At 44.0% G+C, this 57671-nt stretch carries 51 protein-coding genes (2 of these 51 only partly in view); 9 read left to right on the forward strand and 42 right to left on the reverse strand.

The genetic code is table 11. From position 1 onward, the window contains the following. Positions 1-995, forward strand: partial view of a heavy metal translocating P-type ATPase gene (locus ACTW1R_RS14180; RefSeq protein ID WP_205820685.1) — the 3' portion only. The gene continues 928 nt to the left of window position 1, outside the view; only the last 995 of its 1923 coding nucleotides appear in the window; its start codon lies off the left edge, out of view; it ends in the stop codon at positions 993-995. Between the two features lie 81 nt (positions 996-1076). Here the strand turns inward: ACTW1R_RS14180 and celB are convergent, their stop codons facing one another. From celB to rpsO, 4 genes are all read right to left on the reverse strand, one after another. Next, entirely contained in the window at positions 1077-2417 is a 1341-nt protein-coding gene (celB, locus tag ACTW1R_RS14185) for a PTS cellobiose transporter subunit IIC (RefSeq protein ID WP_015510395.1), read from the reverse strand. 2 nt (positions 2418-2419) lie between these two features. Then, positions 2420-3820: a glycoside hydrolase family 1 protein gene (locus tag ACTW1R_RS14190; protein WP_167821427.1), complete on the reverse strand. Its 1401-nt coding sequence runs from the start codon at positions 3818-3820 to the stop codon at positions 2420-2422. A gap of 211 nt (positions 3821-4031) precedes the next feature. Next, positions 4032-6149, reverse strand: coding sequence for a polyribonucleotide nucleotidyltransferase (pnp, locus tag ACTW1R_RS14195; protein WP_005231801.1), 2118 nt, complete (start codon positions 6147-6149; stop codon positions 4032-4034). 647 nt (positions 6150-6796) lie between these two features. Beyond that, a complete protein-coding gene (gene rpsO, locus ACTW1R_RS14200) occupies positions 6797-7066 on the reverse strand; it encodes a 30S ribosomal protein S15 (RefSeq protein ID WP_005228072.1) in 270 nt (89 codons plus the stop codon). Between the two features lie 216 nt (positions 7067-7282). Between rpsO and ACTW1R_RS14205 the strand changes: the two genes are divergently transcribed. Continuing rightward, on the forward strand, positions 7283-8143 hold the full coding sequence (locus ACTW1R_RS14205) for a MurR/RpiR family transcriptional regulator (RefSeq protein WP_005228070.1): 861 nt from the start codon (positions 7283-7285) through the stop codon (positions 8141-8143). 226 nt (positions 8144-8369) lie between these two features. Here ACTW1R_RS14205 and ACTW1R_RS14210 read toward each other — a convergent pair whose 3' ends face one another. The 5 genes from ACTW1R_RS14210 to ACTW1R_RS14230 all read right to left on the reverse strand — a co-directional run bounded on the left by ACTW1R_RS14210 (position 8370) and on the right by ACTW1R_RS14230 (position 12977). Beyond that, positions 8370-9680, reverse strand: a complete 1311-nt coding sequence (locus ACTW1R_RS14210) for a family 20 glycosylhydrolase (RefSeq protein ID WP_167821426.1) — start codon at positions 9678-9680, stop codon at positions 8370-8372. Positions 9681-10002: 322 nt separating this feature from the next. Continuing rightward, positions 10003-10542: a flavodoxin domain-containing protein gene (locus tag ACTW1R_RS14215; RefSeq protein WP_167821425.1), complete on the reverse strand. Its 540-nt coding sequence runs from the start codon at positions 10540-10542 to the stop codon at positions 10003-10005. Positions 10543-10575: 33 nt separating this feature from the next. Beyond that, on the reverse strand, positions 10576-11145 hold the full coding sequence (locus tag ACTW1R_RS14220; protein ID WP_271813116.1) for a TetR/AcrR family transcriptional regulator: 570 nt from the start codon (positions 11143-11145) through the stop codon (positions 10576-10578). 281 nt (positions 11146-11426) lie between these two features. Continuing rightward, complete coding sequence (locus ACTW1R_RS14225) at positions 11427-12608, reverse strand: AI-2E family transporter (RefSeq protein WP_005228027.1); 1182 nt, start codon at positions 12606-12608, stop codon at positions 11427-11429. A 15-nt stretch (positions 12609-12623) separates the two neighbouring features. Then, the gene (locus tag ACTW1R_RS14230) at positions 12624-12977 is read right to left on the reverse strand and encodes a PTS glucitol/sorbitol transporter subunit IIA (RefSeq protein ID WP_005228025.1); all 354 of its coding nucleotides are present in this window, start codon (positions 12975-12977) and stop codon (positions 12624-12626) included. A gap of 118 nt (positions 12978-13095) precedes the next feature. Here ACTW1R_RS14230 and ACTW1R_RS14235 point away from each other — a divergent pair, with 118 nt between their 5' ends. From ACTW1R_RS14235 to ACTW1R_RS14245, 3 genes are read left to right on the forward strand one after another with little or no spacing between them, the layout of a single operon-like run. Next, on the forward strand, positions 13096-14118 hold the full coding sequence (locus ACTW1R_RS14235) for a lactonase family protein (RefSeq protein WP_271813119.1): 1023 nt from the start codon (positions 13096-13098) through the stop codon (positions 14116-14118). A gap of 19 nt (positions 14119-14137) precedes the next feature. Beyond that, entirely contained in the window at positions 14138-14488 is a 351-nt protein-coding gene (locus ACTW1R_RS14240) for a hypothetical protein (RefSeq protein ID WP_005233740.1), read from the forward strand. Positions 14489-14521: 33 nt separating this feature from the next. Then, a complete protein-coding gene (locus ACTW1R_RS14245) occupies positions 14522-14683 on the forward strand; it encodes a hypothetical protein (RefSeq protein ID WP_005228019.1) in 162 nt (53 codons plus the stop codon). Between the two features lie 43 nt (positions 14684-14726). On the opposite strand, the gene ACTW1R_RS14250 is transcribed toward ACTW1R_RS14245, so the two are convergent. From ACTW1R_RS14250 to ACTW1R_RS14300, 11 genes are all read right to left on the reverse strand, one after another. Continuing rightward, complete coding sequence (locus ACTW1R_RS14250) at positions 14727-16274, reverse strand: bifunctional metallophosphatase/5'-nucleotidase (protein WP_489927306.1); 1548 nt, start codon at positions 16272-16274, stop codon at positions 14727-14729. A gap of 176 nt (positions 16275-16450) precedes the next feature. Then, entirely contained in the window at positions 16451-17734 is a 1284-nt protein-coding gene (locus ACTW1R_RS14255; RefSeq protein ID WP_015510416.1) for an ABC transporter substrate-binding protein, read from the reverse strand. A gap of 16 nt (positions 17735-17750) precedes the next feature. Beyond that, positions 17751-19043, reverse strand: a complete 1293-nt coding sequence (locus ACTW1R_RS14260; RefSeq protein WP_005228016.1) for an MBL fold metallo-hydrolase — start codon at positions 19041-19043, stop codon at positions 17751-17753. Further along, on the reverse strand, positions 19027-19845 hold the full coding sequence (locus ACTW1R_RS14265; protein WP_005228015.1) for a carbohydrate ABC transporter permease: 819 nt from the start codon (positions 19843-19845) through the stop codon (positions 19027-19029). Before ACTW1R_RS14265 ends, ACTW1R_RS14260 begins: the two co-directional genes overlap by 17 nt. Before the next feature lie 4 nt (positions 19846-19849). Continuing rightward, on the reverse strand, positions 19850-20731 hold the full coding sequence (locus ACTW1R_RS14270; RefSeq protein ID WP_005228014.1) for a carbohydrate ABC transporter permease: 882 nt from the start codon (positions 20729-20731) through the stop codon (positions 19850-19852). Next, entirely contained in the window at positions 20731-21804 is a 1074-nt protein-coding gene (locus ACTW1R_RS14275) for an ABC transporter ATP-binding protein (RefSeq protein WP_271813124.1), read from the reverse strand. Before ACTW1R_RS14275 ends, ACTW1R_RS14270 begins: the two co-directional genes overlap by 1 nt. 473 nt (positions 21805-22277) lie before the next feature. Then, the gene (gene abc-f / locus ACTW1R_RS14280) at positions 22278-23771 is read right to left on the reverse strand and encodes a ribosomal protection-like ABC-F family protein (RefSeq protein ID WP_167821422.1); all 1494 of its coding nucleotides are present in this window, start codon (positions 23769-23771) and stop codon (positions 22278-22280) included. A gap of 495 nt (positions 23772-24266) precedes the next feature. Further along, a complete protein-coding gene (locus tag ACTW1R_RS14285; protein WP_005228008.1) occupies positions 24267-24695 on the reverse strand; it encodes a hypothetical protein in 429 nt (142 codons plus the stop codon). 171 nt (positions 24696-24866) lie between these two features. Continuing rightward, positions 24867-27545: a cation-translocating P-type ATPase gene (locus ACTW1R_RS14290; RefSeq protein WP_005228006.1), complete on the reverse strand. Its 2679-nt coding sequence runs from the start codon at positions 27543-27545 to the stop codon at positions 24867-24869. 262 nt (positions 27546-27807) lie between these two features. Next, positions 27808-29814: a methionine--tRNA ligase gene (gene metG, locus ACTW1R_RS14295; protein WP_005228005.1), complete on the reverse strand. Its 2007-nt coding sequence runs from the start codon at positions 29812-29814 to the stop codon at positions 27808-27810. A gap of 328 nt (positions 29815-30142) precedes the next feature. Beyond that, positions 30143-30631 carry an immunoglobulin-like domain-containing protein gene (locus tag ACTW1R_RS14300; protein WP_218213302.1) on the reverse strand — a complete coding sequence of 163 codons (489 nt, stop codon included), beginning with the start codon at positions 30629-30631 and terminating at the stop codon, positions 30143-30145. Positions 30632-30838: 207 nt separating this feature from the next. On the opposite strand from ACTW1R_RS14300, the gene ACTW1R_RS14305 reads away from it, so the two are divergent. Beyond that, complete coding sequence (locus ACTW1R_RS14305; protein WP_005228003.1) at positions 30839-31114, forward strand: hypothetical protein; 276 nt, start codon at positions 30839-30841, stop codon at positions 31112-31114. Between the two features lie 50 nt (positions 31115-31164). Then, on the forward strand, positions 31165-31995 hold the full coding sequence (locus ACTW1R_RS14310; RefSeq protein ID WP_005228002.1) for an NUDIX domain-containing protein: 831 nt from the start codon (positions 31165-31167) through the stop codon (positions 31993-31995). A gap of 145 nt (positions 31996-32140) precedes the next feature. Here ACTW1R_RS14310 and ACTW1R_RS14315 read toward each other — a convergent pair whose 3' ends face one another. Genes ACTW1R_RS14315 through opp3b form a run of 5 tightly spaced genes read right to left on the reverse strand, consistent with a single transcriptional unit; the run spans position 32141 to position 37159 of the window. Continuing rightward, positions 32141-33139 carry an RNA-guided endonuclease TnpB family protein gene (locus ACTW1R_RS14315; protein WP_010749109.1) on the reverse strand — a complete coding sequence of 333 codons (999 nt, stop codon included), beginning with the start codon at positions 33137-33139 and terminating at the stop codon, positions 32141-32143. Between the two features lie 30 nt (positions 33140-33169). Then, positions 33170-34108 carry an ABC transporter ATP-binding protein gene (locus ACTW1R_RS14320; RefSeq protein WP_005227998.1) on the reverse strand — a complete coding sequence of 313 codons (939 nt, stop codon included), beginning with the start codon at positions 34106-34108 and terminating at the stop codon, positions 33170-33172. A gap of 14 nt (positions 34109-34122) precedes the next feature. Next, a complete protein-coding gene (locus ACTW1R_RS14325; protein ID WP_216593164.1) occupies positions 34123-35175 on the reverse strand; it encodes an ABC transporter ATP-binding protein in 1053 nt (350 codons plus the stop codon). Beyond that, positions 35175-36218 carry an ABC transporter permease gene (locus ACTW1R_RS14330; protein WP_005227994.1) on the reverse strand — a complete coding sequence of 348 codons (1044 nt, stop codon included), beginning with the start codon at positions 36216-36218 and terminating at the stop codon, positions 35175-35177. The genes ACTW1R_RS14325 and ACTW1R_RS14330 overlap by 1 nt, the downstream gene beginning before the upstream one ends. Next, on the reverse strand, positions 36218-37159 hold the full coding sequence (gene opp3b, locus ACTW1R_RS14335) for an oligopeptide ABC transporter permease (protein WP_005227991.1): 942 nt from the start codon (positions 37157-37159) through the stop codon (positions 36218-36220). Before opp3b ends, ACTW1R_RS14330 begins: the two co-directional genes overlap by 1 nt. Before the next feature lie 84 nt (positions 37160-37243). Here opp3b and ACTW1R_RS14340 point away from each other — a divergent pair, with 84 nt between their 5' ends. Continuing rightward, on the forward strand, positions 37244-37579 hold the full coding sequence (locus tag ACTW1R_RS14340) for a DUF3899 domain-containing protein (protein WP_005227990.1): 336 nt from the start codon (positions 37244-37246) through the stop codon (positions 37577-37579). Positions 37580-37679: 100 nt separating this feature from the next. On the opposite strand, the gene ACTW1R_RS14345 is transcribed toward ACTW1R_RS14340, so the two are convergent. The 12 genes from ACTW1R_RS14345 to ACTW1R_RS14400 all read right to left on the reverse strand — a co-directional run bounded on the left by ACTW1R_RS14345 (position 37680) and on the right by ACTW1R_RS14400 (position 50454). Further along, positions 37680-39341, reverse strand: a complete 1662-nt coding sequence (locus ACTW1R_RS14345) for a peptide ABC transporter substrate-binding protein (RefSeq protein WP_167821421.1) — start codon at positions 39339-39341, stop codon at positions 37680-37682. 441 nt (positions 39342-39782) lie between these two features. Then, positions 39783-40430: a pyroglutamyl-peptidase I gene (gene pcp / locus ACTW1R_RS14350; RefSeq protein ID WP_167821420.1), complete on the reverse strand. Its 648-nt coding sequence runs from the start codon at positions 40428-40430 to the stop codon at positions 39783-39785. Positions 40431-40460: 30 nt separating this feature from the next. Further along, positions 40461-41381 (reverse strand): DUF979 domain-containing protein, encoded by a 921-nt coding sequence (locus ACTW1R_RS14355; protein ID WP_123834489.1) that lies wholly within the window; start codon positions 41379-41381, stop codon positions 40461-40463. After that, positions 41382-42065, reverse strand: coding sequence for a DUF969 domain-containing protein (locus ACTW1R_RS14360; protein WP_010749105.1), 684 nt, complete (start codon positions 42063-42065; stop codon positions 41382-41384). 195 nt (positions 42066-42260) lie between these two features. Next, positions 42261-43328 carry a dual-specificity RNA methyltransferase RlmN gene (gene rlmN, locus ACTW1R_RS14365; protein ID WP_015510422.1) on the reverse strand — a complete coding sequence of 356 codons (1068 nt, stop codon included), beginning with the start codon at positions 43326-43328 and terminating at the stop codon, positions 42261-42263. 300 nt (positions 43329-43628) lie between these two features. Further along, on the reverse strand, positions 43629-43925 hold the full coding sequence (locus ACTW1R_RS14370; protein WP_005227970.1) for a hypothetical protein: 297 nt from the start codon (positions 43923-43925) through the stop codon (positions 43629-43631). 8 nt (positions 43926-43933) lie between these two features. Beyond that, positions 43934-44305: a type II toxin-antitoxin system PemK/MazF family toxin gene (locus ACTW1R_RS14375; RefSeq protein ID WP_005227961.1), complete on the reverse strand. Its 372-nt coding sequence runs from the start codon at positions 44303-44305 to the stop codon at positions 43934-43936. A gap of 9 nt (positions 44306-44314) precedes the next feature. Further along, positions 44315-45436, reverse strand: a complete 1122-nt coding sequence (alr, locus tag ACTW1R_RS14380) for an alanine racemase (RefSeq protein ID WP_128431706.1) — start codon at positions 45434-45436, stop codon at positions 44315-44317. Between the two features lie 122 nt (positions 45437-45558). Next, positions 45559-45924, reverse strand: a complete 366-nt coding sequence (acpS, locus tag ACTW1R_RS14385; RefSeq protein WP_005227957.1) for a holo-ACP synthase — start codon at positions 45922-45924, stop codon at positions 45559-45561. A gap of 203 nt (positions 45925-46127) precedes the next feature. Further along, a complete protein-coding gene (gene cshA, locus ACTW1R_RS14390; protein ID WP_005227956.1) occupies positions 46128-47651 on the reverse strand; it encodes a degradosome RNA helicase CshA in 1524 nt (507 codons plus the stop codon). Between the two features lie 290 nt (positions 47652-47941). Beyond that, positions 47942-49291, reverse strand: a complete 1350-nt coding sequence (locus ACTW1R_RS14395; protein ID WP_087628032.1) for a UDP-N-acetylmuramoyl-tripeptide--D-alanyl-D-alanine ligase — start codon at positions 49289-49291, stop codon at positions 47942-47944. A gap of 86 nt (positions 49292-49377) precedes the next feature. After that, positions 49378-50454, reverse strand: coding sequence for a D-alanine--D-alanine ligase (locus ACTW1R_RS14400; protein ID WP_005227954.1), 1077 nt, complete (start codon positions 50452-50454; stop codon positions 49378-49380). A 182-nt stretch (positions 50455-50636) separates the two neighbouring features. Here ACTW1R_RS14400 and ACTW1R_RS14405 point away from each other — a divergent pair, with 182 nt between their 5' ends. Further along, positions 50637-52379 carry an ABC1 kinase family protein gene (locus ACTW1R_RS14405; RefSeq protein ID WP_015510427.1) on the forward strand — a complete coding sequence of 581 codons (1743 nt, stop codon included), beginning with the start codon at positions 50637-50639 and terminating at the stop codon, positions 52377-52379. A 52-nt stretch (positions 52380-52431) separates the two neighbouring features. Here ACTW1R_RS14405 and ACTW1R_RS14410 read toward each other — a convergent pair whose 3' ends face one another. From ACTW1R_RS14410 to ACTW1R_RS14430, 5 genes are all read right to left on the reverse strand, one after another. Then, entirely contained in the window at positions 52432-52884 is a 453-nt protein-coding gene (locus ACTW1R_RS14410; protein ID WP_015510428.1) for a YaiI/YqxD family protein, read from the reverse strand. 167 nt (positions 52885-53051) lie between these two features. Next, positions 53052-53717: an ABC transporter ATP-binding protein gene (locus ACTW1R_RS14415; protein ID WP_016609898.1), complete on the reverse strand. Its 666-nt coding sequence runs from the start codon at positions 53715-53717 to the stop codon at positions 53052-53054. Positions 53718-53727: 10 nt separating this feature from the next. Next, complete coding sequence (locus tag ACTW1R_RS14420) at positions 53728-55212, reverse strand: ABC transporter permease (protein ID WP_167821419.1); 1485 nt, start codon at positions 55210-55212, stop codon at positions 53728-53730. A gap of 170 nt (positions 55213-55382) precedes the next feature. Then, entirely contained in the window at positions 55383-57251 is a 1869-nt protein-coding gene (locus ACTW1R_RS14425) for a carbohydrate-binding domain-containing protein (RefSeq protein WP_005227946.1), read from the reverse strand. Positions 57252-57266: 15 nt separating this feature from the next. Beyond that, a protein-coding gene (locus ACTW1R_RS14430; protein WP_005227945.1) for a DUF4956 domain-containing protein crosses the window boundary here: on the reverse strand, positions 57267-57671 show its 3' portion. It continues 273 nt past the right edge of the window; the window shows 405 of its 678 coding nt (coding positions 274-678); the start codon falls outside the window, past its right edge — the gene reads right to left on this strand; the stop codon is at positions 57267-57269.

Below are 57671 nucleotides of genomic sequence, written 5' to 3' on the forward strand. Positions count from 1 at the left end.
CCAATGTCAAAGCGATCGCTTTTGACAAAACCGGAACGCTGACTCGTGGCAAACCTGCTGTCACTGATGTCCATCTGTTGCTGGATGAACCCTTTATTCCCCAACTGATCGTCGGGATGGAAAAACAATCAAATCACCCATTGGCTGAAGCGATCTTGGCGTATTTTCATGATGAAAAGCCGTTGGAATTAGCCGTGGAAGAACAAGCGGGGGTCGGTCTAGCCGCCACTTACCAAGCTGCCCATTGGACGATTGGAAAAGAAGTCGATCTAACCTCTGTTGCTGCCAGTGAGCAAACCCGCATCCACGAATTGAAAGCAGCTGGAAAAACCTTGATTTATATCAATCGTGACCGTGTGTTAGCAGGGTATTTAGCGCTATTGGATCAGCCCCGTCCTGAAGCTCGTGAGAGTCTTGCCTACTTCAATGAGCAGGGGATTCACACGACGATGCTGACGGGTGATCATTTAGGTACTGCTAAAGTGATCGCAGCAGAAATCGGCTTGTCTGACTACGAAAGTGATTGCCTGCCTGATGAGAAAACCACTCGGATCAAAGAAATGAAAGAAACTTATAAAATCAATGCGATGGTCGGTGATGGGATCAACGATGCCCCCGCCTTAGCGACCGCAAGTGTGGGGATCGCGATGGGCGAAGGAACCGACGTCGCAATGGATGTGGCGGACATCGTCTTGATGAAAAATGATTTGCTGCGCTTGGTCGACAGTCACCGTTTGGCTAAAAAATTACAGCGGATCATCAAACAAAACATCGTCTTTTCTATCAGCGTCATCTTGTTGCTGATTGCTTCAAACTTCCTTGAATTTCTCACGCTGCCTCTAGGGGTCGTGGGTCATGAAGGAAGCACGATCTTAGTTATCTTAAACGGGTTGCGTATGCTTTTGCCATTACACAAAGAAACACCCCATCAAGCCAAACCAACTCGCAAAGATTGTGATGATTGCGTCTTGTATCAACAGTCTTTGCATACGTGATCACTACTTGCATTAGAAAAACGCCCGTTGTTGGCACTTCACTAGAAGTCCATCAACGGGCGTTTTGCTGTTTTTTCCTATTTATGCGTGATTGGCAAGTTGTTCCGTGTAGAGTTTGCCATCGTACATCTTAAAGAATGGATAATAGCAGAGAATGGAAACCCCTAAGTTGATCAAAGCGATCAGGATGGCTCGGAAATCACCGCCGGTTCCTAAAAACGCCCCAATTCCGACTGGCGAGATCCAGGGAATGCCAGTAATGACTTTATCGACAAAGCCAAATGAGCTAGCAAAGTAAGCAATCGTGACGTTGATCAAAGGGGTTACGATAAAGGGGATGATCAAATACGGATTGTAGACGATCGGTGCCCCGAAGATCACTGGTTCATTGATATTAAAAAGTCCTGGTAAGATCGCTGCTTTTCCTAAGACTTTGAGCTGTTGTGATTTTGCCACAAACAGCATCAATAAAACCAATCCAAGCGTACTTCCTGCGCCGCCCATAAAAATATACATGTTCACGAAATCCCCAGCAAAAATATTATTGGCACCATCGATATTTTCCGTTAGAGCCACCAACAGGATGGGATTGATGAAACTATTTTTAATAACAGCCGTCCCATGAACCCCCACTGCCCATAAGAGATGGATAAGGAGCATAATCACGATGATTCCTAACCAAGAACCCGTCAACTCTTTCACGAATTCAAAGGGTTTGGACAGCAATCCGTGAAGATCCGTGTGGAAAACCGCCAGTACTCCGTTGATCGCCACCATCAAAAAGGCGATCAAAATCGCTGGGATCAATGACGCAAATGCTTTGCTGACTCCATCGGGAACTCCTTCAGGCATCTGGATGGTGATCTTTCTTCTTACACAAAAACGATAGACCGACGTAGCAAGCACTGCGGTGATGATCCCAATAAAGATGCCTACCCCGCTAAAGCGTGTGATCCAACCGCCTATGGCGATTCCATTGTAAACAATGGCAGTTTCGCTTTCTGACTGCAGCAATTGAGCTGCCCCGTCGGTAATGTCGACTTGAATGATCGTCATTAAAAAGGCAAACAAACTTAATAACGCCCCTACAAAACTGCTCATAGTCAAATGATCTTCTTTATGATAAATCTCAGTTAAATAATACCCTGTTGCTAAACAATAAAAAACAGCAATCGAGCCGACAGACATCGTGGTCACGACACTATAGAGCGGTGAAAATCGTAAAATCGTTTGTTCGAAAAAGCCAGCCAGTGGTGGAATGATCTGCGGTAAATTATTGATGATCAAAAAGATCGATCCGACGATCGTAAAAGGGACCGTAATGATCCCTGCTTGCATGATTGCGCGAATAAAGCGTAAATTCGCCAACTTATTCAAAGGCGGCATCAAACGCGTTTCTAAAAAGGTAAAAACACTTGTCATCGTTACTCCTCCAACGAAGGGATCGCCCCTTCTTCAATCAGCTTTTGATACCAATAAAAGCTATCTTTTCTCACTCGTTTTTGTTCTTTTTCCTGTGCATCATTGCGATCCACGTAAATGAAGCCATACCGTTTTCGAATCCCCTCATGTACACTGATCAAATCAATGGCAGACCACGGACTGTATCCGATCAGATCCACCCCAGCATTGATCGCGGCTAAGCATTGGCTGATATGCTGCGACAAATAATCGATACGGTACGGATCATGAACCGTGCCATCTGCTTCTAGATGATCTTCTGCCCCTAAGCCGTTTTCGGTAATGATGATCGGTAAGTGGTAACGATCATAAAGAGTCTGCAACGTCGTTTTCAGCCCCAAGGGATCGATGGTCCAATTGAAGGCATTTTTCTTCAAGAACGTATTGGTGAACCCTTTGTAAAAACCACGCTCCATAATGTCTTCACTTTGCTGATCGCTGATACCGTTTTTCATATCCCCAGCTTCCGTCGGCTGCTCCACTGTCACTGTGGTGTAGAAGTTCATCGCGACAAAGTCAGGCAGAGCCCGTTTCATCAACGCCTCATCCTCCGGACCAAAGTCAATCGTGAGCCCGTTTTGGTTCAAATAATCTTGAAAGACCGTGTTGTAACGACCGAAGCAGGCAAAATCAAGGTAAGCCCAGTTCCGGACACTGTTGAAGTACAACGCTGCTTGGTTGTCTTCTGGTCGACTAGTCGCCGCATAGACCAACGAAATATTCGGCACCGGTCCGATTTTGCCATTCGGAACGATTTCATGACACGCTTCGAAAGCATATTTTTCAGCGATCATCAGGTGATGAAATTGCTGGTATTTTTCTGATAATGGAATTTTTTTCCCTAATATTTTTTGATCCACCAGCAGCATGATATTTGGTTCATTGATCGTCAGCCAGTGCGTCACTCGATCCCCATAGGCTGTAAACAGCGTTTTGGCATATGCGGCAAATGCCTCAACAGTGCTGCGTTTTGTCCAGCCGCCTTCGTCTTCCAATGCTTGCGGCAAGTCAAAATGGTTCAACGTCACAAAGGGCTGAATTCCGTGTTTTAGCAATTCATCAATGACATCGCTGTAATGATCCAATCCTTTTTGATTGACGGTACCGCGCCCTTCTGGTAAAATTCGCGACCAAGCGATCGAAAAGCGGAAAATTTTGATCCCCATTTCTGCTAACAAGGCGATATCCTCTTTGTACTTGTGGTAATGGTCGACAGCCACTGTAAAATCTGCGATCTCATGGTTGTCTCTTGGACGAGTATCTTGGACACTCAGCCCCTTACCGTCGGTTTGATACGCCCCTTCGGTTTGGTGCGCGGAAATCGATGCTCCCCACAAAAAATCGGTTGGAAATGTTTGTTTCATATCGTACTCCTTATCCTAAATAAGATGCGTTTGACATCTTAGAATTATTGCTTGCATGGCAAAGACAATATTCTGAATTATCTCTTATTTTTCGCGGTAACGCAAAAAATAACTCCTGTCAAGTAAGACCCTCTTGAAGAGCTGCTACTTAGACACAAAAAAAAGCAAAGTCCAGTTTCCTAGACTTTGCTTATGATTTAGAAGTAGCAGCTTATTTTTTCTCTGCTTTGTCTTCGTTCAATAGTGCTTTTCTTGAAAGGTTCACACGACCTTGTTTGTCGATTTCTGTAACCTTCACTAAGATTTCGTCGCCTTCTTTGACAACGTCTTCCACTTTGTTGACCCGTTCGTTCGCAAGTTGTGAAATATGAACTAAGCCGTCTTTGCCTTTGATCAAGTTGACAAACGCACCGAATTTTTCAATACGGACAACTTTCCCAAGGTACACTTCGCCAACTTTTACTTCTTTCGTCAATTCTTCAATGATCTTGATGGCTTTTTGGATCATTTCTGCATCAGCAGAAGCAATCGAAACTTTTCCGTCTTGATCGATATCGATTTTCACGCCAGTTTCATCAATGATGCCATTGATGGTGTCGCCGCCTTTACCGATTACATCTTTGATCTTCGCAGGATCGATTTGGATCATTTCGATCTTCGGTGCGTATTGGCTTAACTCTTCACGAGGAGCAGCCAATGTTGATGTCAATTCATTTAAGATTTCCATCCGCGCTTTTTTCGCTTGATCTAATGCTTCTGTCAAGATTTGTTCAGTGATTCCTTGGATCTTGATATCCATTTGTAACGCAGTGATCCCATCTTTGGTTCCAGCAACTTTAAAGTCCATATCGCCAAGGTGATCTTCTAAGCCTTGGATATCAGTTAAGATCGTGTAGTTTTCACCATCAGATACAAGTCCCATTGCGATACCTGCAACTGGTGCTTTGATTGGCACCCCTGCATCCATCAACGCTAAGGTTCCTGCACAAATACTTGCTTGAGAAGAAGAACCATTTGATTCTAATACTTCTGCAACTAGACGGATTGTGTAAGGGAAGTCTGTTTCATCAGGAATCACTTGTGCTAAAGCACGTTCGCCTAATGCACCATGACCGATTTCACGACGTCCTGGTGAGCCAGCACGACCAGTCGAACCAACAGAAAATTGAGGGAAGTTGTAATGGTGGATGAATCGTTTTGATTCTTCAACCCCTAATCCATCAATGATTTGGTGTTCACCTAAAGGTGCCAACGTACAAGCAGACAATGCTTGAGTTTGTCCCCGAGTAAATAGACCAGAACCATGAACACGTGGCAATAAGCCAACTTCTGATGCCAATGGACGGATTTCGTCTAATTGACGGCCATCCGGACGAATCTTGTCGATGGTGATCAATTCGCGAACCACATCTTTTTCAAGATCTTCTGCGATTTGTTTCACTTCTTTCAAGAATTGTGCTTCCTCTTCATGTCCAGCAAATTTTTCTGCATATACTTCTTTCACTGTGTCTTTGACTTTATCGATCTCGTCTTCACGAGCCAATTTTTCTTCCGTCATAACAGCAGTTTTCATTGTTTGGTAGTAGCCGTCGAAAATTTCTTTTTTCAAGTCAGCATCTACTTGTAACAATTTGACTTCCATTTTTGGTTTGCCCACAGCTGCGACAACTTCTTCTTGGAAGGCAACCAATTCTTTGATAGCATCAAAACCGAATAATAACGCACCTAACATGTCTTCTTCAGAAACTTCTTTCGCTCCTGATTCAACCATGTTGATGGCTTTTTTCGTTCCAGCTACTGTCAATTCGATATCGGTTTGTTCTGCTTGTTCTACTGTTGGATTCAAGACGTATTCGCCATTGACCCGACCGACATCGACACCAGCGATCGGTCCGTCAAACGGGATATCTGAAATAGATAACGCTAAAGAAGAACCTAACATTGCTGCCATTGCAGGCGTACAATCTTGTTCAACACTCATTACGATGTTTGTAACTTGTACTTCGTTACGGAAGCCTTCCGCAAACATTGGACGGATCGGACGGTCGATCAAGCGGGCAGTCAAGGTTGCTTCCGTACTTGGACGTCCTTCACGTTTGATAAAGCCACCAGGTACTTTCCCTACGGCATACATTTTTTCTTCGTAATTGATCGTTAATGGGAAAAAGTCGGTATCTTTTGCTTCCTTAGATGCAACCGCTGCACTTAGGACAACCGTATCACCATAACGAACCAATACAGCTCCGTTTGCTTGCTTGGCTAATTGGCCAACTTCTACTTCTAATGGGCGGCCGCCCCAAGTTGTTTTGAATACTTGTTTTTCTGTCATGTTCTGCTCCTTTTTCATCGGATCCCAGCAAGTCACTACTAAACAAATGAAAAAATCGGAATGTCGTTCCGCTGCTTTCATTTGGTTAGTAGGATGCTGCTTACAAGGACCCAAAATTCTTTTTGGCTGCGCTTTTTGATTCACCAGTCAAAAGGCCGCTATTTCGGTGTTTCACTTTTTAGATGGCTCAAGCTTACCTGTCAGCCTGCATCACCTGTTTTAGCCGACAATGCAGTCGCAGTGATTCCGCTGCTTGGTTACTACGTTCGCTGCTCTCGCCTAGTAGGTTTCATCATCTGCTCTGTGCGGCTTGCGCCGCTCAGTCGCAGTGATTCCACTGCTTGGTCACTACGCTCGTTGCTCTCGCCTAGTACTATTCATCATCTGCTCTGTGCGGCTTGCGCCGCCCAGTCGCAGTGATTCCACTGCTTGGTCACTACGCTCGTTGCTCTCGCCTAGTACTATTCATCATCTGCTCTGTGCGGCTTGCGCCGCCCAGTCGCAGTGATTCCACTGCTTGGTCACTACGCTCGTTGCTCTCGCCTAGTACTATTCATCATCTGCTCTGTGCGGCTTGCGCCGCCCAGTCGCAGTGATTCATAGCAAAAAAGTGAGATTCGGGTTGAACCTCACTTTTCTTTGTTTGATTAACGACGTAATCCTAAAGCTTGGATTAATTCGCGGTAACGTTGTACGTCTTTTTGACGTAGGTAAGCTAATAAGTTACGACGATGTCCAACTTTTTTCATCAACCCACGGTATGAATGGTGGTCTTTTTTGTGCATACGTGCATGTTCGTTCAAATGGTTGATTTCTTCTGTTAAAACAGCGATTTGAACTTCTGGAGAACCAGTATCTCCTTCATGACGTGCAAATTTGTTGATGATTTCGTTTTTGCGTTCTTTTGAAATTGCCATGTTTTTCACCTCTTTTTCTTTTTCCCCTGCGACTGAGTAAAACGTTGGTGATTCGTTAAACCAAGTAACAGGTACTGTGCTTTTCACACGTAATTACTTTACTTGATTCTAAGTAAAAAAGCAAGTTTATCTACCTATTCTTTTCGTTTCTTTTGAAAGCTCCTCCAAAACTTATGTTATACTTAGGATACTACTCTATCTAAAGGAAGTGTAAGGATGAGCGTTCTTTCCCGAATCGAGAGCATGAAAAATGAATTATCGCTTTCTGAGAAGAAACTCTTCGCATTCATGGAGGCCAATCCTGAAAAAGTGCCGTCGATGACTGCGAGTCAATTAGCAGAAGCCACTGGGATCAGTGCACCAACCGTTGTACGTTTTGCGAAAAAAACCGGCTTTGCTAGTTTGACAGATTTAAAAATACAATTATCTGCCGAATCCGGCTTGCGCCACAATGCCAATGAGCATTTAGGTTATGCCGATGTTGAATTAAACGAGCCCTTTCATGCCATCACCTCAAAATTGAGCCACAATGCCCAGGTGACCATGAATGAGACGGCCCAATTATTAGAAGAACAGCTGATGTTGGCTGCCGCTGAACTGATCGCGACTCGTGAACGCATTTTTGTCTGCGGAATCGGTGCTTCCTCATTGATCGCACAAGATATCCAACAAAAATGGACTCGTTTAGGCAAGATCGTCGTGTTTGAAAATGACTACAATCTCTTGTTGCCGCAACTTGTCAAAAACGAGAAAAAAAGTCTGGTCTGGGTCATTTCCAACAGTGGACACACGCCTGAGATGGTTCACTTAGCCGAAATCGCTAAAAATCTTGGCGTTCCGATCCTGTCACTCACCCGCTTTGGCAGCAACCCGTTGACGAAGTTGGCGGATGTTCCCCTGCAAGTGTCCCGTTCCAAAGAAGCCAACCAGCGGAGTGCCGCTACCAATTCAATCATCGCCCACCTATTAGCGGTCGATGTCCTTTTCTATGTCTTTTTAAGTAAAAATGAAAAGCTGGCACGAAATATCTATGCGTCACGCCAAGCCATCGCTGATTTTCGTGAGAAGTATTTGTAAAATGTTAGGGAGCTATAGCCTCCTACTCTTTATTAAAGCGATGACTCTACCCATTGATGAAACGTTTTTTACCAATCAAAGACAAGAGGCTGAATGTCATCAGCCTCTATTTTTTATGCTAAGCAATGATCCCCGTTGTAGAATGAACTGGACGTTGCATTCATTCTTACTCCGTCTCGCTATATAAAATCCGCTCCTGTTTTCTCCTTGCTCGCGACTACTTTCCTCATTGCCCCTCCTCCAAATACGAGACTACCCACGAATCAAATAGTTTTTGATACGCAGCTTTTGGGCGGTCTTTTTCTTGATACACCTTTTGTGCGATGGCCGCTTGGAGCCAAAAAATCGCTTGGATCACTTCACGACTAGTCTGAGCCTCAGGTACATCCGCCCAGACGGATAAAGCGATCGCCTGTGTTTGTGCAAGCTGTTCCTGTGCAACTTGTTGTCCATTGGCAAACGTCGTCAACTGGAATTCATTGCTGATTTTTTCGTAGGTTGGATAAGTATAGCCTGCCGCTTCTCCTAAGACATAATAGAAAAAATTATCATTATGATTGATCATGGTATAGCCTTTTTCAAAAAAGACATCTGCCGGCGCCATATTCTGGTTCCAACGGGTCCAATAGGAGATTTGGCAATTCTCTGTCAACGTTGTCTGCTCTTGGCGATTCAAGCGGTAAAACCCATCATTCCAGACCCGCACAACAAAGCCGAGACTTTCAACAAAGGCCGCCAGCTCATTGACGTAATCAATAAAGACTTCGATTCCGCTAGCTTTTTCCCCATAGCGCTCGCGGGCTGCTTCGACCATTTGCGGAAAGTTTTCTAAATGATCAAAATCAATAAACTCATCGGCACCAATATGAAAATAGGTGCTGTCTTCAAACAGTTGCGCATATTCCCGATAAACTTCCTGAATAAAAGCTACCGCTTCTGAATCCAAAATGTTCAGTGCTCGATCATCACGCGTGCCATCGGCTGTCGGTAATTGCCACTCGGGCTTTTGAGCCAACACTTGCCGCAAATGACCAGGAGAATCAAAGTCCGGAATGATGGCAATGCGATGTTCGTGGGCATATGCGATCAATTCACGGATCTCTTGTTTGGTCAAATACTCCTCCGAAACGATTTCTGGAAATTGCTCTGATTCAATGCGAAATCCTTCATTCTCGGAAAAGTGTAGCTGTAGATGGGTAAACTGGAAACAAGCCATACTACGAACGACAGCTTTTAAATCCATCAAGGAGTAAAATTTGCGACCAATATCGATCATTAAGCAACGTTCGGGGATAGCCGCCGTATAAGAACCTTCCCGCAATTGATCAGTAAAGAAATCTCGCCAATATTTCGTTGTAGCAGGATAGACCTTCTCAGGAGTTGAGACAATGATCTGTTGCTTCTCAAAACGAAAATCCGCATCAAGTGATGGCCTGAGAACGATTTGGGGTTGGTGGTCTGGCATTTGCCAGCCCATTGTTGCAAAAAGAGCGGTTGCTTTTTTATAATCTACGAATTCATTGTGTGCTTCATTCATCTTCGTTTCTCCCAGTACAATTAATAATTTGTTCCCTTTTATGAAGGTTCCTTTCTATCATAACACCTGATTATAAGAACGTTTTCATTTTGAGAGATTTCTTAATAAGTACTAGTCAGAAAAGCCTGTCCTGTGTATGTTGGTTAATTGCCTATTCAAACGATCATCCCAGTAAAGCCAACAATTCTCATGTAGTTGTCGATCGATTCGTTATAACTTTTCTGGAAGGATGTGAATGGGAAAAAGAGCCAGCTTCCCAATGATATTTCGCTCCCCTACACTACTACAAAAGAAAAATCAGCTGAGCTGCAATTGGCCTTTACTATTGAAACAGTCCCTGCTCCAAATAATCCACCAACGGACCCAAGTACTTTTTATCTGTCCAATCACAATCTTGTCCGTTGGCTTCCATGAGTGCCTTCGTCTGTGGGTCATAGGTGTGCGGCGCTTTCTTAGCCGCAGCTTTTCTTAACATTTTCACTAAGTTTCGTTCAAAGAAATTCATTTTGCTTTCCTGCCATTGTCCTCTGCCGTAAAAAAGGGGGATGTCTTTTAGCGGACCCGTGAGATTCTGTTCTCTGAGTTTTTTCACAACATCTTCTTCAGGAGCAGAGGCTCCCGCACAAAAGATAAGTATCTCTTTGTCTTTTAGCTGGTTGGTATTCTTTTTTAAAAAGGACAGTCCAGCAATACCCGAAGCATAGATTCCCCCACAGAAGATAATTGTGTCATAATCCATTACTTCAGCTATTTTCGCTTTTGGGGTTTCTAGGCTGGAAAAACCTGTTGCATCTTGAAGCCAGTGGACATACTTTTTGACAGCGCCGTATTTCGATTGATAAACAATCATGCCGTTTTTCATGGGGGAACTCCTCTCTGCAGTTAGGACTGCACCTTATGGTTTTGTGCCAGCTATTGCTTGTTCTAAAAACGTTTCGTACGCTTTTTCCTGTTGTGCATAGATTTCATCTAGTGGAATACCGGGTGTCGTTACTGAGAAAATCGTACCGATTCCGATCGTGTAAATGAGCATATGCATGTGTAGCTGTTTGGCGGTTTCTATACTGATAGTCAAATCGACGGCAATCCTTTGGGCTACTTGAGGATTCGTCTCCAACTGATACAGATCTTCTAATGACGAAACATTCGCTCTTTTTTGTAAGACAAAAATACTCAAAATATGGGGTTCTTCTTTCGCCAATTGCAAATACGCGTGTCCGGTACTGCGAAACAGATCCTGGGGGTCGCTATGGGCTTCTAGATACGCTTGTAAAAATTGCCGTGCTTTCTGCTCTACTTCTGTTCGCAGGCCCTCCATATTGGTGCAGTAACTATAAATGGGCTGGACTGAACAGCCTAACTTCTCGGCAATGTTCTTGACGATCACGTGCTCCATACCGCCTTTTCGAGCAATCTCAAAGGCGGCATCAACCACCATTTCCTTTGTTATTCGTTGTTTCGGCATTCATTGCCCTCCCTAAGCACAAGTTGCGTTATATAAACTCTTTATATAAATCGATTATATTATTTAGTTCCTTCGAAGTCAATTGGGTCCAGGCCACTATCCCTCGCTCTTTCTATTGAATAAAGAGTTGTCTATTTCTCAAAAATCATCGTTCATAGGTTGTAAATCTTCCGTTACTTTCCAATGATTGCTGGCTCTTTTATCCGCACAAAAAAGGTACAGCCCACAGAAAAAGGCTGTACCGTAGATAATACGTATGGACTCTTTTACACTCGAAGCTGCTACACTTCTGGGGTGTCCTCTGGTGGCGCTTCGGGGATCGGTTCTTCCTCTTCATACAAGGAGGAAACCCGCGTATACCATTCAAACACATGGGTAATGACCACTTTAGCTGCCGCATACACAGGAATCCCTAAAATGACCCCAACAAGGCCAAACAGTTTTCCTGAAGTCAAGAGGACTAACAGGATCGTGACAGGATGAATCGACAACTCGTTTCCTAGAACTAATGGCGAAATCAAGCGGCCTTCAATGGTCTGCTCAATGACAAAGACGATCAGCACTTGGATCAGTAACACGGGTCCACCGACGATTCCTAAAAAGACCGCAGGGATCATGGCCAAAAAAGATCCTAAATAAGGGATTAAATTTAGAAATCCCGCTGCAATCCCCAGTGTGATGGCATAATCTAAGCCAATGATACTAAACCCGATCATAAACATCACTGCGACCGCAAACGCCACCGTCAGTTGTCCCCGAATATAGGAGGATACTTGATCGTTCATCTCTTTTAAGACGACCAGTGATGGCTGGCGCATTTTGGTTGGCAGAAATTTAACAAAATAAGGGGCTAGTTTACGGCCATCTTTCAGTAGGTAGAACAAAATAAATGGCATGGTAATGACCGCTAAAACGATCGTTGCAACGGCGCCGAAGAAACTGCCTAGATTTTGAATCGTGCTGCGGGAAAGGTTTTGGACGATATCCGTCAAAGAAGAAATCAGCTTCTCATTGGAGGCTTCGATCTGCTCTTGGACTTGCGAGAAGATTGGATCAGAGAGAATCTCATTCACCTTATTCTCGATGATCGTCAAGTAGCCTGGCAAATTATCCGCAAAGCTCATGGATTGCTCTTGGATCTTAGGGATGATCACCACCACACCCCAGACGATCAGACCAACCACTAAAATAAAGAGACCAAAAATACTGTAGATTCGTTTGATTCCCTTGCGTTCTAAGTAGTCGACGGTGGGGTTCATCAAGTAATACAAGATCCCCGCCAAAATGATTGGCAATCCGACGATGGCTAAAAATTGCCAGACGGGTTCAAACAAATACGACACTTTCGTAAAGAGCAGCAAAATCAAGAGAATCAATAAAATGACCAGCAAGCTGGTCACTGCTTGATTGTTTAAAAACCATTTCCAAAACCAGGAATGCGGCTTTTTCTGCGTTTCTTTCATAACATTCTTTGCCTCCTAGTCGTACGTCACCTGCATGCCGACTTCTAGTTTCGGCAGAACAGTTGGCGTTAAATAAATCGCACTTGAAAGCTGATCTTCAGCCGGCACTTCGTCAAAGACAAAGGTCACATGCTGGATCGTTTGCAGGATTTGGTTTACGACCGTCCCTACATATTGGACTTGATAGGTCTGATCACCAAAAGTGATCTGGTCCCCTTTTGTGACGACTAACGCTTGCGAATCAGGAATCGTTTGAATGACTGAATATTCTCGCAGTGTGTCGGTCGCTTCTTCCCCAAAAAAGATGATCATTCTTTCTTGCGAATCGATCGCTTGTGGACCGATTTCTTTGATCGTCCCTTTTTTCATATGACAAACTCCCCTTTCTATCTTCTTGTTTATTATAACATAAAGAGTTTTTCTACCCGCCCAAAACCGCATTCTATGGTAGAATTAAATAGGAATGAAACTATTAGGAGGTTTTTTTATGTTGCAAACGATTTATTTAGGTACGTACACTCGTCGCGAAAGTAAAGGGATCTATTCGATCGCTTTAGATACGGAAAAAGGAACACTGACCGATTTGACCTTATGCGCGGAAGAAAAAAGTCCGACTTATCTTGCCCGCAGTAAAAAAGAAGCAGTTTACAGCGTCACAGAAGTAGATGGCAACGGCGGCGCAGCTGCTTATACCCCAGACTTTACCTTGCTGAATACCGCAACAGAAGAAGGCGCACCACTTTGCTATGTAGCAGTTGATGAAACCCGTCAGCTTTTATATGGTGCCAACTACCATAAAGGTGAAGTGAATGTTTATAAAATTCTAGAGGATGGCAGCATCGAAGCAACGGACAGCATCTACCATGATGAACCCGTCGGCTCTCATGAAAACCAAGACAAACCTCATGTCCACTATACTGACTTAACACCAGACCAACGTTTAGCAGTTTGTGACCTTGGAACAGACCGGGTATATACTTATGATATTTCAGAAGATGGCAAACTGACAGAAGTTTCCGTTTACGTGGCAGAAGACGGAACTGGTCCACGTCACTTGGTCTTCCATCCAAATAACCAATACGCTTACTTAGTGGGCGAATTAGACAGCTCATTGACTGTTTTACGCTACAATGAAGCAGATGGCAGTTTTGAGAAAATCCAAAAGGTGCCAACGATCCCTGCGGACTTTACGGATTTCAACAGTGGCGCTGCGGTACGTATCTCGAACGATGGCCGTTTTGTTTACAGCTCAAATCGCGGCCATAATTCAATCGCTGTTTTTGAAGTAACCAATGAAGGCGCTGGCCTGACTTTTGTTCAATCAATCTCGACTGAAGGCGACTTCCCTCGCGATTTCGATTTGGACCCGACAAACGATTATCTCGTTTGTGCCAACCAAAATTCTGATAACCTAACGTTATACAAACGCGATGAAGCCACTGGCAAATTGACTGTCTTAGAAAAAGACATCTACGCACCAGAATGTGTCTGCGTCTTATTCAAAAAATAAAGTTTTGGAGGATTCCCCCATGTTTGATAAAACACCAAAGGAACTTGTGCTCAAAGATTTTTCTAATATCTACAATAAATGTCAATCAACCTTTGAACTAGTGACGAGCCGCAAATACAATGAATCATTGGTCCTATTAACGACTGCAGAAACGTATGCGATCGCTGAAAAAGCCTATATTCGCTGCGATACTGCCAAAGAGCTGCAAACAGCGGAAGTCATTGCTTTCTTTGATGCTTTTGAGATCTATTATTTTGAATTAAAACAAGTCCTTTTTCATGATGACGATGATTTTGTTTCTTTAAAAAATCGTTTAGAAAAAATGAAAGACACTTACGAAGCATTGACAGCCTCATTTCATTTGTTATGATGAAATCAAATCAAATGTGAAAAAGGTGACGTTATGAACCAAGAACAAGTGTTGGATCGTTTACGAGAAGAATTGGCCATGCCGTTTTTCGAAGCAAAACTAGAAGACAAAGAGTATTCCGAAGAAGACTATCAACAAGTCAAAGCGGATTTGGTAAAATACTTTGATGACTATGTACGCAATGTAGAAAATTAAGAAACAGCCTGCGATGATTCCTTCATCGCAGGCTGTTTTACTGTTATAACGTCACTAGAAAGTTTTGATTCGTCGTAGCTTCGATTTGAGGATGCTGTTTTAAATAGTCAGCAATCAGTTCCGTCATATCGACTTGAATCTCACGAACGATTTTTTCGGCAGAAAACATGGCGTAGTTGCCACCACCTACTGCACGGTATTGGTTAATGACGATCTCTAATTCTTGATCCATCGCAATGGCTTTTTCTTCAAAGTCCAAGCGGGTGATTCGCTGACCGACGGGTTGACTAAGATCGATCGTATACTCGATGCCTTCATACATATCGTAGTTATAATATTGCGGTTTTGGCTCAATAAAAGCAGGATTGAAGACGATCTGACCGTCAACAACGGCTAAATAATCCGCCGTTTGTTCTAAAGCGGCTTTTAATTCGGCACCTGTTATTTTGACTACAGCTAACGTATTTGGGTAAATATAATTAGTGATCACATCTCGCATCGTGATGGTTGCGCCAAAGCCTTTGCCTTCATTGTTGAAAAGAGCAGTACCAGAAATTTTGGCGCCGCTGGCAGCCATCTGAACATGATTGATGAATTCAATATAAGGATGCTCTTTCAAGCGTGCCCCCATCGGATCGGTGATTCGCATATCCCCACTGACTTTGCCTAACGGCTGATCTAGCCAGGTTTGTAATTCTTCTTCGATGGGTGCTAACAAAGCCAACGTCTCTTGATCTGGGACAGCATCTGCAACAGGGATCAACGCAGCCGTACTGTTTGTGACATGAACCCCTGTCTGATTTTTTTCAACCGTCAATTCGATGGCGCCGATAAAGCTTCCACGATAACCGGGCTGTACAACGGGGACACCATTGATTTTTGTGGCGATCTCACGGTGCTGGTGTCCTGTGAAGAACGCATCGATTCCTGAGACTTCCTGCAATAATTGATAGCCCTCATTTTCACCAGTCAATAATTCGGTCGGTTCTCCAGTGACTAAATCACGCTCGAAGCCGCCATGGTAGCTGACGACAACGATATCGGCTTGTTCTCTTAAGTAAGGCACATAGTTTTTCGCTGTCTCAACGATGCTGACAAACTGCATCCCGCGAATCGTCGCAGGCTGTTCCCAATGAGGAATATATGGCGTCACCATTCCTAAGATCGCGATCTTTACCCCTTCTTTTTCAATGATGGTGTAAGCTTGGCCAAAGAATGGTTCTCCCGCTTCATTTAAAATATTCGCTGCGAGTACTGGTGTTTGGTAGCTGGCGATCGCTTCTTGCAAATAAGACAGACCATAGTTGAACTCATGATTGCCTAAGACATGGACATCAACGTCCAGGTGGTTGACGACAGCGGTCAATGCGGCAACGGAGTGCTGGCTTTTGGCGATGTAATAGCTTAAGGGCGAGCCTTGGATAAAGTCGCCATTTTCGATCGTTACGACCGGTCCGGTGGCTGCTTGACGTAGCTCTTTCATTTTGGTAGCAACTTTTGCCACGCCGAATCCTTGTTCCGTGTCATCGGCAAAATTGGTTGGATAGACATAGCCATGCATATCGCTCGTTTCTAAAAACGTGATTTTCATTCAAAAGACTCCTTTTCCCCTCAATAGACCAAAAGGGCATGCGCATAAGTCGAAAACCCTCGAAAGCCAGCATTTTCTGCTTCCTTGTGTCTTCAAACCTTATGGCACAAACCCTTTTGTCTTTCATTCTCAGGTGTTTCCCTGATTATACCCTATTTTGACGAAGAAATTCAGAATTATTGGTTCCAAGCATCTTCTAATTGTGGTTTTGCGTTTTCAATCAATTGATCGACATCTTGATCTGTATTAGACAAAATGTTTTCCATGATTGAACGCATTTCATTGTAAGCAGGATCAGCATTTTCAATCACTGGGATCGAGAACAATTCTTTGGTTGCATCTTCTAATTTAGCAGCGACTTTTGTTTCAGGATTGTTTTTGTATTCATCGCTTTCCAAAACAGATTCAACAACTGGCATGTAGCCGGTATCGATCGCCCATGTTTTTTGCGCTTCTGGCGAAGTTAAGTATTTCATGTATTCAAAAGCAGCGGTGCGTTGCTCTGGTGTTGCGCTGTTGAACATATACAAGTCAGTTCCTTGTTGCAAGTTGATTGGTTCTGGACGAGCTGCTACGTCATATTCAAATTTGCCTTCGGTATCTTTTTTAACAAAGCCTTCCCCTGCGATTGAGCCGACATACATTGCGACTTGCTCATTGGCAAATGGTCCAGACAAGTATTGATCAGAACCAGCGATTCGGAAGTAGCCGTCTTTGACACCATCTAGGTAGTAGTTGATGACTTCTTTTGATTCATCGCTGTCTAATTGCAAGTCTTTGTCAAAATCAACGCCTTGATTTTTCATTGCGATGGCATAGTAGTTGTTTAATGAGTCAAAACCAGCACCTACGACTTCACCGTTTGATTTTTCGTAGATTTCTTGAGAAGCTTCTTTTAATTCTTCCAGGTTTGTTGGTACGTCAATACCATACTCGTCTAACATGTCTGCATTGTAAAACAGCATTTCTGTAGATTTGTTGAAAGGAATCCCGTATTGCACGCCGTCGATTTGTGCACCATCTAAAAGGGCACTGCGGATCTCTTCTTGGTCACCCCAACCGATAGTATCATCGTTGATGTATTCGCCAAGGTCAACTAGCATGTCATCTTGGGCAGCATTCCATAACCAACCAGGATATGCTTGGGTGATAGTTGGCAGATCTTTTGGTGAAGGCAAGGTTGAATTTACCTTTGCTTGCAGATCAGAGTAGCTTGATTGATTTTGCAATTCGATCTTGATGTTTGGATTTTCGTCCATGAATTGCTCGGTCAATTTCGTCAATGATTCTTCTTGCGCACCATTCATTGCATGCCAAAAGGTGACAGTCGTATCTTCGCTTAGTTCTGTAACGATTTCATCACTTTCCGTAGAACCAGATGAATCGTTGTTGTTTCCACAAGCCCCTAATACCAATGTCGCGGCTGCAGCTGCTGCAAATGCAAGTTTCTTTGTTTTCATTTTTTCCTCTCCTCTATCACTCTAAAATAATTTTTTCACCGCGTTGCGGCAATATTCTTTCACCATACGGATTCACCAGATTTTCTGGTTTCAGCGTATGGATTGGAACCAATCGTTGGGGCTCGATCCATGCAATGATCTGATCTAAATCAGCTGGTTTCGCATGTCCCGAGTTTGGCAAACGGACAAATTCGATCTCCAGTGCTGCCAATTGATCCAAAAAGACTTGATAAGCTGGATCAAAATCGCCTAACGGCTGCGCATCACTGTGAATATACAAACCACCCGTCTGCAAGTTTTCAAAATGCGCGACCGCTTGCCAAAGGTACTGGCTCGTGTCGGCACATAATGCCTGATAAGAAATGGCGAAGGCTGGATCGAGAGTCGCTGGTACTTGATCATCGATCGTATAGAACGGTACATCTTTATTGAAAATTTCTTTCAACAAAGCAGCTTGCGTCGCCTCTAAAACAACCGTCCGCGGCGCGGCTTCAACAAGCGCCATAAAGCGCTCGACATTGGCTGGATAGCCATTGAAAGTAATTTGTCGTTGGGGATTTTCTTTGACCAAACGCACGAAGGTCTCGATCAATTCTGTTTCACTTTCCACTGTGATCGCTTTGGGGTCCGGTTCTCTTTCTGGAAAGCTGATGCTGACCCCTTCCATCATCAATAGATCCGTGTGTTTGGCTAACTGACAGAATTCTTTGGTACGCTCTGGATGATAGCCATGCAAACGCAAATCACCGGTATAAGCGATAAAATGATCTGGCGTGCGAATCAACAAAGCTGCCGCACCGTACGCATCATGATCGACTGGAATGATCTCGACTTCGATTTCCCCGACCCGAATCACATCATGGGGTTCTAAGCCGATCAATTCACGGACAAAGCTTTTTTCTTCATGAGGAACGGGCAGCAAGAAGTCCCCTTTTTGATTCAACACTTCGAGGATCGCTTTGGTTTCCTTCAAGGTGTACATAGGAATATTTGGGTCTAAAAAGTTGATCATCTTGGAATGATCCAGATGGGCGTGGGAAAGAAAAACTGCTGTTTCTTGGTATTCTTTCGTTTCGCTTCCTTGGTACGTGTAGTCTAAGCGTGGATCGTAGACATTTTTCAGTTCTGGTATCCAGCGATGCGCAACTAACGTTTGTAATTCTTCATCTGGTAAGGGTGTTTCTGGATGATACTCCGAACCGAAGTCAAAAAAGATATGGGCATCTTTGTACGCAACTTCGATGACGGTCCCTCCAATCGTTAAGATCCCGCTATGAAAGGTAATCGTCGTTTTATCCTTTGATGCCATCTTTAGCCACTCCTTTGATAATTTCTTTTCTAAAGATCAAGTAAATGATCAGAATTGGAATGACGGTCAAGGTCGCTGCCGCCATTTGTAAATGAACATCGCTGCCGCTTTCTGTGGTAAAGGCAGCCAACCCATTATTTAAGAGGCGGTATTTTTTCTCATTGGTTACTAGCAACGGCCATAAGAAGGAATTCCAGCTAGAGATGAAAGTCAAGATCCCGACTGTCACCAAGGCTGGTTTTGACATGGGGATCAAAATCCGCCGAATGTAAGCCAAATCGCTAGCACCGTCGATTTTGGCCGCTTTGTAAAAGGTATTGGAAATACTTTGCAAATAACCGTTTAAATAATAGATGTAAAAAATACTGGTCAGAAAGGGAATGATCAACGCACTATACGTATTCAATAAGCCCATTCGCGCAATCGTATTGTAATTGGTGAAAATGATCGATTCATAAGGAACCATCAATAACGAGATCATCAATCCGATAACTAACCGTTTGTATTTGAATTCAAGACTAGTCAATGCAAAGGCAGCTAGAATCGCAGTGATCAGCGTCGCGATAGTCGTCACCGCGGAAACGAAGACCGTATTAAAGAAGTAGCGTAAAAACGGTGCTCGGGTAAAAACTTCCCCGTAGTTGCTCCACTGGAAAGACTCTGGCATGATCGTCGGTGGAATACTGGTTGCTTCACTGTAGGTCATTAGACCAGCTAAAATCATATAGACAAAGGGAAACAGCGTGATCACTGCTAAAATTGCTAAAAACAGCATCGAAACAATCGTGACAATTTTTTTCATTCGTTTATTCGCCCACTTTCTTCAAAAGTTTATTTTGGATAAAGGTGACGAGCAAAATAATGATGAACAAGATCACGGTTGCCGCCATTGCAATCCCCGGACGTCCGGCGATATGGAATTTGTCATAAATATAAAAGACTGCCGTGGTTGCACTGCGGGCGATCCCTGGCTGTCCGCCAAACAAGGCATATACTTGAGTATAGACTTTAAAGGCACTGATCAGATTGACCGTTAACAAGAAGGCAAAAGTCGGGATCAACTGCGGAAAGGTGATTTTCCGAAAAATCTCGCCATCGGTGGCGCCAAACATTTTTGCGATTTTGTAGTGTTCTTTGTCGATGTTGCGCATTCCTGCCAACAAGATAATAATGTTGAAGGCGAGGCTCGTCCAAACGCCAAAGATGATCAAGGTCGTCATACTCATATTGACATTATCCAGCCAGTTGACTGGTGGAATGCCGACAAGACTCAACAAATAGTTGATGATCCCGTAAGAGCCATTGAAAAAGTAGCGAAACACGATCCCGATGGCAATCGTACTCGTGACATAAGGCATAAAAAAGATCGTTTCAAAAAAACTTTTGTATTTGACTTTTTCAAAAATGATCCACGCAATCGCTAAAGAAAGGATCAACGCGATCGGTACGACCGCAAAAGCAAAGAGCGCCGTATTTTGCAGTGCTCGAAAGAAGACTGGGTCCGTTAAAACCCTTTGATAGTTCTCAAGCCCAGCATACTGTTGGTTAATCAAGGTTCCTTTTTGGAAACTCATGATGAAGGAACGAAACAGCGGATATACACTGAATAAGAAAATAATGACCAATGAAGGCAGTAAAAACAGCCATGCTTTCGGTTGGTTCTCAGGGTTATAATTTTTTTTGAACATTAGTAGACCCGCTCTCCTTTTTCATCAAAGATAAAGGCTTTTTTGTAATGAAAATCAAATGACACTTGCGCGCCTTCTTCAATGATTTCTTCAATACTAACGATCGATTTCATATGTTTGTCAGCCAGATCAAAGTTCAAGATTCGTTCTCGTCCGATCAGCTCCACACTCTTGACTTCCGTTTGGAACAAACTTGCTTGCAAGGTGGTCAGCACATCTTCTGGACGAATGCCTAACGTGTATTGGCCGTCTGTTAATGGTTTCTTGAAGCGAAGGTCGGTAAATCGGTCAACTGGTACAGTGAAGGCAGGATGGATCATTTGGCCATCTTTGACTTCTACTGGCAAGATGTTGATGATTGGATTACCGATGAATTTCGCTACAAAAAGATTGTTTGGTTCTAAGTAAAGGTTTTGCGGATCATCATTTTGTTGAATGATCCCCTCGTTCATCAAGATGATCTTATCACTGATAGAAAGAGCTTCTTCTTGGTCATGGGTCACGAAGATCGTGGTGATGCCCACTTCTTTGACTAACCGACGGATCTCTTCACGGATCTTCAAGCGCAAACGGGCATCTAAGTTACTTAATGGTTCATCCAGTAGTAAGACTTCTGGACTTTGCACCAAGGCACGCGTGATCGCTACCCGTTGCTGCTGTCCGCCAGAAAGGGTTCCTGGTTTTTTCTGACTTAACTCTTCAATATTGGTCAGTTTCATGAACTTTTCAGCAATTTTCTGTGCTTCGTTTTTCTTGATCTTTTTCTCTCCGACTGTCAGTGGAAACATGACATTTTCTAAAACAGTCATATGGGGATAAAGGGCATAATTCTGAAAAACAAACCCGATATTGCGGTCTTTTGGCTCGGTCTTAACAACGGAAGAACCATTAAAGCGGATATCACCATCGGTGGGACTCAACAACCCCGCGATCAAATTCAATATCGTCGATTTCCCACAACCACTTGGTCCCAACAAACAAACCAAATCGCCTTTTTCTATTGTAAAATCTACTGCTTTCAAGGCTTCAAACTTATTATCGAAAACCTTCTTCAACCCGACTACTTCTATCAAAACTGCCCCTCCATTTTCTCTTTTTCCTCCGAATAGTTGACTGGCATTTCAAGTCACAAAAAAAACGAACTCTTGATGTTTCGGTCAAACGCTCAAAGAAATTCGATTTTAATCATAACAAACGAATGTTTTTATTCGATACCATTATTGTAAATGTTTTGTAAAAATCATTGGGAATTATGAAAGAATTTTTAATTAATTTACCTTTTAATGAGAAAACAATGAGCCAAACAACGCAGTTTCTAGCCAGTAAACACGAACATTTTAACGTTTTTAGAAAATTTTCAAGAAAAACGGGTAAAAATTATCAATCCTTTAGTATCCATTGATGTTAACACTATTTTTACGCGACTTTTTGTCCAAAAGCACCTTTAGTAATTGTTTACTAAGACCATCAGTATTTCTTCTTTTAAAATAACAAAAAAGGATGATTATTTAAAAAACAATCATCCTTTTTCATTCTATCCTTCGCCTCAGTCACCCGTCAGCGTCAGCAATTTCGTTGAAACTTGCTCAAGAAAATAACGGTCGTGTTCAATGATTAGCATAGAAGGCTCCACCAAATGGATCACTTCCTCTAATTGCTTCTGATTGAAGACGTCCAAATAATTTAGCGGTTCATCCCAGATAAACAATTCTGCTGGTGTCGCTAATGATTTGGCTAGTTCCACGCGTTTACGCTGCCCCATGCTCATTTGCTGGATCGGCGTTTGAAAGACAGCTCTTTCCAAGCCAAGCTTTTTTAAGTTATTTAGCAGATCTTGATAATTCAAGCCATGCTCTTGGGCAAATTCTGTCAGCATCCCACAGTTGTCCTCGTAGTTTTGTCGGACATAACTGATGGTGATTCCATGGGCTGTTTTGATCGTCCCTGTCTGCTGTCCATCGAAAGTACCTAAAATACTCGCAATCAAACTGGACTTGCCAGATCCGTTGGCCCCTTGAATCCCCAAGCGCTCTTTTTGACGGATCGCAAACGTCAGCGGTTTAAACAAAGGCTTCTCATAGCCGAGCTGAAAATGCTCTGCTTCCAGCAACACATCATGATGGCTAACAAGCGGAGTCATTTTCAGAGGATCAATCCACTCAATGTCTTTTAACAACGCAGACTTGTCTTGAATTTGATCTTCCATCCGTTTAACGATCGCTTTCGAGCGCTTCATGGTCCGTGCCGCTCGGGCACCGATCGCCCCCGTATCATAGATTGCCCCGCTGCCTTTTTTGGTCGGCGACCCTAATTTGTCCCGTTCGCGTCCTCGGGACCACTCCGCTTTCTCGGCTGCCGTCTGCTTCAAACGACCGATTTCTTTTTTCAACTTGCTGTTTTGTTCTTGCTCATACGCATCTTTTTGCTGCTTTTGCAGCTCATAGACTGAATAATTCCCTTTGTACAACACCAAGCGGCTTTTTTCGATCGCCAATACATGATCGACGACTTCATCGACAAACTGTCGATCATGGCTCACAACAATAAACCCGTTTTTTTGCTGCAAATAGCGGGCAACATGTTCGCGAGCAGTCACATCCAAATGGTTGGTTGGTTCATCGATCAAAGGAAAATTCTCTTCATCAACGAACAACCGCGCCAACAGGACTTTCGTTTGCTCTCCGCCAGATAAAGTGGCAAAGGGCCGCCAAAGAACTTCTGGATCAAGCTGCAGCAGGTTCAATTCCCGTTCCAAACGCCACTGCTCAAATTCGCCAGATTCCTGTAAAACAAAAAGCGTCAGTTGCTTATCGTCAGCGACAGGTAAGGGAAAATAAACGAATTGCTGCTCATGGGTGATCGAGCCGCTATAAGGCAATTCATTGAGCAGCAGACGCAGCAAGGTCGTTTTGCCGCGACCATTTCTGCCAATCAACCCTAATTTCCATTGTGTATCAAGGTTCAAGTTGGCATCCTCAAAAAGCAACCGTTCTTGGCTGTCAAAGCCAAAAGTTAAATGATTAATACTGATATTCGACATAAATATACCTCGTCTCTATTCACGGAATAGAGTAGACCTAAAGCTATTTTCAGAATCAGTTTTTAGAGGTACACAAAAAGATCCCCCATCGAAAAAGTCAACCAATCCTGAAAATCTGCAGACTATCCCCTTGGAGGAACAGTTTCATGCAGCTTTCAACAAATTGGTTAATTTTTCAATGGAGGATCCCTCATTTCGTTTAATAGTGCCCTAAGTATAGCATTGATCGGCAAAAAAGCGCAAGTTCAGTACCCCCTGCTGCTTTTCCTTTATATTTTCTTCACAAACTAAACCCGTTATCGCTGGAAACGTTTCATTAAAAAACACTTGAAACACAAAAAAACCATCAGGTTGGTTAGTCCTGATGGCAAAAGGAGTAAAATGAAAAATAAAAAGGTTGTTGGTTGTGAATTCATTATACCTCCGATAAAAAAACTTTACATGTGAAAAACATAACAGTTAAATTAAATAACTCTTGTTTAACTTGAATGTTTATCATTTTTTTAACAATAAAGCCGTCATCCGTTGAATGGCAAAAGAAATTTCGTCGGTTGCTTCATCTTGCTTGGCTTCTGCCGCATCAAAGGCTTCTTGGTCGATTTTGTTATCGAGACTCAAAATCATCTCATCACAGCCAGCAACATATTTCATATACGCCCGTTCGAATTTTTTATGGATCCCCATCACATTCGCTGGGGGACGCAATTTGCTGATTTTTTCCAGCATCAAGCGGTATTTGTCCGTGCCTTCTTTAAAAATTCTGGTAATCTCAGCTAGCCGCTCAGGTGTTACCTCGGCTTCTTTCTTCTCGTCGATCGCTTTGCGGATCTCTTCATAATTGGGATTCATTTTCTCCCCGATCGCTTCTGTTTCTTTGACAAGATCGTTGATTGTTTGTACATAAAAACCTAAGTTTGGTCGCACAGTGGGTCCCCTACTTTCTTTGTTATTATCTCCTATTTTACCGTTTCTTACTGCAAATGAAAAGGTCAAGTAACAGCCGCAGGGTTTATCGAAAATAAGCCAGCAAAAAATGGCCTGCTGCCCAGGGAGAAGGACAGCAGACCATTGATTGTTTTTCCGTTTATTTTTGGCTTATTTGCGTCCCATTGCTCGTTGGATCGCTTTGACGATCTCAACGACTGGAATGATCGCAAAGGAGGCGCCTAAAACGATGCCCCATTGATACAAGTCAAGGTGTGCAACACGGAAGATATCATTTAATCCTGGCACGATGAAGATCACCAGCATCAACGCAAAGGACAATAGGATCGCCCAGTTGAAGGCTTTGTTTCTAAATGCCCCTACTTTAAAGAGCGACTGATGGATCGATTTGACGTTGAAGGCATGGAACAACTGCATCAATCCTAACGTGGCAAAGGCCATCGTTAAGGCATCGGCATGGATCGCATCGTACGTATTGTGAACGGGCCATTGGATCGCTGACCAATAAACGAACAGCACGGTTGCCGCTTCTAAGATCCCTTGGTAGATGATACTGCTCATCACACCACCAGAGAAGAAGTTGGAACTGCGTCCCCGCGGTGCATGTTTCATTAGATCTTTTTCAGCAGGCTCCATTCCTAAAGCAATTGCTGGGAATGTATCCGTTACTAGGTTGATCCAAAGCAAGTGGATCGGCAATAGCGAGTCCCAACCCCACAAGGTTGCTAAGAACAAGGTCAAAACTTCCCCTAGGTTAGCGGCTAGCAAGTATTGAATCGCTTTTTGAATATTGGAGAAGACTTTTCGTCCTTCTTCCACTGCTACGACGATCGTAGCAAAGTTGTCATCTGCTAGGACCATATCGGAAGCACCTTTAGAAACTTCGGTACCTGTGATCCCCATGCCGACACCAATATCGGCTTGCTTCAGTGATGGTGCATCGTTGACCCCGTCACCAGTCATGGCAACGACTTTGCCTTCTTGTTGCCAAGCTTTGACGATGCGAACTTTATGTTCAGGTGATACCCGTGCATAGACTGAGTAGTTCGCTACCTTTTGGGCAAACTCTTCTTCGCTCATTTTATTGAGTTCAGCGCCAGTCAAGACGGCATCATCATCGCCCGGTTTGATGATCCCTAAACGTCCCGCAATGGCTTCAGCTGTATCGCGGTGGTCTCCGGTGATCATGATTGGACGAATCCCAGCTTCTTTGGCTAAACGTACCGCATCGGCTGCTTCTGCCCGTTCTGGGTCGATCATTCCGACTAAGCCAGCAAAGACCAAATCATTTTCGACGATTTCTGATTCTAAGTTTTCTGGTACTTGGTCTACATATTTGTAGGCCATCCCCAATACCCGCAGTGCTTGTTTTGCCATATCGGTATTGTTGAATAAGATTTTTTCTTTTTCTTCATTGGTCATCGGCAGCTCTTGGCCGTCCAATAGTACTTTTGAGGTTCTGCCTAGCAAGACATCTGGTGCGCCTTTGACAGCAACTAAATAGCGGCCGTCTTCTTGTTGGTGGATCGTACTCATAAGTTTTCGGTCAGAATCAAATGGCAGATCTGCTACCCGTGGTTCTTGATTGACAAGATCTCGCACATGGAATCCTTGATCCATCCCGAATTGCACCAATGCGGTCTCAGTCGGATCACCGATCAAGTTGCCTTCTTCACCAAATTTTGTATCATTGGCAAAGTTCATGACTTTTAATGCCATGTTGTCTAACGGAATATCTTCTGAAGCAGCATGTTGCTTGTCATTGACATACAATTTTTCCACGGTCATTTGATTCAACGTCAACGTACCAGTTTTATCAGAAGCGATAATATCGGTTGCCCCAAGGGTTTCAACCGCTGGCAATTTACGGATCACTGCATTTCGTTTCGCCATTACTTGCGTACCTAAGGCTAAGATGATCGTTACGATCGCTGGCAGCCCTTCTGGGATCGCCGCTACTGCTAATGAGATCGAAGTCAATAGCATGTCGACCCATGACGTATTGTTAAAGATCGTTCCAACAAAGAACATGATCACTGCAATGATAATGATGGCGATCGTCAGGAATTTTCCTAGTTCATTTAAGTTACGCTTCAATGGTGTTTCGGTTTCTTGGGCGCTAGCCAGCATGCCAGCGATTTTCCCAACTTCAGTTCCCATCCCTGTATTGACCACGACCCCTTTGCCGCGGCCATAGGTCACATTACTGTTTGAATATGCCATATTGACGCGATCGCCGATACCGACATCCGTCCCTTCGATGACGGTCAATTCTTTTTCGACTGGTACGGACTCACCGGTCAAAGCAGCTTCTTCAATTTTTAAAGAACTTGCTTCTAAAAGGCGTAAATCTGCCGGTACGACATCGCCAGCTTCTAATAGGACAATATCCCCCGGCACCAATTCATCGCTCTTGATGGTGACGGTATGACCATTACGCAACACATTGGCATTTGGTGTAGACATTTCTCTTAGTGCTTCGATCGCCTGCTCCGCCTTCGCCTCTTGAACGACACCCATGATCGCGTTGATAATGACAACTGCTAAAATAATAATTGAGTCCACGACTTCATGGGAAACGACTGCTGAGATAATCGCCGCCGCTAGCAAAACAATGATCATTAAATCTTTGAATTGTTCAAAGAATTTTTGTACCATCGATTTCTTTTTGCCTTCTTCTAATTCGTTGGGACCGTACTCAGATAAGCGTTTTTGTGCTTCATCGTTCGTTAATCCATTGGCATCTGTTTGCATTTCTTCCAGAACATGCTGCGCTTCTTGCGCATAAAACGCCTGCGATAGCTGTTCCTTTTTGTTTTCTTCTGACATGTTTCTCCTCCTTTTATATTTACTCTTCCTTTATTGTACATGATATGAAAAAAAATAGACTTATGTATGCACTGTCTAAGCATACATAAGTCTCACTGTTTAAGACAGCACCAGAAATTTCTTTCAGGATGGTGATACTGCCGCAGATAAAATCCGCCAATTACTCCCTCATGTTCATGTCAATAACCTACATTATACAAAAACTTTTCAGGTCTGGCAATTTTAATTTTGCTGAAACTAGCAGAAGGATTTCTCCTAAGAATCAGGCGATGATCGAACCGTTTGGCATGCCTTTTGGTGCTTCCACGATTTGCAGACGACCGTCATTGTCTTCTGCTGAAAGGATCATTCCTTGGCTGACTTGTCCCCGCATTTTCCGCGGTTTCAAGTTAGCAACGATCACGACTTTTTTACCGATCAAATCTTGCGGTTCTGGATAAAATTCAGCGATCCCCGATAAAATTTGACGATCTTGATCATCTCCCGCAGCTAAGCGGAATTGCAGCAACTTGTCGGCGCCTTTGACTTTTTGACAGTCAACGACTTCTGCCACTTTTAATTCGATCTTGTCGAAGTCTTCGTATTTGATCTCGGCTTTTTCGGATTGCAATGTGGTTTCTTCTGGATTCCATTTGACTGTTTCTTCTGGACTTTGCGTCCCTTCAGCCATTTTCTTTTGGATGTAGGCTACTTCTGTTTCAAGTTCCAAACGAGGGAAAATCGGTGTGCCTTTGGCAACGACTTTCGTACCGCTTGGAAATTCACCAAAGCGTAAATCTTTCAGATCCATGGCAACAGAAGCCAATCCTAATTGTTGGAAAATATTGGCTGGTGTTTCTGTCATCACCGGTTGCAATAAGATCGCAACGATGCGTAAGCTTTCCGCTAAATGAACCATTACACTGTTTAATTCAGCACGCTTTTCTTCTTCTTTGGCTAATACCCATGGTTGAGTTTCGTCAATGTATTTGTTGGCACGGGAGATCAATGTCCAAACTTCTGACAATGCCGTACTGAATTCCATTTTATCCATGGCTTCATGGTAACGACCAACCACATTGGCCGCAGTCGTTGACAGCTCGCTATCAAAAGGCGTCACTTTTGAGGCATAATCTGGGACTAAGCCATCACAATATTTATTGATCATAGCGATCGTCCGATTCAACAGGTTGCCTAAGTCATTGGCTAGATCGTAGTTCAAACGAGAAACGAAATCTTCTGGTGTAAATACACCATCGCTACCAAAAGGAACCGCCCGTAAGAGGTAATAACGCAACGCATCTAAGCTGTAGCGCTCCACTAACATTTCTGGATAAACGACATTGCCTTTAGATTTCGACATCTTGCCGTCTTTCATCATCAACCAGCCATGGCCAAAGATTTTTTTCGGTAATGGCAAGTCTAATGCCATCAGCATGATTGGCCAATAGATTGTATGGAAACGCACGATTTCTTTCCCAACCATATGCACATCAGCTGGCCAGTATTTTTGGAACAAGGAATCGTCGTCTGAGCCATAGCCCAATGCCGTAATATAGTTGGATAACGCATCGATCCACACATACACCACGTGTTCAGGGCTAGCAGTGACTGGGATGCCCCATTTAAAGGTCGTTCTGGAAACAGCCAGGTCTTCTAACCCTGGTTTGATGAAATTATTCAGCATTTCATTTTTACGTGATTCTGGTTGAATGAACTCTGGGTGCTCATCATAGTATTCAACCAAACGATCGGCATATTTGCTCATGCGGAAGAAATAAGAAGATTCCTTCACCAATTCTACCTCATGACCGCTTGGCGCTTTACCGCCGATGACTTTGCCCTCTTCATCTCGGTAAACTTCTGCTAATTGCGTTTCAGTAAAGTATTCTTCATCAGAAACGGAATACCACCCTTCATATTCACCAAGATAGATATCTCCTTGATCAAGCAATTGCTGGAAGATTTTTTGAACGGCTTTTTTATGGTAATCATCCGTTGTGCGGATAAATTTATCGTAACTGATGTCTAGTGTGTTCCATAGTTTCTTGACGTCAGCTGCCATTTTGTCGACGTATTCTTGCGGATCTACGCCAAGTTCTTCTGCTTTTTTCTCGATTTTTTGACCGTGCTCATCGACACCCGTCAAATAAAAGACATCAAAGCCCATCAATCGTTTGTATCGTGCTACCGCATCACAAGCGATCGTCGTGTAAGAATTCCCGATATGCAGCTTGCCGCTTGGATAATAAATTGGCGTCGTAATATAGAATGTTTCTTTTTCAGCCATGGACGCAAGTCCTCCTTTTCACTAGTAAAGTGTATACTTAGGTAGTATACAGTTCGCAACCCAAAAATGCTATAATTTTAATCAAAAAAGCGGATAACCTAAGACCTTTTTCCATGGTCTACAAGGAACAAAGGAATCGCTTTGGTCCTTAATACGCAGCAAATAAACCAGCAGATTTGAGCATTTCTTTTCTACTAGTTATCATAGCGCAGATAGCCGTTCACTTCAATGTTCTAGGGGAAGAATCTTGCTTAGATACAAAGGGTGCTAGTGAGGGAGTTGCTTCTTTTTTCTGATCGTTTTGTGTCTTCCAAGCGGCAACTAGCGCTTATTCGATCATAAATTCTATCATCAGCGTTTGTGGTCCCTCTTCTTCAATGGTCACTTCTTTGATCAAGCGATAGGTTCCTTTCGACAAGGTGCCAAAATACTCCGACCAATTGATTAATAAAGTTGTTTGACTGTGGGCAGAGGCATAAAGACCGATGTCTTGAAAAACCACGTCTTCTTTAAAAAGGAGTTCCCGCCATTCATCCCCCTCGAAAACATCCACTGCAAAATAGTTGTCGTAGATCACCCTCTGATCGGAATGATTGTACAGTTTGAAGCGTCCGGATGTTGCTGTGCTGGTTTCCACTTCCAGACGAAGGGTTGCTTGTTGAGGGAATGGGGGCCCCATAAACGTATCGGCAGGGATTCGATTGACACTTTGCCCAACCATCAAATCCGTCGGCTGCTCTTGCAGCTGACGGAAACGGGTACAGCCACTAATGATCAACAACAGCAATAGAAAAACGAGAAACTTGATTGTCTTCACCTCTTTGTCCCCCCTCTCGAAAGAATTCTCTGCGGCTCACCTTCTTTCCTCTAGTATACCTATTTCGTGCCTTTTCAGCAGCATTTCTAGTCATTTATTGCTTTTTTTGAGAAAAAGGATCTGAAAAAGCTTCTTGCAGACGGTCTTTGATTAACAGGTGCTTCTTTTGCTATAATGAGGAAGACTTCACTTATAGAAAGGAACGCTATGACTCGAAAAAACAAACAGCATTTTTTGCTTTTAACTGTGCTTTCTGTGGGACACTTGCTTTTTTCAACCACAAGTTACCCCTTTTTGTTTGCGTACTTCAATAGCCATGATTATGCTGCGCTCTTTGCAACAGCGATGGCAGTCCTCCGTGTGCTTTTTTTGCTCTGGATCGCTCTTTGGGGCTATTCAGCACTCAAAGAACACCCGCCGTCTTCTTGGCTTTATCTCGCATTATTTTTCCTTAATTTGATCGTTCCTTATTTTTTCCGTTAAGGAAAACCGTCGCGTTCAGCTACTTACTTTATCTAAGGCAGGAGAAACCAATGAAAGAATTTACCTCAAAATCAGCTGAAAAACACTACTATGAAAAAGAAGCGTCAGAAGCAGAGTTTCTTACATGGTATCAGGCGCAAGATCAGCCGAAATACGAGAAACCTTCCGTAACCGTCGATATGGTTTTGATGTGTTACAACAAAGAAGAAGAACAATTAAAAATTGCGCTGATCCAAAGAAAAGGCCACCCTTTCCGTAATTCTTGGGCATTGCCGGGAGGCTTCGTCAATCCCAATGAATCGACGGGGCAAAGTGTGATCCGTGAGACGCAAGAAGAGATCGGGGTCACCATCTCCAAGCAAAACATCGAACAGCTGCATACCTTCAGCACCCCAGATCGCGATCCTCGCGGTTGGGTGATCACCGTCAGCTATTTGGCTTTTATCGGTGAAGAACCCTTAAGTGCCGGCGACGATGCGAACCAAGTACGCTGGTTCTCTTTAGAAAGAAAAGCCAATCAAATTTATTTGACCAGCGGCGAGATCGAGATCATTCTTGACCTAGTGACTGGCGCCTCTGTTGGAAAAGATACGTTGGCTTTTGACCACAGCGCGATCATCCTCAAAGCTTTCAAACGGGTTGCCAACAAGATGGAACACGAGCCACAAGTGCTGCTCGTGTTAGGCAAAGACTTTACGATCACGGAAGCCCGTAAAGTATTCGCCAAGTTTTTAGGGATCGATTTTAAAATGATCGATCATTCCAACTTCAAAAAATCCATGCTCCAATATTTTACGGAAGTTGGCGAAAAGCCTGTCGGCATCGGGCGTCCCTCAAAGATCTATCGCTTAAATGACGCATTTTTAGGTGACAAAATGTAAAAAAATACAACCCCCTGTCAGACCGTAGTTTGGCAGGGGGTTGCTGGTTAATCATAATTAGTGAACGTGGTTCCTAGAAACAAAAATCAGAAAGATTTTTTCTATACCCTAGGCGATCCCTGGCGTTCCTTCCAGTTCAAGCGGCTCAGCTGCTCATTTCGCCTGAGAGCCGTTCTAGCTTCTGTTGGTCCTGCGTATCCAACGTGACAAAACGCAGTTCTTTGCCGTACCACTGCGCTTTGTACTGGATTTTGCGAACGAATTGATGCCAATCACTGATGCTGTAATGACCAGCTTTTAAAACCGTATCTTCTGCGATTTGTTCCAAATAGATCGTATCGTACTGTTTTACGAGATGGTAGCTGACTTGATCGATGAATTCCCGCTTTTGACAGCAGTGAAAACGATAAAGGCGAGCGACCTTTCCTTTTAGCTTCTGATAATTTCGCGCCTGGGTCAAAAGGATTTTCTTCCGTTTGACCGCCGTCGCTTTCACCTGAAGTTTGCGTTCTGCTCGCGTCAGCTTTTGCTTCGTTTGGATGGCATGCTCACAGGTGATGGGTATCGGCTGGTTGGCTTTGACCAACTGCTGCGGATCATAAACAACAGCGACAGAGGCTTGCTGCTTCGGCAATGGCGGGATCTCTTCCAAACAAAGGATCGAGATGTAAAACTCTTCGTTGTTTTTTGCTGAGATCGTTGCCGATTTGATCTTCCCTTTGATCGCCCGATGCTTTTTTACGGGAACCAATGTTTTAAGCTTTGGCAGCTTGATTTGATCGTCTTCAAAATAAATGGTGTGCTGCTGATTATTGGTGGTATACGATTGCCAGATACTTTTTTTGGTTTTCATTTTTGGAAAGCCAGCCCGCTTTTGAAAGTAATTTCGAAACGCTCGGTCCAGATTCCGTTGTGCATTCGCCAATGCCAAACTATCGGTCTCCTTCAAAAAAGGATACTCCTTTTTTAGTTTGGCTGGCGTCAACCCTTGCTTTGCTTCATTGTTGGCCAGCTCCTCCATCTTTGCCTCCAGCAGTTGATTGTACGTAAAACGTACACAGCCGAAGGTTTCGATGAAAAACTGTTTTTGCTGTCCATTAGGATAGATCCGAAATTTGTATGCTTTTAAAACACCCAGTTTCATCTCCTCCTAACACTCCCTATACCTTTGACGCTAGTTCCCCTTTTTTTGTGCTAACTTTTCTTGATAGATCTTGGCTTCTTTTTTCGTGGCATAAACGAAATGTCCTGGTGCGATCTCTTCCATTGCTCGTTCTTGGTTATCGTTTGGTTCGCTGACGTATTTGATCCGTTTGCGTTGACGCTCATGGTCAGGATCTGGCAGCGGAATCGCTGATAAAAGACTTTCAGTATACGGATGGACCCCGTAATGATAGATTTCATCGCTGGTGCCTACTTCTAGCAGTTTGCCGTTGTGCATCACGCCGATCCGATCGCTGATGTGTTTGACCATCGATAAATCATGGGCGATAAACAAGTACGTCAATTTATGTTCTTCTTGCAGATCTTGCAGCAAGTTGACGACTTGGGCTTGGATCGAAACATCCAATGCCGAGATTGGTTCATCACAGATGATGAATTTTGGATCGACGGCTAACGCGCGGGCGATCCCGATCCGCTGACGTTGTCCACCTGAAAATTCATGAGGATAACGGGTCCCGTGACTTGGGTTTAGTCCGACGGTTCGCAAAAGTTCATCCACCCGATCATTGCGTTCTTTTTCATTTTTGGCTAGTCCGTTGATATCGATCCCTTCGGCAATAATGTCCCGAACTTTCATCCGTGGATTCAAGGAAGCATAAGGATCTTGGAAGACCATTTGAACTTCCCTGCGAAAATCAGCCAGTGGTTTCTTGCCTTTGATTTTCATAACATCTTGTCCATCAAAAAGAACTTCGCCTCCGGTAGGGTTATTCAAACGAATCACCGTCCGTCCAGTCGTCGATTTTCCGCTTCCGGATTCACCGACTAGACCAAAGGTTTCTCCTTCATAGATTTGGAAGGAGATATCATCGACGGCTTTGACTTCGTCTTTGCGGCCAACGTTAAAATATTGTTTGAGATTCTTTACTTCAAGTAAAACTTTTTCCAACCGTTTCTCCTCCTTTAGACAGATGCCTGAGTATTTTTTTCTTGGAATTTTTTCCAGCGAATCAAGATCTCATCCGGCGGAGTCACTTTCGGTGCTTGCGGCGCTAATAGCCAAGTGGCCGCTTTGTGCGTCGGTGAGACGTCAAAGAATGGCGGTTGCTGTTCAGCATCGATCTGCAAGGCAAACTCGTTCCGTGGATAAAAAGCATCGCCTGTTGGCGGATCTAACAAATCTGGAGGTGAACCAGGAATCGCGTACAAGCGATCGCCTGTTCCTTCTAACGTCGGCATCGAACCTAACAAGCCCCAAGTGTATGGATGTTGCGGGTTGTAGAAGATCTCTTCTGCGGTCCCCACTTCGACGATTTTCCCACCGTACATCACGGCCACCCGATCCGCCACATTGGCAACGACCCCTAAGTCATGGGTAATGAAGACGATGGACGAATTGATTTTCTTCTGGATATCTTTTAATAACTCTAAGATTTGTGCTTGGATCGTTACATCCAATGCAGTCGTTGGTTCATCTGCAATCAAGATCTGCGGGTAACAGATCAACGCGATCGCAATGACGATCCGCTGCCGCTGACCACCAGAAAATTGATGCGGATAATTTTTCAAGCGTTTCTCAGCATTCGGGATGCCGACAAGGTTCAATAGTTCCAACGCTTGTCGCAAGCCTTCTTTTTTACTGATTTTGTTGTGCTTCATCAATGATTCTGCCACTTGCTTGCCAATCGGCATCGTTGGGTCCAATGAAGTCATTGGATCTTGGAAAATCATGGCGATTTCCTTGCCACGGATTTTTTGCAGTTCTTTTTCGGATTTTTTCAAAATGTCCGTCCCATTGAAGAGGATCTGGCCATTATCGACATTGGCATTGCTGGCTAACAACCCCATGATACTGCGGGTCGTCACGGACTTGCCGCTCCCAGATTCGCCCACGATCGCCAAGGTTTCTCCTTTGTATAGATCGAAACTGACATCGCGGATCGCTTGGACTTTCCCAGCAAAGGTGTCAAAAGAAATTTCTAAGTTTTTCACTTCTAAGACTTTTTTCATAGCAATCACTCTTTCATTTTCGGATCAAAGGCATCACGCAAACCGTCTGCCAGCAAGTTGAACCCAATCATAATCACAGACAAGGTCACAGCTGGTACCCACATTTGGTAAGGCAGGAACAAGAAGGTTTTGTAGCCATCGCTTAGTAACATCCCTAAAGATGCTGAAGGTGGTTTTAATCCTAGCCCAATAAAGCTTAGGAAGGCCTCGAAGAAAATCGCCGAGGGAATACTGAACATCATTTGTACGATGATCACGCTGGAAATATTCGGTAATACGTGTTTCATCGCAATCTTGAGGCGACTTTCCCCCAGCGTCGTTGCGGCTAAAACGAATTCTTGATCTTTTAGTTTCATCGTTTGGGCCCGTACGATCCGCGCCATTGGAATCCAGTTAGTGATCGCCATTGCTGCCACGATCGAGAAGATCCCAGGTTCAAAAACCACCAACATCAAGATCATTACCACCAAGTTGGGAATACCAGATAAGATTTCTAGAAAACGTTGCATCACATTATCGATCCGTCCACCTAAAAGACCAGAGATCAGGCCATAGGTTACACCAAAGATGATGTCAAGCATTGCCGCGATAAACGCGATCAACAAGGAAATACGTGTCCCTACGAATAGACGACTCAATAGGTCACGACCCAAGCCATCCGTTCCTAAAAGGAAATACGTCCCGTCAGGAACATTGGCAGCTGCATACTTATCTACTAGCTCGCCTCCCACCATCGCATAGCCGTTTAAGCCATTGATGTTGATACCAGGAATTTTCGGCGGCAGATTTGTAAAGGTTACATTTTGCGCGGTTGGATCATGCGGCGAGACAAAAATCGTAATGATTGAGATCGCGATAATGATCAGCAACAAAATGATTGAGAAAACAGCGGCTTTGTTCTTTTTCAGACGACGCCATGAATCTTGGAAAAACGTTAATGAAGGGGTTGCGATCGCTTCACGCTCTTCATTGGTATTTTTTTGTAACGGTTGAAATTTGGCTGCATCGATGGCAGCAACATCATTTGCTGTGTAAGGTTTCTCTGCCATTAGCCACGACTCCCTTCTGAAACTCGGATCCGCGGATCAACGATTCCATATAAAATATCAACAACAAGAATAACAAAGACCAACATCGCGGAATAAAGAATTGTTACCGCCATGATCGTTGGATAGTCATTGGTCATGATTGATTTTACGAACTGTTCACCGATACCTGGGATCGCAAAAATATTTTCTACGACAAGAGAACCCGTCATCAAACCGACAGCTAGCGGTCCTAACAGCGTCAATAACGGAATCAAACTATTCCGCAAACCATGCTTGAAGGCAATTTCCCAGCGGCTTAACCCTTTTGCTCGTGCCAACTCGACATAATCACTATGCAGCACTTCCACCATCTCGGTTCGAATAAACCTGGCGGAATCCGCTAATGGCGACATCGCCAAGGCGACGGTCGGTAGGATCGTGCTGGCAAAAGTCTCCCACTTAGCAATCGGTAAGATCCCTAGTTTGATGGCAAAAATGTATTGCAGCAACACGGCAAAGACAAAGTTAGGGATCGAACGTCCTAAGATCGCCACTAAGGTAGACGTTGTATCGATCCAAGTATTTTGTTTCATCGCAGAGATCGTTCCTAAAATGATCCCAAAGAACGTACCAAAGATGATCGCTTGTAGCCCTAGTTGCAGTGAAGGTCCGATTCTTCCTGATAATAAATTCGCTACTGGCTGGTTTTTAAATTGGAAAGAGATCCCAAAGTCACCTTTTAGTAAATTGGTCAAATAAAGCCAATATTGGGTAATGATCGGTTTGTCCAATCCTGCTTGCTCATTTAGCAAGGCAATTTGTTCTGGACTTAATTTTTCAGCATTCGTATATGGTGTTCCTGGCAAAAATTGCATCAAGAAAAAGGTGATCGTGGCAATCAGCCATAATGTTAAGACCATGTAGAACACTCGTTTCAATAAATATTTCAAAAAGCTGTTCACGCAGTTTCCCCCTTAAGTATTTTGACTTCTATTCAATAATTATGTAAATTAACATAGTACGAATCATTAAAAAGGAGTCAGATCATGAAAATAAAAAAAAGTAGTGGGCTCATACCCCTCCTATGCCTCGCAATTTCTGGCGGATGGTTAGCCATAAAAAATGAATTTTCCATAGCAGCTCTTTCAGATGCCCTTTTCTTGTGGGCGCTGTTCTTTTTGATCATTGGCGGTTTTTTATGGGTATTTGCTTCTGGTTTCTTTGACCATTTTCAATACTCCATGAAGAAAGCTTTTTCCAAAAATAAAACAGATTATCTGAAATTATCCCAAGTCGGCAAACAGAGCTACGCCTTTTGGTTATGGCCTGGTGTCTTCTTGTTATTCCTTTCATTGCTCTTTTTAATGATTGCTACTAGTTAATTTCATTCTTATAGTTTTACTCATTGAAATGAGAAGCAAAAGGCTGAGACAAGAAATTGTCCCAGCCTTTTCTTCGGCATTTCAAGTCAACTACTCGTGATTATTCGATTGATGTCCACTTGTAGTCGTATTGTGCGCCCGCTGCGTGAGCAACAACACCTTTGACTTTTGTTGCACGTAAGTGTGCTTCCGCTTTTTGATAAACTGGAATGACACCTTGTTCATTCATAATGATTTTTTCTGCATTGACTAGATCTTCCCAACGTTTGTCAGGGTCATTGGCATTGGTTGTACCCGCTGCTTCAACGGCTGCATCGTATTCTTCGTTGCTCCATTGTCCACGGTTGTATGAGTTGCCTGTCGTAAACAAGTCAGTAAAGCTACTTGCATCGGCATAGTCAGCACCCCAACCGCCCATTACTGTATCAAAATCACCAGCGTTTGAACGATCCAAACGAACAGAGAATGGTACTGGACTTAACGTGACTTTCACACCGTCCAATGTTTTTTCGATCGTATCTTGCAAGTACTCAATGATTTTCTTCGTTGAGTCTGTATCAGAAGCTAAGATATCAAATTCTAATGAATCGATCCCTAATTCTTCTTTGGCTTTTTCCCAATGTTCTTTGGCTTGCTCTTCATTGTATTCAATGACGCTGCCAGCTGCTTCCGTGAAGTCCGTATGATCGCCAGGGCTGAAGGTCATACCTTCTGGTACCAACCCAGTTGAAGCAATCGAACCATCCCCTAAGATCGATGTCACTAAGGCATCACGATCGATCGCATAAGAGATCGCTTTACGTAAGTTTTCGTTACGGAAAGGTGAATCTTCATCACGTTGGTTCAATTCTAGGTAAGAAGTCGTTGCTTCTGGTTGAGAAACGAAGGCTTCATCGTTAGCCATTTGTTGCGCTAATTCACCTGTTAGGATGACATCATCTGCTTGTCCATCTTGGAAAAGGTTCAAGGCAGTTGAGGATTCCTTCACGACGCTTACGTTGATCGTTTGTAATTTAACAGTATCTTTGTCCCAATATTGGTCGTTCTTTTCATAAGCCCATTCCGTATCCGTTCCTGGTCCATCAAACCCAGTCAAGACAAATGGTCCATTGTAAACGGCATTGTCACTGGTTGACGCATATTGATCGCCATTTTCTTCTACCACTTTTTGATTTTGTGGGAAGAAGGATGGGAATGCTAATAAGTAGTCAAAGTAAGGTGTTGCTTTTTCTAGGGTGATTTCTAATTCATAATCCCCCACTGCTTTGATGCCTAGCTCTGATGGATCCGTATCGCCTGCTGTGATGGCATCTGCGTTCTTAACTGGTGAAAATAGATACGCGTATTCTGATGCTGTTTCAGGTTTGACTGTCCGTTGCCAACCATAGACATAATCCGCTGCTGTAACAGGGTCACCATTTGACCATTTCGCATCTTCACGTAATTTGATCTTGTAAGTCAGTCCATCCTCGCTGACTTCAGCTGCTTCAGCTGCACCAGCAGGTTGTGGTGTACTGTCAGCATCCAAACGATACAGTCCTTCATATACATTGTTCAATGCACTGAAGCTGATCGTATCGGTTGCTAATGAGAGATCCGCACTTGGCATTTCTTGTGAAACCACTACGTTAAACACTTGTTCTGCACTGCTGTCACCGCTTGCTGCTGTGTCATTGCTTGAACTATTTGTTCCGCCCGTTGTACAACCGGCTAACGCCACGCCACACACAGCCACTAAACCATAGGCCCATTTATTCTTCATCCTGTCCTACCCCTTAATTGAATTAATTTTCAGAATAATCATGCGATTTCTGAAGTTAGATAAGATTTTAATTAATAATTATTAAAAAAGCAATCCTTTTTTCGATAAAAAACACCTCTGACAGAAAGTTTTCTTGGTATTTACTTACCTTACTCTCATCAAACATTCGTTAAATGCTATTTCTCCTTTCTTTATTTATAAGAAATAAAGCAAAAAAAATAATAAAAAAACATGGTTAAATGTAACTTACATTCATTTTCTGTCTTGCTTTTTCATTTGATCCGTCAAAATGAGAAATGTCTGATAGAAGGGTAAACATACAGAAATCGCCAATGATTTTTATCAGAACAGACCAAAAAAAGACCTGATTGCATGCTTGCTGATCAGGTCTTCTCGCCTTAAAGACATTTGTTTCATCCCCGAAAGGATGTCCTTCAATGATTAATGGATCGCGCCGCCAATTGCTTTTAGATCTTCTTTGTCGGCATAATCAACGATGGCTTCCACCGCTGCAGTCAATCCTTTGGCGATGTCTTCGATGCTCATTGCAGGCTGTCCTGCTTTATCGACGACTTGCTGAGGAATAAACGGCACGTGGATAAAACCGCCCTTCATTTCAGGGTATTTTGTATCAATCATGTATTGTACTTGATACATGATGTGGTTGCAGACGAAGGTTCCAGCAGTATTAGAAACGGCTGCCGGTATTCCTGCTTTTTTCATATTTTCTACCATTGCTTTGATCGGCAGTTGTGTGAAGTAGGCAGGCTTGCCTTCTGTTTGGATCACTTCATCGACGGGTTGATTGCCTTCATTATCAGGAATCCGGGCATCGTCCACATTGATCGCCACTCGTTCTGGTGAGATGGCAAACCGTCCACCCGCTTGGCCAATGTTTAAAACGACATCTGGGTGGATCTCTTCAATTTTCTCTGCGACGATCGCTGCTGATTTCCCAAATACAGTGGGGATCTCTGCTTTCACAATCTGTGCACCATGAATTGTATCTGGCAACAATTTCACTGCTTCTAAGGCAGGATTGATTGCTTCTCCGCCAAATGGATCAAATCCAGTAATTAATAGTTTCATTTCCATCATCCTTCCCTCTTTGTTTTACCACTAAAATGCCCAAAAGTACATTAAAGCGATGTGGATCACTAACAACAAGAATGCAATTGGGGCTTGTGCTTTAATGACGCCATTGGGGTCTTTCATCTCTAACAAGGCCACTGGCAATGCGTTGAAATTGGCTGCCATCGGAGTCAGCAATGTGCCACAAAAACCAGCGGTCATTGCCAACGCACCAGCAACGACTGGGTCGCCGCCTTGCGCCATCACAAAAGGTACACCGATGCCTGCAGTAATAACGGTAAATGCCGCAAAACCATTTCCCATGATCATAGTAAAGATCATCATTCCTAAACAGTAAGCCACGACACCGATAAAACGATTGCCTTCTGGCACGACACCAGAGATTCCTTGAGAAATCACATCACCGACACCAGCAGCGTTAAAAATGACACCTAGTGCTGCTAATAACTGCGGCAAGATACCGGCAGTTCCGACTTGACGAAGCATCCGATCGGAATCGTCCAGCACTGTTTTCGGTTTAGCGGAAGTCAACACGACTGCCAACAAGAGCGCTAAGATCGATGCGATCCCGATTCCAACTTGGCCTCCTAATGGTGTATAAGAAATCACCACAGCGATCAATGCTAAGCTGATACATGGCACGAAGATCGTACTACCGATCCGTTTAGCCGATGCTTCTGCTTTTTCATCATCCACGTCCACGATTTTACCAATCTGCACTTGTTTGAAGAAGGTCAAACAGCCCATCAAAACGATCAAAATCCCGTCCACAAGATACGGCAAGAAATTCCCGAAAGCAAAGACGATCCCTAGCAGTAACCAAAAAGCAGAGGTGCCTAATCGGGTGGGATGATCCGCTTCACGAAAAACCCGTACAGCCGTCATGATCGACAGCAATCCGATCAAGATATAAAAGAATTCCAGTAATCCGTTAACGATTCCTTCCATCTATTTGTCCTCCTTCTTGCCATATTTTTTTGCTAATTTACGATCAAAGAGCAAGTTCGACAATGTAGCAATGACTAAGACGATCAATGCGATCGGCAATGAGGCTTGCGCGATCGAACTAGCTGCCACATCGTAGCCAAGAGATTGCAATGTTCCTACGATCAATAGCACACCAGAAGCAGCCACAAAGGTATTTTGGGCAAAGAAATTCCCGAAGTTTTCGTTAGCGGCAGCCCGAGCTTTGATTTTTTCCTGATCTTTTTCATCCAGTTCCCCAAATTTGTTTTCCCCAGCAGCTTGCGCCATCGGGTTAACGATCGGGCGGATAAATTGTGTATGTCCTTGGATCCGAATAGAGAAAAAGCCAGCAAGTTCTCGAATAAACAAGTACAAGCTCAAGAACTTCCCTGGTGTTAAGCCTTTGATCTTTTCAATCAATATGACTGCCTGCTGCTTCAAGCCAAAACGTTCTGACAAGCCGACCATCGGTAGTGTCAGTAAGAACAGTGTAACGAGTCGATTATTGACAAACGCTTCTCCTAACATTGTTAAAAAATCAACAACAGAAATCCCCGACACAAGCGCGGTGACAAAACCAGCAACGATTACGACAGCAATAGTATCTAGCTTCAGCAAAAAGCCGACTAAAATAACTAGAATACCAATTAATTTAATCCATTCCATCAAATCATCCTTTCACGATAAGTTATTTTTAATGGATACCAGCTTTTAGTATAATCTATTTTTTTCTTGTAAAACAATGTTTTTTGAATTTTCTTTCGAGGAATACGCTTTCTTTAATGCGTTTTTTAATTACTTAGATAGTAAATAACAAAAAGAAGAACTGCGCTTGTGCAGTCCTTCTTTTGCTTTTTGCGTTTAAGAAGCGGAGGCTTCTTTTTTCATTTGTTTGCTTCGCAGCTGTCCGCAAGCTGCGTCGATATCTGTCCCGTGTTCTTTACGAATCACGCAATTGATACCGTTTTTCTTTAAAATGTCATAAAAGGCTAACACATCAGCTTTTTTACTTCGAGCGTATTGGTCATGCTCACTCACTGGGTTATATGGGATCAAGTTGACGTATGACAATTTCTTTTTATCCTTCAATAAAGCTGCCAACTGACGGGCATGTTCTGGCCGGTCATTGACATGATCCAGCATGATGTACTCAAATGTGATCCGACGATTTGTTTTTTCTAAATAATAGTCGACCGCTGCCATCAGCTTTTCAATCGGGAAACTCCGATTGATCCGCATCATGGAGGTTCTGACTTCGTTATTTGGGGCATGCAGCGAAATCGCTAGGTTCACTTGCAAGCCGTTCTCCGCAAACTCTCTAATTTTATGCGCTAAGCCGCTGGTTGACACAGTAATATGCCGCGCGCCGATCGCTAAGCCTTTCGGGTCATTGATGATCTGTAAGAAATGCATCACATTGTCATAGTTATCAAAGGGTTCGCCAATCCCCATGACCACCACGTGAGAGACTCGTTCCCCCTCATTGCGTTCATCAAAATAGTGTTGTACTAACATGATTTGAGCCACGATCTCGCCTGCCGTTAAGTCTCGTTGCTTCTTTAATAACCCACTGGCACAAAACGTACAGCCGATGTTGCAGCCGACTTGGGTCGTCACACAAACGGACATGCCATATTCTTGACGCATCAAGACCGTTTCAATCATGTGATTGTCTGGCAATTGGAATAAATACTTGACGGTTCCGTCACTGGCTTCTTGTACCACCATCTGTTTCAGGGGATTGATCACAAAGGCTGCCGACAGTTTCTCAATCAAAGGTTTCGGTAGATTGGTCATTTCTTCAAAGCTGGTTACTCGTTTTTCATAGAGCCACTCCCACACTTGGTTGGCACGGAATTTCTTTTCATTTTGTTCAGTTATCCACAAAGATAAATCTGATTTGGTAAGTCCATAAATCGATGGGTTCACTTTTTTCCCTCTTTTCAAACTAGTCGCTACATACTATAACTGAATTCTTTGTGAAAAGCAACCGTACATTGGCTGTTCTTCAAAGCATTCTAGCCCCACGCTTTTGTGGTATTCCTCTTTTTTGAAGATGCTCTTTCTTCCATTCATTGAATCTGTATCCATAGGAAACCTCTCACAAAGACCTGCATAAAAAAAACAAGCAGTGACAGAACCTGCTCCGATGTACGAAACAAAGCGGCTCTTTCCTGCTTGTTTTCATGAGGGGGCTGTTTCCTCGTGCGCATTACTTTCATTACATGATCACATTTCAAAAGAAAGCACTCTGCCTTCTTTGGCGGTCAACATGCCCCGTTGCGGCGGCTGCAGTTGCAAATAAAGTTGTAGCGACATTTCTAGTATCAGCTCTTTGTCTCCCTGCTGAAAAACGCCGTAATAATGTGTCTGTTCCCGCTTTTCTTCATATGTATGACTCACAAGATAATATCCTTGTTCCATGGTTTCGTTGCGCTTTTTTGTTTCTGAAAGAAAACGGCGAATATGTTTATACGTAAAGAAACTCAATAAAATGACAACTGCTATTAATACTACATACCCCATTGACAGATTTACACCTCGATCGTTGATGTGGCAAAGGTCGGCTCAACACCAATACTGATCATCAAGGCAGCATCGACTTCACACATCACTTTATCGTCTAAGTGACAAACCTTTTCTTTCAAACGGCTTTTGTCGATCGTGCGAATCTGTTCCATCAAAATGACGGAGTCTTTGCCAATCCCTGTGCAAGAAGCGGAAATCCCAATATGCGTTGGTAATTTCGGCTTCGCCATTTTTGCCGTGATCGCCGCAATGATCACAGTGGGACTGAAGTGATTCCCCAAGTCATTTTGAATGATCAAGACTGGACGTATCCCGCCTTGCTCCGATCCAACCACTGGTGAAAGATCGGCAAAATAAATATCTCCCCTTTTTACCATAGGACCACCCTAACTTTTATATTCTCGCGGAACCCTTGCTGAAAGGGTACACGCTACTTCATAGTGAATCGTTTCTAACTGGTCTGCAACATCCTGCATCGTAATTTGTTCCCCATGATTCTCACCGATCAAGGTGACTGGTGTACCGACAGCAAATGCCCGCGGCAAACGAATCATCAATTGATCCATACACACTCGACCGACGATCTCACAACGCTCGCCTTCTACTAAGATCGAGAAGCCTTGCATTTTTCGTAACCAGCCGTCAGCATAACCGATAGGCACGGTGCCGATCCATTCCTGACGTGGAGTGATATATGTTTCACCATAGCCAATCCCCGCTCCTTTTTCAAGTAATTTCACTTGTATCAGTTCAGAAACGAGCGAAAGCGCTGGTTTTAAGGAAAATGGTTCGCTCAGCGCATGACCTGATGGGTTCAACCCATACATTGCGATCCCAAAACGGACCATATTTCCTACTGCTTCTTGGTGCCATAAAGAGGTTGCGCTATTGCCTGTATGTATATATGTCGGCAAATAGGGCAAAACAGTTAAGACTTCTTTAAAACGTTGGTGCTGGGTTTCCCAATAGCTCGTGTCTGCTTGATCCGCTGTGGAGAAATGGGTAAAGATCCCTTCCCAATCAAAAGAGGGGTGATCTTCTAACCAAAGAACGGCTTGGCGCACTTCTTCGACAGTCAAAAAGCCGATTCTCCCCATACCAGTATCCACCTTGATATGCACTTTAAGCGGCTTATTTAGAGGGTTCTCCTCTAAATAAGCGCCTGCTTCTATCAGCCAGTCCATCGAAGCGACTGGAAATGACAAATCATAGGTCGTCAGCAAGGCAATATCACACACGTTCACGACACCTAAGATCAAAATCGGGTCAGTGATCCCTGCTTCTCTCAATTCGATCGCTTCATCGATCGTCGCAACGCAAAAACCATCTGCGCCGCCTTCTTTGGCTGCAAGAGCGGTTTGAACCGCTCCGTGTCCGTAACCATTCGCTTTGACCACCGCAAAAAGAAATGTCTCGCTTGGTAAGTGAGCAATCTCATGTTTGATATTTTCGGTAATCGCAGTTGTATCAATTATCGCTTTCGTTGGTCTATGGTAAGCAACCACCATTTCCAGTTCCTTCTTTCTACTAGTGCTTGATCAGACGAACAAATTAAGTTGGTTTTATGTAGTCGGCTGTTCGTCCATGAAGTATCAAAGTCTTCTTGACTGACAGACTACTTCAACTTGGTTTATTCACTATCTAGTACTTCTAAAATAATTTGTGCAAAAGCAGTATCATTTGTATGGGTGATACTGACAAACGTTTTTTCTAAAGGATGCGGTGCTTTAGTGACGATCGGGGCACCGAATTCATTGGTCAAGACTTCAATATCATGAAAAGAAACTTTGCCGATCCCTGTCCCCCAAGCTTTCGAGAACGCTTCTTTGCAGGCATAGCGCCCGCCAAGGAACTCTACCTGACGTTTCAGCGGCAAGCGTGCAAATAATTTTGCTTCCCTCTCTGTTAAAATACGCGTTATAAACTGAGGTTTTTTTTCAATTAATTCTTTCATTCGAGGCAGCTCGACTGCATCGATCCCGATTCCTTTGATCATTCTTTTCTCTACCTTCACCTAAGATAGGGTTTTCCAAATTGGAAATACCCCTTGTTCAGCTAGTTACCATTCTACCAAAAAAATGGCGAATTACCATTCAAATCTGACGAGTTTATACGGAGATTAAGATTTTTAATCGTTCGTATTTGTTTTTTATATAAAAAAAGACCTTGCAAGTTTCCTTACAAGGTCCACAAACTTAATTAGTCTTGGTTGTTTCTGATTACGAAACCACGTTTTTTGTCGTTGCTGCGGCGATTGTTTTTACGGGCACCATCTTTTGAATAGTTGCCGCGGGCTTTATTGCCGTTGCCGCCGCCACGGTTCCCACCGTTTTCTTTGCGGTTACGATTGCCGTTGCTATTGTTGCTGCGACGACCATTTTTGTTGAATGATTTTTTCCCTTGAGGCAATGGACGCTCTGGTGTGATCTTCACTGGTGCTAAATCAGCAGGATCTTTTGCCATAGTTTTTAGAAGCAATGCTGCTAAATCTTGTGCAGAATAACGTTCTAATAGATCGTCGGCTGCTTGCAAGTATTTATCTAAGCCATTTTCATCCAATTTGGTTTCAACAGATTCGATTGCGGCACCTAATTGACCTTTGAACGCTTCTTTTTCGGTCGGTGGGCGCATTGGTGTCATCCGTTTTTTCGTTAAGTTTTCAATGACGTGCAGATAGCTCATTTCGTTTGGTGTAACGAAAGTCACAGACATTCCACCTTTTCCAGCACGGCCAGTACGTCCGATCCGGTGAACATAGCTTTCAGGGTCTTGAGGGATATCGTAGTTGTAAACGTGTGTAACACCAGAGATATCTAATCCACGAGCTGCAACGTCTGTGGCAACTAAGATATCTAGTTGACCACTCTTGAATGAACGCAAAACGCTCATTCGTTTTTGTTGAGAAAGGTCTCCATGAATGCCTTCTGCTTTATAGCCGCGGGCTTCTAAGCCGCGCGCCAATTCATCGACACGACGTTTCGTACGACCGAAAACGATGGTCAATTCTGGCGTTTGCACATCCAATAAACGAGTCATGATATCAAATTTTTCGTAGTCTTTTGAACGAACATAGTATTGATCGATCAAATCAGCGGTCATTTCTTTGGCTTTGATCTGTACATGTTCAGGCTCTTTCATGAATTTCACGCCGATGTTTTTGATTGCTGGCGGCATTGTTGCTGAAAATAGCAATGTTTGACGAACATCTGGTACTTGGCTGATGATTTTTTCAATATCTTCCAAGAAGCCCATGTTCAACATTTCATCCGCTTCATCTAATACAAGCGTTTCAACGGTGCCTAATTTCAAGGTGTGGCGGTTGATATGGTCTAACATACGACCTGGTGTACCAACTACGATGTGGGGACGATCTTTTAGTTGACGGATTTGACGGCCGATATCGGCTCCACCGTAAACTGCTTGTACACGAATTTTTTTGTCTTTACCAAGACGGTACAATTCTTCTTGGGTTTGGATCGCTAATTCACGGGTTGGGGCAATCACTAATCCTTGTAGTTGATGGTTCGTTGGGTCAATTTTTTCTAACATTGGCAAACCAAATGCGGCGGTTTTACCAGTACCGGTCTGTGCTTGACCGATCACGTCTTTGCCTGCTAAGGCTAATGGAATCGTTGCTTCTTGGATGGGTGTTGCTTCTTCAAAGCCGGCACGCTCAACAGAAGTCAATAATTCGTTGGATAATTCTAGATCTTTAAATTTCAAATGGATCCTCCTAGGCTGGTCATCTTTTCGATGCCTGTTTTTCTATCATCGAAGCGTAGGTTAGTTCTTCAGAAACACAAGAGTAGTCCCATTTACTCTTATCTTTCTCTCGGTACCGAAAAACCGCTTCACGAAGGCATTATAAAAGGCTAAAACAAGTGTTGTTTGTCTCAGCCATCATTTTATCTCAAAACGTCAATGTTTTTTACAGTAATCATTCTGTGCTTCATCTTTCGGCGTTAGATAAGTATAACACGCTTTGAAAGTTTCAGCAAGATTTCAACTCCCTTTTACATTCCTTTTAGTGCATCAACGACTTCACTCAGGCCCATGCCATTGCTGCCTTTGATCACTAGGCTATCGGAAGGTTCTAAAGTTTCTATTAAGGAGGCGATCAGCTGTGGTTTTTCATCAATCGCAAAATAGCGCACCTTGTCAGCAAGGGCAGTGTTCGCTAGTCGTTTTTGCAATGCCTGCATTTCTTTGCCATAAAGGAAAACTAGCTGGAACGAATCATCCAAGTGTGCGGCCATCTGCTCGTGCATTTGTGCAGAATCTGGTCCTAATTCAAGCATATCTGCCAATACGGCGATCCGTCGTCCTGCTAAAGGCAATTTGCGGAAGCTATCCAATACCAGACCCATGGCCGTCGGATTGGCATTGTAAATATCGCTCAAAATCGCTGCCCCATTACCAGCAGTCACCCATTGGGTCCGATTTTTCGTCAATTGAAAATGCGCCAAGCCTTCCTTGATCGCTTCATCTGCTACACCAAAATGACGTCCTATCCCAATCGCGATCAAGGCATTTTTGACATTATAGCCGCCTAAGACCGGTAAGGTAAAGGTCGTACCTGCTACCGTAAAAATCGTCTGATCTTGCGATTCCTCCACGATGTCTCCTTGTAGATCTCCCTCAGTTAAGCCAAAAGTTTCAATGGTCTGCGTTAAATTGGGAACAAAGGGCTCTAACAATGGTTCATCAGCTGGCATCATAAAGAAGCCGTCTTTTTTCAATCCTGCGGTGATCTCCATTTTGGCTTTGGCGATCCCTTCTCTGGACCCTAAGTTTTCAATGTGGGCTTCGCCTATCAACGTGATAGCAGCAGCGTCAGGTTCTGCTAAGCGCGAAAGGACTTCGATTTCACCTGCATGATCCATTCCCATTTCTAAAATCAACACTTGGGTATCTTCTGGCGCATGCAAGATAGTCAAAGGCACGCCTAGTTCATTGTTGTGGTTGCCTTGGGTTTTATAGGTCTGGTACTTTTGGGTCATGACCGCTTCCACCATATCTTTGGTGGTCGTTTTCCCGTTACTTCCAGTAATACCGATGATTTTCGGTGCAAGCTTTTCTTTATACGCTCGTGCCAATTGTTGAAACGCTTTGACGGTATCCGTGACAGGAATCACAAGGATGTCTTGCGGCGGTTCGATCGTAGGGTGGCTCCACAGTGTGGCGATCGCCCCATTGTCTTTGGCTTGTTGGGCAAATTCATGTCCGTCACGGGTCCCCGCTAAGGGAACAAAGAGACTGTTTTCTTTGATCAGACGGCTGTCGAATTCCACAGAGGCAAGTGGCGTTTCATTTTCAATTTGCTGACCAAATACGGCAGCGGCTTCTTTTACAGTAAAATTCATCAGGTTCGCTCCTTTTTCCTAAAAAAAGAAAGCACAAGATCGCTTCAAGTATTTTCCTTGAGTTGAGCTGGCTTTCTTCCTGCTATTTATTCTGCTTCGTTTTCTGTTGCTTCTACATTGGTCAAGAACGAACGTCTTTGATTGAAACGATTCATCCCTAATTGGATCAATTCTTCGATCAAATCCCCATAAGGCAAGCCGGTCTTCTCCCATAGCAGTGGGTACATGCTGAATTCAGTGAACCCTGGCATCGTGTTCAGCTCATTTAAAAAGAGCTCATTTTTATTGGTCAAAAAGAAATCACAACGGCTCAATCCGCTGCCGCCTAACATCGTATAGGCTTTTTTCGCAAACTCTTGAGCTTTGGCTTGTGTTTCTTCTGGAATTTGTGCAGGAATCTGCATCTCGATTCGGTTGTCAATGTATTTGGAATTGTAATCATAAAAGGCAACATCTTTTACGATTTCTCCCGGCATTGTGGTCCGAACGTCTTCGTTTCCAAGAACGGCTACTTCGATCTCACGGGCTTCGATTCCTTGTTCAACGATCGCTCGGGTATCGTAGCGATACGCTTCTTGTAGCGCATTTTGCAGTTCTTCACGGTTCTCGGCTTTCGAGATACCGACACTTGAGCCCATGTTGGCAGGTTTGACAAACATTGGATAAAGCAGACTGCCTTCACATTGATCGAAAATCTTTTTCGGATTTTCTTTCCACGCATTTTTCAAGACTGGTACATAGGGAACTTGCGGAATCCCCGCAGCTTGCAAGATATACTTGGTCATGATTTTGTCCATCCCACAGGCACTAGTCAAGACACCGGCTCCGACATAAGGCATTCCGATGGTTTCTAAAAACCCTTGGATCGTGCCGTCTTCGCCGTTTGGTCCGTGAAGTAAAGGAAAGACGATCGCGTCTTCTTCGTAGATTGCCCCAGGTGTAATTTCTTCCCCTTTGGTTTCTTCATTGGTCAATGCCAAAGTATCTGGAGACGTTGGCGCCTCAGTCAATAATGGGCCTTTTAACCAGCGTCCTTCTTTGGTGATCATTACTAATTGAACTTGGTAGTAATTATAATATACAGCATTAACAACTGAAAAAGCGGATAACAGTGATACCTCATGTTCTGCACTGCGTCCCCCGTATAATAAAATGATTTTCAAAAGAATTTCCTCCTGTATTCATTGATTCTACCAAACTAAGTCTTCCACATTTTAGCACAAAATCGACCAACCGGCATTAAATCTTGCAGAAATTTCTTTAAGCTTACACAGTCGTTAGTTGAATGTTTTTCATTTTGTCAGTACTATGAATATATCACGGCACGTTTAAAGAGGTGGGACCTATGACAGAACAAACCGCTCCTTCTAGAAAAGGACGATTAAAACAAATCGTTCAAGTCTTTTTGAAATACAAAGTCGTTCAAAATATCAGCAAACAGCAGCACCCCGAAATGGTGCGTCAAGCGTTTGAAGAATTAGGACCAACATTTATCAAAATCGGGCAGATGCTTTCGGTCCGCAATGATCTACTTTCCAGCACCTTTGTCGATGAATTCAAGCAGCTGCAGGACAATGTCAAAAGTGATCCATTTCCCAAGGTCAAAGCACTGCTGGAAGCAGAACTGCAGCAACCGCTAACGGAAGTTTTTTCCGCTTTTGATGAAATTCCAGTCGCCTCAGCTTCCATCGGACAAGCCCATCGAGCAAACTTGCTCAGCGGCAAAGAAGTGATCGTCAAAGTACAGCATCCAGGGATCATTGCGGCAATTCAAGTGGATCTCGATCTTTTTGAAAAAGCCCTGCCGTTGGTTCGCGCAATTCCAGAAGCCAATGTGGTGGATTTAAAAAGCGTGCTAAGCGAAGTCCGACGATCACTTGCCAATGAAACGAATTTTTTGCAAGAGATGAAAAACGCACAGGAATTCTACCGCAACAATCACCAAGATCCGCAGTTGGCATTGCCAAAAGTTTATCCCGAATGGTGTACCCAAAAAGTATTAGTCATGGATTACATGGCAGGTGAAAGCTTGAATTGCTTACTGACCCGCAAAAATCAAGACATCGTATATGACAATCAGTCCGTGAAAGCCGTGAAAAAACAAGTGGGGACGCTATTAGTCGAAAACTTTATGAAACAAGTCTTTGAAGATGGCTTCTTTCACGCTGATCCGCATCCTGGCAATCTTTTCTTGCATGTCTTCACGGATCAAGCCAACCGCCCACAACCATTTCAAGTCAAGCAGCGCGTCGGTGTCCTCGGCGGGGTCGATTATTCGTTGAAATGGCAAGAAGAAGCTGTCATGCCGCCTTACCAAGTGATTTTCTTGGACTTTGGGATGATGGGTCATTTGGATCAGTCTTTACGCAGCCGTTTAGCCGATGCGTTGATTGCTCTTTATACCCAAGACACCCAAGAAGTCGGTAAAGCCGTCTTGCGGTTGTGCAACAGCAGCGGCAGTTCCTTTGACGAAGTCGCCTTCTACCAAGACCTGCAAAAATTTGTTGAAAACTACTATAATATGCCGCTAAAGGATATCGACTTGCAAAAAGTGATGGCGGAAGTCATCACGATCTGCCATGATAACCAACTGCAGATGCATCGAGACATCACCTTGCTGATCAAGGCTTTTGGTACCTTGGAAGGTGTGATCAAAGCCTTAGATCCCGAATTATCAATGATGGAAGTCACTCAGCCTTTTGCACAAAAATATTTCCTACAGCAGCTGAGTATTGAAGACGAGGTGAAAAAAAGCGCCTTGGCAACCGCAAAAAGCTTGCGGGCACTTAGCCATCTTCCCGATCGGACCTTGGCTGTCTTAGACACTTTTGCGACTGGTAAACACCGATTGAATCTAGAGATCCGCGAACAAAAACAGCTATTGGACCGCTTTGATCAGATGGTCAATCGACTGGTGATCGGTATTATTCTAGCTGCGGTCATCCTTGGCTCTTCCTTATTGGTGGTCGCCAGCCCGCAACAAGGAGCCTTCGTCCATCAGATGGGAATCTTCGGATATACCTTAGCATTTTTCGCGATCGTGGCTTTAGTCAGCAAATACTTCTATGATCGTTTTCGCAAGAAATAAATAAGCACCTTCAATTCCCGTGGTTCATGCAGAAGCTGGGTCTTGAGGGTGCTTATTTTGCAAGGGTCTGTCGCAATTCGTTTTCAAAGATTCGTTTGAAGGCTTCCCGATCCTCTTTCGTAAAGGGCTTCGGTCCTTTTGTACGCTTGCCTGCTTTACGCATCTGCGCACCTAAGTAGCGTTGTCCAAGTAAAAAATCGATCGTTTCTGGCAAATACTCTGTGCCGTTATGGTGAAAAACCCGCGCTTTTTTCGGCAAGACCAAAGAGGCTAACCCATAATCTTGGGTAACAAGAAAATCACCGGGCTCTATTTCCTTCACGATTTCATAATCCGCACGATCCGAGCCTTTGTCGACATAGACAAAGTGAACATGGGCAGGATAATCTTTGGTCGTGTAATGATCGACACTGGTGACGATCACCACCGGCAGCTGATATTGCTGAGCCAGCTCAATCACTTCGTTTTTCACTGGCGATCCATCGCCGTCAATAAAAAGCCGCATCTCCACACTCCCCTCACAAGTTTCTTCGTTTACAATTACTTCTATTGTAAGAGGAGCAAGGCGAAGATGCAAGCAGACTTTACAGCCGTTTCCTTGAGGATGTATTTAAAGCCTCAAGAAGAGCAACTGCCTCCGCCCTAATAACTAGCAGCTACCCTAAGCAAAGCTTATCCTTCAACTTTAGAAAAGGCTCGCTCTTTTAGCTCATAAACGACATCGCAAGCCTTGGCTACTTCTTGCTCATGGGTCACTAAGATAATACATTTTTTTTGCTCATGAGCAATTTCTTGAAACAGTTTGACGATCTCTTTGGACGTCGTTTCATCCAAGTTTCCAGTCGGTTCATCCGCTACGATCAGCTCATGCTCACAGCACAATGCGCGAACGATCGCCACCCGCTGCTGCTGCCCACCCGATAATTGGGTCACTTTTTTCAGTGCCAGCTCTTCCGTGATGCCAACTTTGGCTAAGTTTGCTAAAGCGTAGGCCTTTTTATCGGCTTGCTGCGACTTCGCGATCGCCATCGCTGTCACCACATTGTCCAATGCCGACAGATAAGGCAATAGATTATAGGCTTGGAACACGATGGACACATCTTTGCGGCGGTACTCCCGCAGCCCGATTTTTGCTAACGTTTCTTCGTTGTAGAAAATCTTTCCTTCTTTCGGGGTATCTAGGCCTGTGATCAGCGACAGGAAGGTCGTTTTCCCCGATCCGCTGGAACCTAAGATCGCATACATCTTGCCAGGCTCGAAGGTCAAGTCAACGCCACGAAACAGGGCTTCTGCTTCGCTTTGATACCAATAGCCTAATTGTTCTGTTCGTAATGTCATGTCGTTCCTCCTAAGAAACCAAGATTTTTTTCGGGTTCAGCCGCAAAATGCCCGCCGACGAGAGTAAGATCGAGCCAAAGCTGATCCCTAGACCGAGTAATGCCAATAGACCAATTTGTTGAGGGGAAACGGTAATTTCTAAGGACTCCACTTCTGCTGATTGGGTGAAGGATGGGAAAGAACCGCCACGGTTACCGCCCATTTGCGGCATCTCTCCGCCTCCAGGTCCAGCGTTTTCAGCAGCTGCCTCATCCGTCGTCGTTTCGGTTTGCTGTGCCAATAATTGCTCTCCGACGGCATTACCGACAAGATTGCCGCTAGCGGCCGCGATCCCTAAAGCAAATACCATGCAGACAAAAATCTCTGTGAAAAACTGTAGGATCACTTTGGCTCGTGACTCGCCTAAAGAGAGCAATACGCCAATCTCATAGCGACGTTCCCGAATCGACATCATCACGATCAACGTCAAAATAATGATACCGGCAGCAGCAACTAACACAATAATATTTTTGGCAAAGCTCGCGACATTATTCAACGGTGTCAGCATCGATTGATACATCTGATCATTGGTTTGGATGCTATAGGTTTCTGTATCGATCAATCCTTCTGCTTCTTCCACGAATGCCGTCATTTCAGACGGATCACTCAAGGTATAGGTTGCTGAATCAATGGTGTCCTCATTGCCGCTCAACGTATTGGCAAGGGTATAAGAGGCAATGATCGTGTTGGCTGGGTTGAGAAAGTTAAACATTTGGCTCATGCTGTTGCCAACTTCACTCGTTTCATAGATTCCTTTGACCGTCACTTCTACTTCATTGTCCTCTGCATCAGTGATTGAAAACGTATCTCCGACCGCTAAATCATTCGCTTCAGCTAGTGAGGATTCAATCAAGACTTGGTTTGTGCCTTCGTCCTCAGAAGTAATTCCTTCTCCATCCGTGATCGTCGCTGTTCCTTCCGAAAAAGTCGTATACGCCGCACTGGTTGATACGCCAGTGATTTGGAAATCACCTGTACTCATACTCCCACCAGGCATACCTCCTGGCATACCGCCCATTTGCCCCGACTCGCTGCTATCGGTTGCTTCTGACTCTGTCGAGGAGTCACTGCTAGAGATCGGTTCGATCCCGCTGACGGCATCAGCCGAGGTACTGACTTCAAAACTATATGAAGCAACCCCGTCTAAATCAGCGATTGCTTGGGCATCTGTGATCGCTACAGGTGTCGATTGAAAACTCCCTGGATTTGGACGTGTACTCTGGTCATCGCTGTCAGATGAAGAACTTCTTTGCTGAAAAGCCTGCTCACGGTTGGCTTGCAACGTCACGGTTGCGCCGACACTTTTCTGAGCATTTTCAGTCGCTACTAGCGCTGCACTGCGAATCGTCAAACCCGCCAATACAAAAATCAAGATTGCAGAAAATACGGCGATCAGCAGCAGACTCCGGCCTTTTTTCGCCCATAAACTTTGGAGCCCTCGTTTCAAAAAATTCATCTTTGTTCCTCCTGAATGGCAAATTATTGTATTTCGACTATAAGAACCTTAGCTTAAATTGAACTTAAATCTTCCCCTGATTTTTCAAAACGTTGGAACAGACCGCAGCTGTCTTCTGCGATCTGCACGTTTTATTGATGACCCCCAGGGAATGATCGAGGAACCTTCAACTAACGGCCAAAGCCGCCGCCCATTTGATTGGTTGTCGCTGTCGCTCCTGATTGGGTCAAGTTGGCGATCGTTTCCGTGACGGGCAACGTTCCTAATTCCGTCCCATCACTAAGGGTCCCACCAGCATAATAACCAGAAACAGCTTGCGCATCATTCGTTCCCCCACTGACCAATGTATAGCTGCTATCCGTCAAATCTGGGCTAGAAAGAACCACATGTTGGTAGCTTTTACTTGGTGCATAGGACAAGATCGTCTGTCCTTGACTATCCTTTAAGGTCACAAGGGTCTCTGCTGCTTGGGTTTGATCGAAACTGATCCCGATCGACTGTTGACTTCCCCCACTGACATTCATGGCCATATCGGTCGTACCAGCAGCTAACAAGACACCGCCAGTGATTTCAAACGTCCCGTTATAATCCAAAGCGCCATTGCCACCGGTCGTTGGACCATTTACGATGACGACCCCATCACTCATAGTGACATTGCCGTTACTGTCCAGGCCATCCCCTTCGGCATCGACCACCAACGTCCCACCAGTGATTGTGATTTGTTTGCTGTCATCTGCGGTATCGCCACCGCCAGGACCGCCACCAAAGCTGTCTTGCCCAAATTGGCCAGTGGTTTCCTCTGTATCACTGCCGCCACCGGCATTGATCCCGTCATCGCTAGCCACGACGTGTGTCGTACCACCAGCAATCGTGATCACACTTGCTTCTAGTCCTTCATAGGATTCTTCGATAGCAATCGTCCCATCGGAGATCGTCAATTCATTGTCCGCATGTATGCCGTCGTCACCACTGTTGGCAGTGATCGTACCACCTGTGATGTTGATGGTATCGTTGGCATGCAGGCTATCATCTGCACTATCGATCGCAAAGGTACCGCTGCTGATGGTCATCACACCGCCAGCTTTCAATCCTTTGTAGCTTTCATCCGTCACTAGCGACTGACTTTGTGCCCCGTCAGCCGTTTTGATCGTGAGATCGGCTGATTGGATGCTTAAATTTGTTTCTGCTTGGATGCCATCACGCCCACTTTGGATCGTAAAGGTACCGCCATCGATCGCAACGTAGCCTTTTTCCGCATCTTCCGAATTATTCGCTTGGATGCCATCTCCTTCAGTGGTGTTCAGTGTGTAGTTCCCTGCCAAGATCGACACGGAATCTTTTCCTTTGATGGCATTGTTTTTCGCTGTGATCTCAATCGTGCCACCAGCAGCTAAAACCAAATCATCTTTGCTGCGCAGCCCGTTGCTGTAATTTCCTGTGATCACCAACGTTCCATCACCGTTGATGGACAAATCTTCTTTACTATAAAAAGCGGCATCTGGTTCCGTCTCACCTTCCGCCAAGGTGTAGCTGCTGCCATCTATCAGAGTATTTGTCGTATCACTGGCTAAGGTCGTGATGACTTTTTCTGCTTGTTCGATGACGACTGCCGCCCCGTCTTCATTGGTGATCGTGACACCCGCAAAGATCAGATGGACTTTTTCTTCTTTATTGACGTTGACAACCAGTTGACCATTACTTAAGGAACCGCTGACGACATAGGTACCAGCTTGCGTGATCGTCACCGTTTGGTCTTCCACTGCAACGCCATCAACAGCCGTCGTATCGCCGTCATTCAATTCAAGTTGCGTGGCGGTCGCCTCATCGTAGGAGGCATCCACGTCTTCTTCTTCGTAACTGCCATAATAGTCCGTAGCATCATCAAGAGTCGTTGCAACGTTGGTCACTGCGGCAGAACCTGAAACAGCCGCTGCAGAACTGGAGCTGCTGCTCGTGCTACTACTATCGGTTTTATCGGTTTGCCCACAAGCGCCTAGGAGTAGCGATGAGAGTAAGAGCGGATAAATGAGTTTTTTCATAAGAGGTTCCTCCTTCTACAGCTCATCGCGGTTAGCGGTGAGCTTGCCTAAAACAACGGGTAAATTGCCATTACGAACCCGAACTTCATCAATGATTTGTTTTTCTTGCGCTTGGTCTTTTAACAGCAACTGATAACGCAACTCATATAAGCTCCCCATCGTGGTCGTTCGAACCGATGTCAGTTTGGCAGAATGCGTATATTTTTCAAAGAGATCATCGAATAGTTGCGGATAATCCAAATCTTCTGGAATCGTGACCTTCAGTTCTCGTTCACTCGTGGCTTGTCGATCGCCAAAGGGTACCGTGTATAAAAGGGTCAAGAAAAGCGCCACGATGATGGAAAAAATCACGACATAGCCGACGTAGCCCATCCCAGTTGCCAGACCGATCCCCATCGACCAAAAGACGCTGGTGATCTC

It is taken from the genome of Enterococcus sp. R12 (assembly GCF_058135755.1).

What these genes read in the sequence shown, in the direction of transcription:
- celB (WP_015510395.1), bottom strand. Translation starts at nt 2,417, where the DNA reads ATGACAAGTGTTTTTACCTTTTTAGAAACGCGTTTGATGCCGCCTTTG.
- ACTW1R_RS14190 (WP_167821427.1), bottom strand. Translation starts at nt 3,820, where the DNA reads ATGAAACAAACATTTCCAACCGATTTTTTGTGGGGAGCATCGATTTCC.
- pnp (WP_005231801.1), bottom strand. Translation starts at nt 6,149, where the DNA reads ATGACAGAAAAACAAGTATTCAAAACAACTTGGGGCGGCCGCCCATTA.
- rpsO (WP_005228072.1), bottom strand. Translation starts at nt 7,066, where the DNA reads ATGGCAATTTCAAAAGAACGCAAAAACGAAATCATCAACAAATTTGCA.
- ACTW1R_RS14205 (WP_005228070.1), top strand. Translation starts at nt 7,283, where the DNA reads ATGAGCGTTCTTTCCCGAATCGAGAGCATGAAAAATGAATTATCGCTT.
- ACTW1R_RS14210 (WP_167821426.1), bottom strand. Translation starts at nt 9,680, where the DNA reads ATGAATGAAGCACACAATGAATTCGTAGATTATAAAAAAGCAACCGCT.
- ACTW1R_RS14215 (WP_167821425.1), bottom strand. Translation starts at nt 10,542, where the DNA reads ATGAAAAACGGCATGATTGTTTATCAATCGAAATACGGCGCTGTCAAA.
- ACTW1R_RS14220 (WP_271813116.1), bottom strand. Translation starts at nt 11,145, where the DNA reads ATGCCGAAACAACGAATAACAAAGGAAATGGTGGTTGATGCCGCCTTT.
- ACTW1R_RS14225 (WP_005228027.1), bottom strand. Translation starts at nt 12,608, where the DNA reads ATGAAAGAAACGCAGAAAAAGCCGCATTCCTGGTTTTGGAAATGGTTT.
- ACTW1R_RS14230 (WP_005228025.1), bottom strand. Translation starts at nt 12,977, where the DNA reads ATGAAAAAAGGGACGATCAAAGAAATCGGTCCACAAGCGATCGATTCG.
- ACTW1R_RS14235 (WP_271813119.1), top strand. Translation starts at nt 13,096, where the DNA reads ATGTTGCAAACGATTTATTTAGGTACGTACACTCGTCGCGAAAGTAAA.
- ACTW1R_RS14240 (WP_005233740.1), top strand. Translation starts at nt 14,138, where the DNA reads ATGTTTGATAAAACACCAAAGGAACTTGTGCTCAAAGATTTTTCTAAT.
- ACTW1R_RS14245 (WP_005228019.1), top strand. Translation starts at nt 14,522, where the DNA reads ATGAACCAAGAACAAGTGTTGGATCGTTTACGAGAAGAATTGGCCATG.
- ACTW1R_RS14250 (WP_489927306.1), bottom strand. Translation starts at nt 16,274, where the DNA reads ATGAAAATCACGTTTTTAGAAACGAGCGATATGCATGGCTATGTCTAT.
- ACTW1R_RS14255 (WP_015510416.1), bottom strand. Translation starts at nt 17,734, where the DNA reads ATGAAAACAAAGAAACTTGCATTTGCAGCAGCTGCAGCCGCGACATTG.
- ACTW1R_RS14260 (WP_005228016.1), bottom strand. Translation starts at nt 19,043, where the DNA reads ATGGCATCAAAGGATAAAACGACGATTACCTTTCATAGCGGGATCTTA.
- ACTW1R_RS14265 (WP_005228015.1), bottom strand. Translation starts at nt 19,845, where the DNA reads ATGAAAAAAATTGTCACGATTGTTTCGATGCTGTTTTTAGCAATTTTA.
- ACTW1R_RS14270 (WP_005228014.1), bottom strand. Translation starts at nt 20,731, where the DNA reads ATGTTCAAAAAAAATTATAACCCTGAGAACCAACCGAAAGCATGGCTG.
- abc-f (WP_167821422.1), bottom strand. Translation starts at nt 23,771, where the DNA reads ATGTCGAATATCAGTATTAATCATTTAACTTTTGGCTTTGACAGCCAA.
- ACTW1R_RS14290 (WP_005228006.1), bottom strand. Translation starts at nt 27,545, where the DNA reads ATGTCAGAAGAAAACAAAAAGGAACAGCTATCGCAGGCGTTTTATGCG.
- metG (WP_005228005.1), bottom strand. Translation starts at nt 29,814, where the DNA reads ATGGCTGAAAAAGAAACATTCTATATTACGACGCCAATTTATTATCCA.
- ACTW1R_RS14305 (WP_005228003.1), top strand. Translation starts at nt 30,839, where the DNA reads ATGACTCGAAAAAACAAACAGCATTTTTTGCTTTTAACTGTGCTTTCT.
- ACTW1R_RS14310 (WP_005228002.1), top strand. Translation starts at nt 31,165, where the DNA reads ATGAAAGAATTTACCTCAAAATCAGCTGAAAAACACTACTATGAAAAA.
- ACTW1R_RS14315 (WP_010749109.1), bottom strand. Translation starts at nt 33,139, where the DNA reads ATGAAACTGGGTGTTTTAAAAGCATACAAATTTCGGATCTATCCTAAT.
- ACTW1R_RS14330 (WP_005227994.1), bottom strand. Translation starts at nt 36,218, where the DNA reads ATGGCAGAGAAACCTTACACAGCAAATGATGTTGCTGCCATCGATGCA.
- ACTW1R_RS14340 (WP_005227990.1), top strand. Translation starts at nt 37,244, where the DNA reads ATGAAAATAAAAAAAAGTAGTGGGCTCATACCCCTCCTATGCCTCGCA.
- ACTW1R_RS14345 (WP_167821421.1), bottom strand. Translation starts at nt 39,341, where the DNA reads ATGAAGAATAAATGGGCCTATGGTTTAGTGGCTGTGTGTGGCGTGGCG.
- pcp (WP_167821420.1), bottom strand. Translation starts at nt 40,430, where the DNA reads ATGAAACTATTAATTACTGGATTTGATCCATTTGGCGGAGAAGCAATC.
- ACTW1R_RS14355 (WP_123834489.1), bottom strand. Translation starts at nt 41,381, where the DNA reads ATGGAAGGAATCGTTAACGGATTACTGGAATTCTTTTATATCTTGATC.
- ACTW1R_RS14360 (WP_010749105.1), bottom strand. Translation starts at nt 42,065, where the DNA reads ATGGAATGGATTAAATTAATTGGTATTCTAGTTATTTTAGTCGGCTTT.
- ACTW1R_RS14370 (WP_005227970.1), bottom strand. Translation starts at nt 43,925, where the DNA reads ATGGGGTATGTAGTATTAATAGCAGTTGTCATTTTATTGAGTTTCTTT.
- ACTW1R_RS14375 (WP_005227961.1), bottom strand. Translation starts at nt 44,305, where the DNA reads ATGGTAAAAAGGGGAGATATTTATTTTGCCGATCTTTCACCAGTGGTT.
- alr (WP_128431706.1), bottom strand. Translation starts at nt 45,436, where the DNA reads ATGGTGGTTGCTTACCATAGACCAACGAAAGCGATAATTGATACAACT.
- acpS (WP_005227957.1), bottom strand. Translation starts at nt 45,924, where the DNA reads ATGATCAAAGGAATCGGGATCGATGCAGTCGAGCTGCCTCGAATGAAA.
- ACTW1R_RS14395 (WP_087628032.1), bottom strand. Translation starts at nt 49,291, where the DNA reads ATGAATTTTACTGTAAAAGAAGCCGCTGCCGTATTTGGTCAGCAAATT.
- ACTW1R_RS14405 (WP_015510427.1), top strand. Translation starts at nt 50,637, where the DNA reads ATGACAGAACAAACCGCTCCTTCTAGAAAAGGACGATTAAAACAAATC.
- ACTW1R_RS14410 (WP_015510428.1), bottom strand. Translation starts at nt 52,884, where the DNA reads ATGCGGCTTTTTATTGACGGCGATGGATCGCCAGTGAAAAACGAAGTG.
- ACTW1R_RS14415 (WP_016609898.1), bottom strand. Translation starts at nt 53,717, where the DNA reads ATGACATTACGAACAGAACAATTAGGCTATTGGTATCAAAGCGAAGCA.
- ACTW1R_RS14420 (WP_167821419.1), bottom strand. Translation starts at nt 55,212, where the DNA reads ATGAATTTTTTGAAACGAGGGCTCCAAAGTTTATGGGCGAAAAAAGGC.
- ACTW1R_RS14425 (WP_005227946.1), bottom strand. Translation starts at nt 57,251, where the DNA reads ATGAAAAAACTCATTTATCCGCTCTTACTCTCATCGCTACTCCTAGGC.